48 protein-coding genes (2 of these 48 cut by a window edge) are annotated in these 57,671 nt (G+C 30.2%); 20 read left to right on the plus strand and 28 right to left on the minus strand.

Features of this window, described 5'->3' with window-relative positions:
• A protein-coding gene (locus H0I28_RS06005) for a TolC family protein (RefSeq protein WP_218760961.1) crosses the window boundary here: on the plus strand, positions 1–416 show its 3' end. It extends 985 nt beyond the left edge of the window; only the last 416 of its 1,401 coding nucleotides appear in the window; its start codon lies off the left edge, out of view; the stop codon is at positions 414–416.
• 10 nt (positions 417–426) lie between these two features.
• On the opposite strand, the gene H0I28_RS06010 is transcribed toward H0I28_RS06005, so the two are convergent.
• Together H0I28_RS06010 and H0I28_RS06015 are read right to left on the minus strand one after the other, a co-directional pair.
• Entirely contained in the window at positions 427–627 is a 201-nt protein-coding gene (locus H0I28_RS06010; RefSeq protein ID WP_218730648.1) for a helix-turn-helix transcriptional regulator, read from the minus strand.
• A 1-nt stretch (position 628) separates the two neighbouring features.
• Complete coding sequence (locus tag H0I28_RS06015) at positions 629–1,072, minus strand: hypothetical protein (RefSeq protein ID WP_218753473.1); 444 nt, start codon at positions 1,070–1,072, stop codon at positions 629–631.
• A gap of 118 nt (positions 1,073–1,190) precedes the next feature.
• Here H0I28_RS06015 and H0I28_RS06020 point away from each other — a divergent pair, with 118 nt between their 5' ends.
• Complete coding sequence (locus H0I28_RS06020; protein WP_218760963.1) at positions 1,191–1,625, plus strand: hypothetical protein; 435 nt, start codon at positions 1,191–1,193, stop codon at positions 1,623–1,625.
• 140 nt (positions 1,626–1,765) lie between these two features.
• Positions 1,766–5,020, plus strand: a complete 3,255-nt coding sequence (locus H0I28_RS06025; protein WP_218760965.1) for a S41 family peptidase — start codon at positions 1,766–1,768, stop codon at positions 5,018–5,020.
• A gap of 54 nt (positions 5,021–5,074) precedes the next feature.
• Here H0I28_RS06025 and H0I28_RS06030 read toward each other — a convergent pair whose 3' ends face one another.
• The 3 genes from H0I28_RS06030 to H0I28_RS06040 form a co-directional block, all read right to left on the minus strand.
• The gene (locus H0I28_RS06030) at positions 5,075–5,695 is read right to left on the minus strand and encodes a trimeric intracellular cation channel family protein (protein ID WP_218730652.1); all 621 of its coding nucleotides are present in this window, start codon (positions 5,693–5,695) and stop codon (positions 5,075–5,077) included.
• Positions 5,696–5,770: 75 nt separating this feature from the next.
• Positions 5,771–6,892 carry a DEAD/DEAH box helicase gene (locus tag H0I28_RS06035; protein WP_218760967.1) on the minus strand — a complete coding sequence of 374 codons (1,122 nt, stop codon included), beginning with the start codon at positions 6,890–6,892 and terminating at the stop codon, positions 5,771–5,773.
• Positions 6,893–6,922: 30 nt separating this feature from the next.
• Positions 6,923–7,318 carry a thioesterase family protein gene (locus H0I28_RS06040; protein ID WP_218760969.1) on the minus strand — a complete coding sequence of 132 codons (396 nt, stop codon included), beginning with the start codon at positions 7,316–7,318 and terminating at the stop codon, positions 6,923–6,925.
• Between the two features lie 105 nt (positions 7,319–7,423).
• Between H0I28_RS06040 and H0I28_RS06045 the strand changes: the two genes are divergently transcribed.
• A complete protein-coding gene (locus H0I28_RS06045; protein WP_218760971.1) occupies positions 7,424–8,764 on the plus strand; it encodes an MATE family efflux transporter in 1,341 nt (446 codons plus the stop codon).
• A 202-nt stretch (positions 8,765–8,966) separates the two neighbouring features.
• Here the strand turns inward: H0I28_RS06045 and H0I28_RS06050 are convergent, their stop codons facing one another.
• Positions 8,967–9,638, minus strand: coding sequence for a DUF2461 domain-containing protein (locus H0I28_RS06050; protein WP_218760973.1), 672 nt, complete (start codon positions 9,636–9,638; stop codon positions 8,967–8,969).
• A 254-nt stretch (positions 9,639–9,892) separates the two neighbouring features.
• On the opposite strand from H0I28_RS06050, the gene H0I28_RS06055 reads away from it, so the two are divergent.
• Positions 9,893–10,705, plus strand: a complete 813-nt coding sequence (locus H0I28_RS06055) for a DUF1853 family protein (RefSeq protein ID WP_218760974.1) — start codon at positions 9,893–9,895, stop codon at positions 10,703–10,705.
• 1 nt (position 10,706) lies between these two features.
• Here H0I28_RS06055 and H0I28_RS06060 read toward each other — a convergent pair whose 3' ends face one another.
• Complete coding sequence (locus H0I28_RS06060; RefSeq protein WP_218760976.1) at positions 10,707–11,441, minus strand: head GIN domain-containing protein; 735 nt, start codon at positions 11,439–11,441, stop codon at positions 10,707–10,709.
• Positions 11,442–11,516: 75 nt separating this feature from the next.
• Positions 11,517–12,470 (minus strand): hypothetical protein, encoded by a 954-nt coding sequence (locus tag H0I28_RS06065; protein WP_218760978.1) that lies wholly within the window; start codon positions 12,468–12,470, stop codon positions 11,517–11,519.
• Between the two features lie 59 nt (positions 12,471–12,529).
• On the opposite strand from H0I28_RS06065, the gene H0I28_RS06070 reads away from it, so the two are divergent.
• Positions 12,530–13,201, plus strand: coding sequence for a class I SAM-dependent methyltransferase (locus H0I28_RS06070; protein ID WP_254712845.1), 672 nt, complete (start codon positions 12,530–12,532; stop codon positions 13,199–13,201).
• Here H0I28_RS06070 and H0I28_RS06075 read toward each other — a convergent pair.
• Complete coding sequence (locus tag H0I28_RS06075) at positions 13,191–13,565, minus strand: DUF2200 domain-containing protein (protein WP_218760980.1); 375 nt, start codon at positions 13,563–13,565, stop codon at positions 13,191–13,193. The two genes, H0I28_RS06070 and H0I28_RS06075, sit on opposite strands and share 11 nt — an antisense overlap.
• A gap of 229 nt (positions 13,566–13,794) precedes the next feature.
• On the opposite strand from H0I28_RS06075, the gene lon reads away from it, so the two are divergent.
• Positions 13,795–16,248, plus strand: a complete 2,454-nt coding sequence (gene lon / locus H0I28_RS06080; protein ID WP_218730661.1) for an endopeptidase La — start codon at positions 13,795–13,797, stop codon at positions 16,246–16,248.
• 321 nt (positions 16,249–16,569) lie between these two features.
• The gene (locus H0I28_RS06085) at positions 16,570–17,361 is read left to right on the plus strand and encodes a sugar phosphate nucleotidyltransferase (protein WP_218760982.1); all 792 of its coding nucleotides are present in this window, start codon (positions 16,570–16,572) and stop codon (positions 17,359–17,361) included.
• Between the two features lie 338 nt (positions 17,362–17,699).
• On the opposite strand, the gene H0I28_RS06090 is transcribed toward H0I28_RS06085, so the two are convergent.
• From H0I28_RS06090 to H0I28_RS06125, 8 genes are all read right to left on the minus strand, one after another.
• A complete protein-coding gene (locus H0I28_RS06090; RefSeq protein WP_218760983.1) occupies positions 17,700–18,179 on the minus strand; it encodes a hypothetical protein in 480 nt (159 codons plus the stop codon).
• Between the two features lie 2 nt (positions 18,180–18,181).
• The gene (locus H0I28_RS06095) at positions 18,182–20,203 is read right to left on the minus strand and encodes an AAA family ATPase (RefSeq protein WP_218760985.1); all 2,022 of its coding nucleotides are present in this window, start codon (positions 20,201–20,203) and stop codon (positions 18,182–18,184) included.
• 239 nt (positions 20,204–20,442) lie between these two features.
• Positions 20,443–21,747, minus strand: a complete 1,305-nt coding sequence (locus tag H0I28_RS06100) for an APC family permease (RefSeq protein ID WP_218760987.1) — start codon at positions 21,745–21,747, stop codon at positions 20,443–20,445.
• A gap of 154 nt (positions 21,748–21,901) precedes the next feature.
• Positions 21,902–22,114: a heavy-metal-associated domain-containing protein gene (locus H0I28_RS06105; protein ID WP_218760989.1), complete on the minus strand. Its 213-nt coding sequence runs from the start codon at positions 22,112–22,114 to the stop codon at positions 21,902–21,904.
• A gap of 12 nt (positions 22,115–22,126) precedes the next feature.
• Positions 22,127–24,340 carry a cation-translocating P-type ATPase gene (locus H0I28_RS06110; protein ID WP_218760991.1) on the minus strand — a complete coding sequence of 738 codons (2,214 nt, stop codon included), beginning with the start codon at positions 24,338–24,340 and terminating at the stop codon, positions 22,127–22,129.
• Positions 24,341–24,442: 102 nt separating this feature from the next.
• Positions 24,443–25,012, minus strand: a complete 570-nt coding sequence (locus H0I28_RS06115; protein ID WP_218760993.1) for an AraC family transcriptional regulator — start codon at positions 25,010–25,012, stop codon at positions 24,443–24,445.
• 38 nt (positions 25,013–25,050) lie between these two features.
• Positions 25,051–25,734, minus strand: a complete 684-nt coding sequence (locus tag H0I28_RS06120) for a TrkA family potassium uptake protein (RefSeq protein ID WP_218730667.1) — start codon at positions 25,732–25,734, stop codon at positions 25,051–25,053.
• 4 nt (positions 25,735–25,738) lie between these two features.
• Positions 25,739–27,487 carry a TrkH family potassium uptake protein gene (locus tag H0I28_RS06125; RefSeq protein ID WP_218760995.1) on the minus strand — a complete coding sequence of 583 codons (1,749 nt, stop codon included), beginning with the start codon at positions 27,485–27,487 and terminating at the stop codon, positions 25,739–25,741.
• A gap of 550 nt (positions 27,488–28,037) precedes the next feature.
• On the opposite strand from H0I28_RS06125, the gene priA reads away from it, so the two are divergent.
• Positions 28,038–30,482, plus strand: a complete 2,445-nt coding sequence (gene priA, locus H0I28_RS06130; RefSeq protein WP_218760997.1) for a primosomal protein N' — start codon at positions 28,038–28,040, stop codon at positions 30,480–30,482.
• Positions 30,483–30,630: 148 nt separating this feature from the next.
• Here priA and H0I28_RS06135 read toward each other — a convergent pair whose 3' ends face one another.
• Entirely contained in the window at positions 30,631–31,806 is a 1,176-nt protein-coding gene (locus tag H0I28_RS06135; protein WP_218730670.1) for a GlmU family protein, read from the minus strand.
• Positions 31,807–32,306: 500 nt separating this feature from the next.
• Between H0I28_RS06135 and H0I28_RS06140 the strand changes: the two genes are divergently transcribed.
• Positions 32,307–32,855 (plus strand): acyl-CoA thioesterase, encoded by a 549-nt coding sequence (locus tag H0I28_RS06140; RefSeq protein ID WP_218730671.1) that lies wholly within the window; start codon positions 32,307–32,309, stop codon positions 32,853–32,855.
• A 150-nt stretch (positions 32,856–33,005) separates the two neighbouring features.
• Here the strand turns inward: H0I28_RS06140 and guaB are convergent, their stop codons facing one another.
• Positions 33,006–34,481 (minus strand): IMP dehydrogenase, encoded by a 1,476-nt coding sequence (guaB, locus tag H0I28_RS06145; RefSeq protein WP_218730672.1) that lies wholly within the window; start codon positions 34,479–34,481, stop codon positions 33,006–33,008.
• A 199-nt stretch (positions 34,482–34,680) separates the two neighbouring features.
• Here guaB and H0I28_RS06150 point away from each other — a divergent pair, with 199 nt between their 5' ends.
• Positions 34,681–36,912: a TonB-dependent receptor gene (locus H0I28_RS06150; RefSeq protein WP_218760998.1), complete on the plus strand. Its 2,232-nt coding sequence runs from the start codon at positions 34,681–34,683 to the stop codon at positions 36,910–36,912.
• A gap of 40 nt (positions 36,913–36,952) precedes the next feature.
• Here the strand turns inward: H0I28_RS06150 and H0I28_RS06155 are convergent, their stop codons facing one another.
• Positions 36,953–38,479, minus strand: coding sequence for a bifunctional UDP-sugar hydrolase/5'-nucleotidase (locus H0I28_RS06155; RefSeq protein WP_218761000.1), 1,527 nt, complete (start codon positions 38,477–38,479; stop codon positions 36,953–36,955).
• A 110-nt stretch (positions 38,480–38,589) separates the two neighbouring features.
• Positions 38,590–39,447 carry a hydroxymethylglutaryl-CoA lyase gene (locus H0I28_RS06160; protein WP_218761002.1) on the minus strand — a complete coding sequence of 286 codons (858 nt, stop codon included), beginning with the start codon at positions 39,445–39,447 and terminating at the stop codon, positions 38,590–38,592.
• Between the two features lie 86 nt (positions 39,448–39,533).
• Between H0I28_RS06160 and H0I28_RS06165 the strand changes: the two genes are divergently transcribed.
• Complete coding sequence (locus tag H0I28_RS06165) at positions 39,534–40,709, plus strand: MFS transporter (RefSeq protein ID WP_218761004.1); 1,176 nt, start codon at positions 39,534–39,536, stop codon at positions 40,707–40,709.
• Between the two features lie 305 nt (positions 40,710–41,014).
• Here the strand turns inward: H0I28_RS06165 and H0I28_RS06170 are convergent, their stop codons facing one another.
• The gene (locus tag H0I28_RS06170) at positions 41,015–42,082 is read right to left on the minus strand and encodes a methyltransferase (protein ID WP_218761006.1); all 1,068 of its coding nucleotides are present in this window, start codon (positions 42,080–42,082) and stop codon (positions 41,015–41,017) included.
• Positions 42,083–42,413: 331 nt separating this feature from the next.
• On the opposite strand from H0I28_RS06170, the gene H0I28_RS06175 reads away from it, so the two are divergent.
• Positions 42,414–45,311: an FAD-binding and (Fe-S)-binding domain-containing protein gene (locus tag H0I28_RS06175; RefSeq protein WP_218761007.1), complete on the plus strand. Its 2,898-nt coding sequence runs from the start codon at positions 42,414–42,416 to the stop codon at positions 45,309–45,311.
• 102 nt (positions 45,312–45,413) lie between these two features.
• Positions 45,414–46,412 (plus strand): aldo/keto reductase, encoded by a 999-nt coding sequence (locus H0I28_RS06180; protein WP_218761009.1) that lies wholly within the window; start codon positions 45,414–45,416, stop codon positions 46,410–46,412.
• A gap of 176 nt (positions 46,413–46,588) precedes the next feature.
• Here the strand turns inward: H0I28_RS06180 and H0I28_RS06185 are convergent, their stop codons facing one another.
• Entirely contained in the window at positions 46,589–47,455 is an 867-nt protein-coding gene (locus H0I28_RS06185; RefSeq protein ID WP_218730686.1) for an OmpA family protein, read from the minus strand.
• Positions 47,456–47,638: 183 nt separating this feature from the next.
• Entirely contained in the window at positions 47,639–50,275 is a 2,637-nt protein-coding gene (locus H0I28_RS06190; RefSeq protein ID WP_218753544.1) for a valine--tRNA ligase, read from the minus strand.
• 123 nt (positions 50,276–50,398) lie between these two features.
• Between H0I28_RS06190 and H0I28_RS06195 the strand changes: the two genes are divergently transcribed.
• Positions 50,399–50,803, plus strand: a complete 405-nt coding sequence (locus tag H0I28_RS06195) for a DUF1573 domain-containing protein (protein WP_218730688.1) — start codon at positions 50,399–50,401, stop codon at positions 50,801–50,803.
• 1 nt (position 50,804) lies between these two features.
• On the opposite strand, the gene H0I28_RS06200 is transcribed toward H0I28_RS06195, so the two are convergent.
• Complete coding sequence (locus tag H0I28_RS06200) at positions 50,805–52,025, minus strand: retropepsin-like aspartic protease (protein ID WP_254712846.1); 1,221 nt, start codon at positions 52,023–52,025, stop codon at positions 50,805–50,807.
• Positions 52,026–52,327: 302 nt separating this feature from the next.
• Between H0I28_RS06200 and H0I28_RS06205 the strand changes: the two genes are divergently transcribed.
• The 5 genes from H0I28_RS06205 to murB all read left to right on the plus strand — a co-directional run bounded on the left by H0I28_RS06205 (position 52,328) and on the right by murB (position 56,236).
• Complete coding sequence (locus tag H0I28_RS06205) at positions 52,328–53,518, plus strand: pyridoxal phosphate-dependent aminotransferase (protein ID WP_218730690.1); 1,191 nt, start codon at positions 52,328–52,330, stop codon at positions 53,516–53,518.
• Positions 53,519–53,612: 94 nt separating this feature from the next.
• Complete coding sequence (locus H0I28_RS06210; protein ID WP_218761012.1) at positions 53,613–54,077, plus strand: hypothetical protein; 465 nt, start codon at positions 53,613–53,615, stop codon at positions 54,075–54,077.
• Positions 54,078–54,285: 208 nt separating this feature from the next.
• Positions 54,286–54,792 carry a DUF421 domain-containing protein gene (locus tag H0I28_RS06215; protein ID WP_218753552.1) on the plus strand — a complete coding sequence of 169 codons (507 nt, stop codon included), beginning with the start codon at positions 54,286–54,288 and terminating at the stop codon, positions 54,790–54,792.
• Positions 54,793–54,916: 124 nt separating this feature from the next.
• Positions 54,917–55,144: a PLD nuclease N-terminal domain-containing protein gene (locus H0I28_RS06220; RefSeq protein WP_218730693.1), complete on the plus strand. Its 228-nt coding sequence runs from the start codon at positions 54,917–54,919 to the stop codon at positions 55,142–55,144.
• A gap of 81 nt (positions 55,145–55,225) precedes the next feature.
• A complete protein-coding gene (gene murB / locus H0I28_RS06225) occupies positions 55,226–56,236 on the plus strand; it encodes a UDP-N-acetylmuramate dehydrogenase (protein ID WP_218761014.1) in 1,011 nt (336 codons plus the stop codon).
• Between the two features lie 58 nt (positions 56,237–56,294).
• Here the strand turns inward: murB and H0I28_RS06230 are convergent, their stop codons facing one another.
• The 3 genes in view from H0I28_RS06230 to H0I28_RS06240 are tightly spaced (at most 1 nt apart) and all read right to left on the minus strand, a layout consistent with a single transcriptional unit that may run on beyond the window.
• Positions 56,295–56,969, minus strand: coding sequence for an SCO family protein (locus H0I28_RS06230; protein WP_218761016.1), 675 nt, complete (start codon positions 56,967–56,969; stop codon positions 56,295–56,297).
• Positions 56,938–57,558 carry a toxin-antitoxin system YwqK family antitoxin gene (locus H0I28_RS06235; RefSeq protein WP_218761018.1) on the minus strand — a complete coding sequence of 207 codons (621 nt, stop codon included), beginning with the start codon at positions 57,556–57,558 and terminating at the stop codon, positions 56,938–56,940. The genes H0I28_RS06230 and H0I28_RS06235 overlap by 32 nt, the downstream gene beginning before the upstream one ends.
• Before the next feature lies 1 nt (position 57,559).
• Positions 57,560–57,671 carry the 3' portion of a YHYH protein gene (locus tag H0I28_RS06240; protein ID WP_218730697.1) on the minus strand. Its footprint extends 653 nt past the window's final position, so the window shows 112 of its 765 coding nt (coding positions 654–765); the start codon falls outside the window, past its right edge; the stop codon is at positions 57,560–57,562.

The following is a 57,671-nucleotide window of genomic DNA, read 5'->3' on the forward strand; positions in this document are numbered from 1 at the left end:
ATCAAATAAATTCTCTAAATACAAGAAATTATAAAGCCGGAATTAATTTTAAAGTCCCTTTATTTTTAAGAAAAGAGCGTGGAGATTTTAAACTATCTAAAATTAAACTACAAGACAAAAAATTTGAAAACGAAGTTGCAAAAATTGCCATTAAAAATAAAGTAAATGCAATTCAGCAAGAATTAAGTTCTTATGTTTTACAAAATAGTTTAACTACTGATATTGTTCGTGATTATGGAACCATGCTAAAAGCAGAAGATCGTAAGTTTTTCTTAGGAGAAAGCTCTTTATTTTTAGTTAATTATAGAGAAGTTAAACTAATTGAAGCCAAACTAAAAGCAATCGATTTAGAAAATAATTTCTTTAAAACTAAAGCAAGTTTATTTAAAGCTACTGTTATCTCTATCGCAGAATAATCGTATTTATTTAATCATTATCTTCTAAAGTAAAAAACTCATTTACAGGGATATTAAATACTTTAGATAACTTTAAAGCTAAAACTGTTGACGGAACATACCTGTTTTTTTCAATAGAATTTATGGTTTGTCTAGATACACCAATAGATTTGGCTAATTCATCTTGGGTTAAATCTAAAATTGCTCTTTGTACTTTTAAAGTGTTTTTCATCTTATTTATTCATTCTTTTTAATTGCCAGAAAAACATCAATTGAACAATCAACATAAAAAACAACACCTGAAAATAACTAAACCCCTGTAATTTATCATCTTGATTAAATAAAACTGCTACTCCGTAATTTACTAACGGCTGTACTAAAGAATAAACAATTGCCATTATAAATGCCAATCGATAAGATTGTGAACGTAAACTATCTATAAATTCATCTTCTAGCTTTTCTTTGGATAAAGAAATTACAAGTAAACCTATTAACAATACTCCATGTAAAACTGGTTTTAACCAATCTGAATCTTCAATATATTTTCTAGCAATCATTAAAACAAAACTTCCGATAGCTATAATATATCCTATTTTTTTATATTGATTACCAAGTTGAAATTTATTTAATTTTTCTAATTGATTTCTTTCTCTTTCGCAAATTGATAATTTAGACATGATATTTTATTTTACAATTAGACAAGTTTGTTTTCTATAATGACAAATATACTTTACATTTCAATATTCTACAAGTTTTTTTGTACATTTAAGATATCTAAACTATAAACGTAAAATTATGAAGGACAACATGAATAAGCCAAGTATTGCTTTTTGGATAATTGCTGTTATTGGATTAATTTGGAATCTGATGGGTGTTGATGGTTATTTAAATCAGGCTTATCAAACGGAACGTTTTAAATCTATGTATTCTAAAGAGCAATTAGAAATTATTTTTAATATTCCTTCTTGGGTAATGGCTGCTTTTGCCATTGCTGTTTTTTCATCAGTATTTGCCTGTATTTTATTATTTTTTAGAAAAAAATTAGCCAAAACATTTTTTCTAGTAGGATTAATTGCAGTTATAATACAAACTACGTATAATCTTTTTATAAACCCAGGTAGAGAATGGTATGGATATTTAGAGTATTCTATGTTGATAATAATTCCGTTGTTCTCTGTGTTCTTATTTTGGTTCTCTAAAAAATGTGCAGATGATGGAATTTTAACCTAAAAAGACAACACAAGAAGCTGCTTAAATGCAGCTTTTTTTTTGCCAATAATTTAAATTTTTTTAAAAGCATTAAGATTTTTTTAACACTTAAAAAATCAACCTACTATTTCTATTTATTTACTTTAGAAAAAATTTTATAAATGAAACAACTAACACTACTCTTTACATTCATTTCATTATCATTAATTGGTCAAAATTCACCAAAATGGATGAGACATTCAGCAATTTCACCAGACGGTACACAAATTGCTTTTACGTATAAAGGTGATTTATACAAAGTAAATTCTAACGGAGGAAATGCCGAACAACTCACGTATCACAGCGCGCATGATTACAAAGCTGTCTGGAGTAAAGACGGCTCCAAAATTGCATTTGCATCAAATAGATATGGTAATTTTGATATTTTTGTAATGAATGCTAACGGAGGTTCTGCAACACGTTTAACATTTCATTCTAATGACGAATTTCCATATACCTTTTCTAATAACGATACTGATGTTGTTTTTGGAGCATTAAGACAAGATGCAGCAAATCATAGGCAATATCCCCATAGATCACAATCAGAATTATATAGTGTTCCTGTAAAAAAAGGAAAAGTAAATCAAGTTTTAACCATTCCCGCAGAATATGTTCAGTATTCTAAAAATGGAGAAATAATGGTTTATCAAGATAAAAAAGGAGGAGAAAATGAATGGAGAAAACACCATACTTCTTCTATTGCAAGAGATATTTGGATGTACAACACCAAAACCCAAAAGCATAAAATGATTACCACTAATATTGCAGAAGACAGACAACCTCTTTTTAGTGACGATGAAAAAAGTCTTTTATTTTTAAGCGAAAGAAGTGGTACTTTCAATATTCATAAACTACAGTTAGATAATCCTTCTAAAAGTGAACAATTAACTTCTTTTAAATTACATCCTATTCGTTTTTTAAGTATGGGAAATGGTATTATTTCTTTTGGATATGATGGCGATTTATACACAATAAAAGAAGGTGAATCTCCTAAAAAAGTTAATGTAAATATTATTACACAAGACAAAGAAAACACAGATAAATTTATTTCTATAAATGGCGGTATTAATGAAATGGCTGTATCGCCAAACGGAAAAGAAATTGCTTTTGTAGCCAGAGGCGAAGTTTTTGTAACTTCAACAGACAAATCATTTACAAAAAGATTAACCAATACACCAGAGAACGAACGTTTTGTTTCTTGGGGACCAGAAGGGAAATCTGTAATTTATAGTAGTGAAAGAAATGGAAAATGGAATGTTTACAAAACAGAAAAAACAAGAAAAGAAGAACCATTCTTTTACGCAGCAACTTTATTAAAAGAAACTTCTTTAATAGAAAATACAAGCGATAATTATTTAGCTAAATATTCTCTTGATGGAAAAAAAATAGCTTTTATAGAAGATAGAAGAACTTTAAAAATAATAGATATTACTTCTAAAAAAGAAGTAACATTATTAACTCCAAAAGATTTATTTCATATGCGAGATGGAGATCAATATTTTACTTGGAGCCCAGATAGTAAATGGATTTTGGTAGATTGGGGAAAAACATTAAGCAATAGCGAAGTATTATTAATGGCTGCAGATGGCTCTAAAAGAATCAATTTAAATGAAAGTGGTTATGCAGATTATTCTCCTAAATGGGTAAATAAAGGAAAACAAATGTTGTGGTTTAGTAACCAAAACGGATTAAAATCTTACGCAACAAGTGGTCGATCTCAAAGTGATGTATATAGCATGTATTTTACACAAGACGCTTGGGACAATGCTAATTTAAGTGATGAAGATTATAAATTAGTAGAAGCTATTAAAGAAGAAGAAAAAAAGTTAAAAGAAAAAAACGAAGAGAAAAAAGAGGATAAGAAAAAAGCTAAATCATCAAAAGATAAAAAAGATGCCAAAGACAAAAAAGAAATAAAAGCACTTACGTTTGATTGGGATAAAATGAAAGAGAGAACCAAAAGATTAACCATACATTCTTCTAGTTTGGGTGATGCTGTTCTTTCTAAAAAAGGTGATAAATTGTATTATTTATCTAGTTTTGAAGGTCGTTCTAATCTTTGGACAACAAATTTACGTACCAGAGAAACCAAAATGTTAATGAAATTAAACACAAGGTCTGGAAGTTTAGAATGGGATAAAGAAATGAAAAACCTTTACCTTTTAAGTAGCGGAAAAATTACACAATTAAACCCGGAAACAACAAAACAAAAAGCGGTACAGATTAAAGGTGAAATTCAGCTAGATGAATACGCAGAAAGAGAAGCTTTATTTAACCATGTTTGGATTCGTACAAATGCCATTTTTTATCACCCAGATTTTCATGGCATCGATTGGGATTTAATGAAAACAGAATATCAAAAATTCTTACCTTATATTGGTAATGCTTTTGAGTTTTCTGAAATGCTTTCTGAAATGTTAGGAGAACTTAATGTTTCTCATTCTGGCGCAAGTTACAGAGGTGCTGCTATTTCAAATGCAGATGAAACCGCTTCTTTAGGTATTTTTATGGATTACAGTCATACTGAAGACGGAATTTTAATAAAAGAAATCATTTCTGATGGACCATTAGACAAAGCAAAGTTTGATGTAAAACCAGGTATGATTATCGAAAAAATAAACGGAGTTACAATAGATAAAAATCAAGATGTTGCTAAATATTTAAATAGAAAATCTGGTAAATTTATGCTGTTAGATATTTTAGATCCTAAAACTAAAAAAAATCAGACAATAACCGTAAAACCAATTTCGTTAGGCTCAGAAAATAGATTGTTATATGACAGATGGGTAAAAATAAACGAAAAAGAAGTAGAAAAAGAAAGTAACGGAACTTTAGGTTATGTACACATTCCAGGAATGAGTGACGGGCCCTACAGAAGTATTTACCAAGATATGATGGGTAAATACTCTGATAAAAAAGGTGTTATTGTAGATACTCGTTTTAATGGTGGTGGAGATTTAGTAGCAGATTTAGCCATGTTTTTTACTGGCGAACCTTTTATAACTTATGCTACAGAAGCTAAAGTTGTTGGCGGAGAACCAACGTCTCGTTGGACAAAACCAACTTTATCTATTTTTAATGAAAGTATGTATTCTGACGGACATTGTTATGCTTCTGGTTATACAGATTTAAAAATAGGAAAAACAGTAGGAATGCCAGTTCCTGGAACTTGTAGTTTTGCTGGTTGGGAAGGATTATCTAACGGAGCTAGATGGGGAGTTGTACCGATTAGTGCTAAAAATAAAGCTGGAGAATGGATGGAAAATAATCAAACAGAACCAACCATTATAGTGAAAAATATGCCAGGTTTAATTGACAACGGAAAAGACCAACAATTAATAAGATCTATACAAGAATTATTAAAAGATGTAAATTAAAAAATATATAATTTTAATAAAAAAAGCGAAACAAATGTTTCGCTTTTTTTATATTTATTTTCCAAAAATATCTTCTTTAATCTTAGGCAATTCTAATTGATACCTCACGGAAACTACTCTAATAATAACAATTACAGATGCAGAAATTACAAATATGATATTTTCTGGAACATTAAATTGACTTATAGTTAAATACACAATTCCACCCGCTAAACAAGCAGAAGCATAAATTTCTTTTTCGAAAATTAATGGAATTCTATTAGTTAAAACATCACGTAAAACGCCTCCAAAAACGGCAGAAATCATTCCCATTATTAAAGCAATAATAGGATGTAAATTAAAAGACAACCCTTTTTTTAAACCTAATAAAGTAAAAACACCAATACCAATGGTGTCAAACAAAAACATTGTTTTGCCTAAATAGTTTATTTTACTTTTAAAAAGAAAGGTAAAAATAACGGCTGCAAAAATGGTATATAAATAATTTAAATCACCAATCCAATTTATTGGATGTGCGTCTATTAAAACATCACGCAACATACCACCACCAACAGCAGTAACAAACGCAATAATTAAAATTCCAAATAAATCTAATTTTTTATCATAAGCCACCAAAGCACCACTAATTGCAAAAGCAAAGGTTCCTAATATATCTAAAACATAAATAAGCTCCATCTATATCAATTTAATTACAATGATTAGTATTAAAACCGAAGTTTTTCTACTAAAAAAGCCTCGGTTTAGATAATGTTATACAGTTACTTCAGAAAACTTAATATTTAATTCTTTCTGAATTTCATGAATTCTCACGATTTCTGAAGGTAAAATAAAGGCAATGGAAACTCCTGTTTTTCCTGCTCTTGCAGTTCTTCCACTTCTATGGGTGTAGTATTCTAATTGTTCTGGTAATTGATGGTGAATTACAAATTCTAAACCACTAACATCAATTCCACGTGCAGAAACATCTGTAGAAACCAAATATTGTAAGTTTTCTTTCTTAAAAGCACGCATTACTTTATCGCGTTCTTTTTGTTGCATATCTCCTTCTAAAGCTGCTGTAGAAAAACCTTCTTCGATTAGAAGTGCCGCTAAATTCTGCGCACCTGCTTTTGTTCTACAAAAAATAATACCTCTTTGGTCTTGTCTCTTTTCTAAGAAAGTTACAATGTCTGCCGCTTTTTCTTTTAAAGTAGTTTTAGCAAAGTGATGACGAATATTTGCATTTACCAAAGAACTTCTATTAATTTCTACTCTAGGCGCATTAGCATCCATGTAGGTCTTAACAATTCTCTTAATTTCTTCTGGCATAGTTGCAGAAAACAACCATGTTTTACGATCGCCTTCGGTTGTAAACTTTAAGATTCTATTTAAATCTTGTTTAAAACCCATGCTTAACATTTCATCAGCTTCATCTAAAACAACTGTTTTAACATGACTGATATCTATGTTTCCTCTTTCTATTAAATCGATTAATCTACCAGGAGTTGCTACAACAATATGTGTAGTTCTCTTAAGATTATTCATTTGTCTGTCAATTTTTTCTCCACCAAAAACAGCTTCTACAAAAATTTTATCTTCACTAAACTTCGTAAATTTAAATAATTGTTTTTTTATTTGCTGTACCAACTCTCTAGTAGGCGATAAAATTAACGCTTGTATATTGTCTGAACTCGCATCTATATGATGTAGAATTGGCAAGCCAAAAGCTGCCGTTTTACCTGTACCTGTTTGTGCTAAACCAATAAAGTCTGTAGGCGAATCCAATAAAACAGGAATCGCTTTCTCTTGAATTTCTGAAGGCGTAGATATCCCTAATTCTTTAATTGCTTGTATATAATCTTTGGTAATTCCTAAGGAAGAAAAAGTTGCCATTTTGTGTCTTAATTTTGTGCAAAGATACTTTTATTTAGGAGGTTGTAATACTTTTAAAACATTTTCTCTAATTCTTGCAGGTTTAAAGGTTTTAGAATCTAACATTGCCCAAATTGTTTTGGCTTTAACCAATAGAACTTTCTCTTTATAAAACTCCATAAAACGGACAGAAGTAATCCCTCTTGTTTCTCCTACCCAAGTTTTTACAGTAATCACATCTCCTAAACTAGCTTGTTTTAAATAATCTATTTCGTGTCTCATTACCACCCAAACATACTGCGGTAGCGGGTGTTCTTTGGTTAAGTGACTCCAATGAGTAGTTGCAATTTTGTCCATCCATTTTACATAGACCAAATTATTAACATGATCTAAATTGTCTATATCTTCGGATGATACTGTAATGGTTAATGTAAAAACGTTGTCCACTTTTATCAATTTTAGCAAACATAAAAATTTTAAGATATATATAACAATTATTGATCTGTAGATTTAGTCAAAACTTGGTCTTTATATCGATATTTGCAGAATATTATGACAGAATTAGCAAACAACCTAGGAACACAAAAAATTAGTACCTTATTAATAAAACAAGCAGCTCCAGCTACCATAGGGATTCTTGTGATGTCTTTAAATATGATTGTCGATACTATTTTTGTGGGACAATGGATTGGAGTTTTAGCAATTGCAGCAATTACAGTGGTACTACCAATTGTTTTTCTAATATCTTCTATTGGTATGGGAATAGGTATTGGAGGAAGTTCTATTATATCTAGAGCATTGGGTGCAGGAAATTCTGAGAAAGCGTTTTTAACTTTTGGTAATCAGGTTGCGCTAACTGTTATTTTAGCGATTATTTTTGTAATTATTGGAAACTTTTTTAGTGTACCTATCCTAAATTTATTTGGCGCCAAAGGCGATATTTTACCCATTGCATCTGAATATTTTAAAGTTGTAATCTACGGAGTTCCGTTTTTAGCCTTTGCAATGATGGGAAACCCAACGATTAGAGCTGAAGGAAAACCAAAATTTGCGATGTATGCAATGATGGTTCCCGCAGTTTTAAACATTGTTTTAGATATTATCTTTATCAAGTTTTTTAATTGGGGAATGTGGGGAGCTGGTTTAGCGACAACCATTTCTTTTATGAGTTCTGGTTCATATATTTTATATTTCTTTTTATCTTCTAAAAGTGAATTAAAAATTATTCCTAAAAACTTTAAATTAGATGGCAAAATTGTTAGAGAAATTATAGAGTTGGGAGGCGTTTCTATTGTAAGACAAGGTGCCATCAGCATTCTTATGATTGTATTAAATTACTCTCTTTTTAAATATGGTGGAGAAATATCTATAGCTGTTTACGGAATTATTAACCGAGTGATGATGTTTTCTCTTTCCCCGGTGATGGGAGTCTCGCAAGGTTTTTTACCTGTAGCCGGATATAATATTGGTGCAAATAAAAATGACAGAGTAAAAGAAACCATCAAAAAAGCGCTTTTATATGGATCTGTTTTAGGAACTCTTATTTTTATAGCAATCTTATTTTTTAAGGAAGAAGTAATTGGAATTTTTACCACTGATACAACTTTGTTGACAGAAACGCCAAATGCAATGCTAATTGTCTTTTTAGCAACTCCAGTAATTACCATGCAATTAATTGGATCAGCATATTTTCAAGCCGCAGGAAAAGCGTTACCTGCTTTATTTTTAACTCTTTTAAAACAAGGAATTTTCTTAATTCCGTTAGCCTATTTTTTACCGAAGTATTACGGAATTAGTGGTATTTGGTGGTCTTTCCCTATTGCAGATGTTTTATCTACCATAATTACAGTTATAGTTTTAAAACGTGAGGTTGATAAAAATTTGAAGCATTAAAATTTCCATGTTATTCAGAATGACGTAGGAAGAGGAATCATAATTTTAGAAGCTCAGAGATTTCTCAATCGCCTAAAAAGGCTCATTTCTAAATGACATTCGTTCTTGAAACTTTAAACTTTAAACAAAAAAACGCAACGAACCTCTGTGCTTCCTCCGTGAATCTCAGTGAAACACCTCCACACAAATATCTACTCAACTCTTAAATAATACTCTCTCCATTTAAATTTGTCGTTAAAATATCACTAAACAAATTAAAAAACGGTCGTAAAGCTTTAAAACTTTTATCTACTTCTTCTAAAAAGTTAGGTGCTAAAACTTCTGCATCTGTAAAATTTCTAGTAGCAACAAATCCTTTTTTACGCAATAAGTCAATATTTTTATGTTCTTTGTCAAAACCTCTTGGAGCAGATTTTAATTCATCACCTTCAAATTTACCTCCAAAGTATTTTACAAAAGTTTCATCTTCTAAAATTTCTCTAAATTCTGTAGAGTCTTGTTCAATTTCTTTTCTTAATCGGTATAAATCGTCTTTTTCTGGTTGCCAAAATCCACCACCTAATAAATTTTCACCTGGTTTAATTTGTAAATAATAACTACCACGTAACTGTTTTCCTAATCTAGAAAACGAAACAGCAAATCTTGGATTATAAGGTGTTTTATCTTTAGAAAAACGAACATCTCTATAAATACGATAAATTTTCATTTTATCAATTTCATCATGCTTTTCTAAATTCGATTGCATTTTTAAAAATAATTCTTTTAGATTTTTTTGATGCTTTACAAAAGTAGGTTTATGCTCTGTAAACCATTCTCTATTGTTGTTATTTTGTAAATCTTTTAAAAATTGAAAGCTCGATTTTTCGAATTGCATTTTGATGAAAATTTTAGAGGTTAAACTTACGAAGTTTTTAGATATTATTGATGTGGATTTCACGAAGATTCAAAGAAACGTTTTTTCTCGTAAAGTCGAAAAGGTTGAATGTTCTTAAGTTTAGATTTAGGTAAGAAAATTGTTTTAAAATGAGCTTAGAAATTACAAAAATGATAAAATCGCTTTTTCTTTGTGTCCTTTGCAAAAAACTTAGTGAACTTAGCATTTAATTAATTTAAATTTGTTTCTCATATATGCATCAAAAAACAAAAGACATTCAAAAAAGGTATGAGGGATTTTTGCAAACACATTGTTTGTGGAAAGGAAATACTATTTATGGGTTACATCAATTTGAGATTGAGTCGAAATCGACAAAAATTGATATCGCAATTAATGAAAAACTACGTTTAGGAAAATATATAGAACGTTTTGTTTCTTATCAATTAACACATGAAAAATCGATTTCTATTATTTGTGAGAATATTCAAATTCAGAAAGAAAAAATTACGCTAGGTGAATTAGATTGTATTTTGTTAAGGGATGAACAACCGATTCATTTAGAAGTTATTTATAAATTTTATTTGTATGATTCTTCAGTAGGAAAAACAGAAGTAGAACATTTTATTGGTCCGAATAGAAAAGATTCTTTAGTGGAAAAATTAGATAAATTGAAAGACAAACAACTACCTCTTCTCTACTCTAATGAATGTGTTTCTTATTTAAAAACCATCAATTTACAAGCTTCAGAAATTGAACAACAAGTTTATTTTAAAGGACAATTATTTATTCCTTTCTCTAATAAAAATCTTCAGTTATCAATTTTAAATCCAAATTGCATTGCTGGGTTTTACATCAACAAAAAAGAATTAGAACAATTTAAAGATTGTAAGTTTTTTATCCCGATTAAAAAAGATTGGATAACTATTCCACATAAAAATGTAGCTTGGTTAAATTTTAATGATTTTAGCCTTGTTACAGAGGAGTATATGCAAAGAAAATTCTCACCACTTTGCTGGTTGAAAAAACAAAACGGTGAACTTGTAAAAATATTTTTTGTTTGGTGGTAACTTAATTTTTATCTACCACATCGCCAGAACCAACCGATTTACTATCAACCTTAGAAGGGTTTCCTTTATAATAAACACTACCAGAACCTACTAATTTTGCTTTAATCTTAGATTTTACAGTTGTTTTTACACCTCCAGAACCCGCTATATTTACATAAATTTCATTGGTTTCTAAACCATAAGAATTAATGCTTCCAGAACCAGCAATAGAGCAAGTGAATTCATTAGATTTTCCTTCTAAATTAATATTTCCAGAACCTCCAATAGAAGCTTTTATAGCATCTGAATCTACTTTTAATGTAATGTTTCCAGAACCTCCTAAATTCACATTAAAATTGTTTGCTTCTATTAAACTTTCACTTAAAATATTTCCAGAACCTCCCAAAGCAATACTTTCTATATGCTCATAAGGCACTATAACTGTTAGTTTTTTAGTAGTGTTAATATTTGTGTTGTTCTTAAATTTTACTTTTAAAAGACCATCAGAAACTTCAGTTTCTATAAAAGGAAGTATATTTTCTTCCCCTTCTAAAGTTATTTTACCTTCCTTTCCTTTTACAAGAACTACATCAAAAGATCCACCTATTGAAACTCCTTCATAACCTGAAGTAGATCTTGTTACAGTTACCACATTTCCATCTCCTTTTATTTTTTTACTATTCCCAAACCAACTTTGGGAATTTACAGCAAAAGTAATGGTTAAAATTAAGCTCGTTAAAAGTACTTTTTTGTTCATAATAGCTGTTTTTATTTGGGTTTTCTATAATTAGAATTTACATTTTGTAATTTTAATTCAAGATTCTAAAAAACTTTATACATCTAAAGTATGCAAAATCTCTTTTAATTCACTGTAATTCTTAACTTTTTGTAAACTCCAACTTAAATTATATGTGATTTTTTCTCCGATTAACAACTTTCTTTCAGGACTTAAACATTCTAATTCTGTAAATAAATGATTCCCAAAAATTGTTATAGAAGTTCCGTTATCTGGATACGTAGCTTTCTCATCAAAAGTAAATTGTTCTACAAACAATGTGTCGTTTAAATAACCTGCAACCCATTTCCTAGCGTCTAATCCTATTTTTTGAGGAAATTCATCGGAAGACTTTAAGGATAAAATAGTGTTTTTTACAGATGCATTTTCTTCGGCATAATTTTTTGCATCTGGCCATTTAGAAATCGTAAATCCATTTTCAAAAATGCTGTTCTCTGAAATGAATGAAAAACTAACATTTGGTGTTTTAATTTTTGATAAACTCCAAATCGTTAAAGGGATATTTTCTAGTACAGTATTTTTTGCAACTTGAATTTTTACCAATTCTTGCTGAATATCAACTCCTGCTCCAACTTCAGCAATTGTAATGGTTCTTTTTATTTGAATACCTAAAATAGCACTAATCGGACTTTTTAAAACAACTCCGTTAACTAAAAATTCAACAGAATAACAACTAGCGTTTATAAAAGGATCTGGAATGTGTCTAGAACCTGTAATTAAATAATGATACTCTTCTGAACAAGGTAAAACTCTATTTCCGCCAACATTTGGAGCTTGTTTTATATTATTCTCGGCAAAATATTCTCCTACTTTAAATTCAACTCCTTCTAATGCTTTATTTTCATAAAATAAATTTTCTCCATTTAAAAATCCGAAGTAAATTATTCTTCCAGTTTCTGGAATTACAATCAATTTAATTTCTAAATTTGAAATTTCAACAGCATTTTTCCAACCATTATAAGTAATTGTTTTAATTTGTATTGCTGACATCTATTTTATTTTAATACAAAAATGGCGAAAAAAACTGAAGTAGTTAAATATTAATCCATTTGAAAAACACGAATATCAAAAAGAACAAAAAACCTTGGCCTACAAAAGATGCTATGGATCAGGTTTATAAAATGAACCTTTGGGGAAGTAACAATACTGAGTTTTATTCTGGTTCAGGCTCTCATCAACCAGAAATAATTGAACCATATATAGAAACTATTAGCTCTTTTTTAACTTCTTTTAAAAACCCAATTACGGTTTTAGATTTAGGTTGTGGAGATTTTAATATTGGTAAAAATTTCGTGAAACTTACTCAAAAATATACAGCTATAGACATTGTATCAGCATTGATAAAATACAATCAAGAAAATTTTAAAGCAGAAAATTTAAACTTCAAATGTGTAGATATTGCTAAGGATGATTTACCAAAAGCAGATTGTATTATTTTAAGGCAAGTATTGCAACATTTATCTAATGCAGAAGTACAAAGTGTTGTAGAAAAATTACCTAATTACAAATATGTTATTCTTACAGAACATCTTCCTTTAGGTGATTTTACCCCTAATAAAGATATTATTTCCGGACAAGGAATCCGAATTAAAAAGAAAAGCGGAATTGACTTATTAGCGACACCTTTTAATATGAAGGTTAAAGAAGAAAAAAAAATATTGTCTTATACTTTAGAAGACGGAAAAGGCAATATTGTAACTACACTTTATACTATTTTTTAGACGCCTTCCTTAGTATATTTTCCATCTTTTTCCCTTTAGCTAACTCATCGACTAATTTATCTAAATAACGCACTTGTTGTGTTAAAGAATTCTCTATTTCTTCTACTCTATAACCACAAATTACGCCCTTTATCAAATGTACATTTGGATGTAATGTTGCATTTTTAAAAAAAGTTTCAAAAGTAACCTGTGTATCGATAAGTTCATTTAATTTACTTTCATTATACCCCGTTAACCATTCAATAACTTCTAATAGTTCAGCGATACTTCTTCCCTTTTTTTCCACTTTTGTTACGTAATGTGGGTACACAGAGAAAAACTTCATATTTGCAATACGCTCATCATGATGACTTGTATCTTTCATAATTGGAAATTAACTGTTTTATTCAATCAAATTTACTAAAATTATAATAAGTTAAATACTTTAAAAGGAATCTAAACTATTTTAACCTTGGCACAACAATTGTTTTTATATATTAGACATTAAGAAAATAGAACTCTATTTTATTGATTACTAGTAAACTAAAAATAACGAATTGATATTGATTTTACACTTTTTAAGAATCAATGTCAGTATGACAGAGATATAACACATGAGCAAACCAAAAATAATGCATTTAGACAATATGTCGCTACAAAATATGTTGAATGAAGATTCTGAATTAATTCCGTTAATGACCCCAGAAGATGAGGAAATTATTAACAAGGAAAGTGTTCCTGAAGTTTTAGCAATTTTACCATTAAGAAACACCGTATTGTTTCCGGGTGTTGTAATTCCTATTACAGCCGGTAGAGATGCTTCTATTCAATTAATAAAAGATGCAAACAAAGGCGATAAAGTAATTGGAGTTGTTGCACAAAGAAATGAAGACGAAGAAGAACCAACTTTAAAAGACATACACACAACAGGTGTGGTTGCACAGATTTTACGTGTTTTAAAAATGCCTGATGGTAACACAACCGTTATCATACAAGGTAAAAAACGTTTCGAAATTGATGCCATTGTACAAGACAAACCGTATTTAAAAGCAACGGTAAAAGAAGCACTAGAAGACAGAAGTGTGGATGACGAAAAAGAATTTGAAGCTATTATAGAATCTATAAAAGAACAAGCTTTAGAAGTAATTAAGGAAAACCCAATGTTACCTAGTGAAGCTTCTTTTGCGATTAAAAACATAAAATCAGATTCGTTTTTGGTGAATTTTATTTCATCTAACATGGATTTATCTGTAGCTCAAAAACAAGTAATTTTAGAAAAAGACAATCTAAAAGAACGTGCCTTATTAGCCTTAAAAAACTTAAACAAAGAGCTTCAGAAATTAAAATTGCGTAATGATATTCAGTCTAAAACTCGTGAAGATTTAGACCAACAACAACGTGAATATTATTTAAACCAACAATTAAAAACCATTCAGGATGAACTTGGAGGCGTTTCTAATGACGAAGAGTTAGAAGAAATGCGTAAGCAGGCTAAAACTAAAAAATGGAGTAAAGAAGTTGGTGAAACGTTTGAAAAAGAAATCAATCGTTTAAAAAGAATGAATCCACAAGCGGCTGAATATGGTGTTCAGAGAAGCTATTTAGAATTGTTGCTAGAGTTACCTTGGGGAATTTACTCGAAAGATAAATTCGACTTAAAATTTGCGACTAAGGTTTTAGATAGAGATCATTTTGGTTTAGAAGAAGTAAAAGACAGAATTATAGAACACTTAGCGGTTTTAAAGTTAAGAGGAGATATGAAATCGCCAATTATCTGTTTATACGGACCTCCAGGAGTTGGTAAAACTTCTTTAGGAAAATCTGTGGCAGAAGCATTAGGACGTAAATACATCCGTATGTCTTTAGGTGGTTTGCGTGATGAAGCAGAAATTAGAGGACACAGAAAAACGTATATTGGAGCTATGCCAGGGCGTTTAATTCAGAACTTAAAAAAAGCTGGAACATCGAATCCTGTTTTTGTTTTAGATGAAATAGACAAACTAAGTAACAGCCATCAAGGAGATCCTTCTTCTGCAATGTTAGAAGTTTTAGATCCAGAACAAAATGAATCTTTTTACGATAACTATTTAGAAGTTGGATACGATTTATCTAAAATACTTTTTATTGCTACAGCAAATAACTTAGGTCAAATTCCTTGGGCTTTACGTGATAGAATGGAAATTATAAATGTTACTGGATATACTATTGAAGAGAAAATAGAAATTGCTAAAAGACATTTATTACCAAAACAATTAAAAGAGCATGGTTTAACAACTGCGCACTTAAAGTTAGGTAAAAAACAATTAGAGCAAATTGTAGAAGGATATACAAGAGAATCTGGAGTACGTGGCTTAGAAAAGAAAATTGCAAAAGTGGTTCGTTTCGCGGCAAAATCTATCGCTTTAGAAGAAGAGTATGACATTGCAATTTCTTCAGAAAAAATAGAAAAAATCTTAGGAACACCTAGATTTAGAGATAAATTCGAAAATAATGAAGTTGCTGGTGTAGTTACTGGTTTAGCGTGGACAAGCGTTGGTGGAGATATTTTATTTATAGAGTCTATTTTATCTAAAGGAAAAGGAAACCTTTCTATTACTGGTAATTTAGGAAATGTGATGAAAGAATCTGCAACGATTGCTTTACAATACATAAAATCAAATGCAGAAGAATTAGGTATTAAGCAAGAAATTCTAGAAAAATACAATGTACACATTCACGTACCAGAAGGCGCAACACCAAAAGACGGACCAAGTGCAGGTATTACCATGTTAACTTCTTTAGTTTCTTCTTTTACACAACGTAAAATAAAAAACAAATTAGCCATGACAGGTGAGATTACTTTACGTGGAAAAGTACTACCCGTTGGCGGAATTAAAGAAAAAATATTAGCAGCTAAAAGAGCAAATATTAAAGAAATTATTCTGTGTAAAGAAAACGAAAAAGATATTTTAGAAATCAAAGAAAGCTACTTAAAAGGTATGACTTTCCATTATGTTTCTGAAATGAAAGAAGTAATAGAAATTGCACTTACAAAGCAAAAAGTAAAGAATGCTAAGAAATTAGTATAATTAAATATTTAGTTTAAACAAACCTCTATTTTACTGATATTCAATTGGTAATTAGAGGTTTTTTTATGCTTTTTTATGAACACTTTTTATCACTAATAAATTGTTAAATATAAATAGCACATTCCACCTTAGCATAGTAAATTTGCAAAAAATGGATTTTAAGGAACTATTTTTACAAGCCAATTATTACATTAACAGCTTTTATAAACGTTCTTTAAATTATCCATAAATAACATATTAAAACATTCAATTTAGTAAACATAAAAGCTCTTAAAATTGCTTTTATGTTTTTTTTTGATAGAGCCCCCAAATTAATATTACATGACCATTAATTCAGAAAAACATACACTTAACAATAGAATTACTACTGCATTATTATTGGCTGCCGGAACCGGAAGTCGTCTTTTTCCAATCACAAAAGATGCTCCTAAATGCTTAACTTTAGTCAGTGAAAAATCTATGTTAGAGCGTCTTGTAACCAATTTAAAAGACCAAGGTTTTACGCGTCTTGTTATTGTAACTGGTTATAAACAAGAATGTATTGTAGATTTTTTAGGCAACCAAACAGATGGCTTAAGTATCGAGTATGTACACAGTCCGTTATACAAAACCACCAACAATATTTACTCACTTTGGATGGCAAGAAATAGTATAAAAGAACCTTTTGTACTTATAGAAAGCGACTTGGTTTTAGACACCTCTTTACTAAGCAATATGGTGTATCCAGATAGAATGGCAGTGGCAAAAATGCAACCTTGGCTCAACGGAACTACCGTAACGATTAACGCTCAAAATAAAGTGATGCAGTTTCAACCAGGCACCACAGAACCGTATACAGAAACGCGTTATAAAACCGTAAATATTTATAGTTTCTCTTTAGAATCTTGGCAAGAAGTCACCAAAAAACTGAATCAATATATTGAAGCCGGAAACGTAAACGCCTATTACGAAACCGTTTTTACAACCTTAGTAGCCGAAAAAACAATAGCATTCGAAGCCGTTTCTTTCGATGAAAAACCTTGGTACGAAGTAGATACTATTTTAGACTTAGCCGAAGCAGAAAAATTATTTCCAGTAACTGCTGAAGAAGAAGTTACCTACGCTCTTTATTAATTTTTATTAGAAGCTATTTCCTGCTTTCCACTGTATCTTTTTTCTTTCATTTCTTGCCAATGCAAAAATGAAAGAAAAAAGGATGCCGTTTCAATCAGGGCTAGACTTGTTTGTTTGAGTTATTGAGAAAGTAAAGGTTCTTCGCCTAATTGTAAATAAAAACCTTAAATAAATTGAATAAGATTCAATTTATTTAAGGTTTTATTTTTTTTGCTAACGACCTCACTTGTGAGTGGTTGCGCGTGTTAGTACTTAACTTTGCAAGTACAAATAAAGTTAAAAACACCAAAGTAGGCAAAAACAAGCAATAAATCATATACGGTAATATCTGCAATTTTTTATTTTCTCCTTAATCTTTCTTCTCGATACATAAAACCTAAATCTCTTCTTAATTGTTTTCTAAATGATTTATGAGCGTTATATATTTTTTCAACTTGTTCTTTAGAGAATGATTCTTGCTGAGCAGGATTTTTCATAAGAACATCTCTGAGAGTATAATAGCTGTCCCTAGATTCAATTGAAATTATTAAATTTATTATTCCTTTTTTCCAATCTATTAGCGCCTCAAGCACTTCTTTAATCTCATTGATATCATAATCCCCCCCTTTTTTCTTGCGAATTAAATCTGTTATTTCATAAGCCTTAGGATAATGTTTTAGTCGTAAGTCATAGAGTTTAGTCGTAAGTGAACGATTTAAGTTCTTATCAAATTGTTTTTGTTGAAATCTTTGGTTTTTAAAAAATTGAAATAATGTAATAAAGGATAAACAAAGAGCAGTTATAGATGCTATAATTGAAGGTGTAAAAAATTCAGACATAATTATTTAAGTGCTTTGTTAATTTTCTCTATTAATCCTATCCAATAATCTCTTTCTTCTGATGTCAATTTTGACGAGTCATTATCCTTGCACCATTTTAAAAATGCTTTAGCTAATTTGTATTTTGAAAAACGTGGAACTTCTTGAACAAAAATATCTATAATTGGTCGTGTAGGTTGAGAATCTGATATGGCTTTACAATCTTTACTGTATTCAGATTTCACAATTTTAATTAGAGTTTCCCTAAGTAAATCTTCGATTTCTGGTTTAGCTACATTTGTACAAAAATCTTTTGTTCTTAAAATATTTTTATTACCTAAAGTATGAACCAAATTTTCCTGTTTAGCAGCTTGGTCACCTGCAGCATCGGAATCAAGTAAAGCTGCGATTTTTAATTTATGTGCGTGCAAAATTGTTGCATAATAAACTACTTTTCCTGCAGAATTAGCAAATACGAGAGCAATTTTACTATCTAAATTTACAACTTTATCCTCTCTTAACAGTGCAGATGTAGCTTCAACATACCAATAATCTGTTAAACCTTCTAATATTAGGTTTTTTGTTTGTGTAAATAAACTTTGTGCTAAATCATAACCTAACGCTTCTTGTAAAGGCAACAAACCTGCTGGGTCACTAGATGTAATTGTAGTATGAACTTTAGTTCCTTCCTCACGGTTTTTTAACTCTACTACTCTTACCAAATCTAATTCATTAGAACCTACTAAAAAAGGAGAGTGAGTAGTATATATTGTTTGATTCGTTTTAGATAACCGAGAAAGAGTTTCTCTAAAGTCACGTTGTTTCAAACCGTGTAAACTCATTCCAGGTTCATCTAAAAGGAGTATTGCATTTTTATGTTTATCCATTGCTTCAGCAAAGAATACAACAAAAAAAGAAACTATCCATTGGAAACCTTCTGAACGTTGGTCAAGTTCAATTTCTACTCCTATTTCGTCTTCAACTACAACTTTTAAATATTGTCCATCTGCTGAAATTCTAATTTTTTCAGCTTCAGGTCTATCTGGATTTGGATTCCATATACTTTTTATTTCTTTGGTTAATCTAACACTTGCTGCGTTAAGTTGATATCCTCTACTATCAAGCGTATCCCTATAGTTTTTTAATGCACCTAAATCATCTTTATCAGGACTTGTGGTGTTTCCAATGTTGGCTAATTCTCTAGCTTCAAAACCTAGTAATTTTAATAAACAAATATTTCCATAATCGTAAAATTTATCATCTTCTAAAAGTTGTCTTTCTATTCGTTCTGCTAAATGTTCTAAATGAATTGATGGCTTAACTTTAAAGTAATTATTGAAAAGCACAAATACAGGAATACGATTCCTCAACAAGGTAAGTATCTCATTCTGTTTATCGTTAAATTTTATTATTTCAATTATTCTTGAGTACCTATCTTCTTCCTTTTCGTTTTCCTCATCTATTAGAGGATAGATTTCTTCTAATTTTTTAATTAAATCAATCGTGTTTTCTTTTGTAAACCTAGTTGAGTCGGCAAACTCATCTGTAATTAACTTTAGTTTAATACTAGGTTTTTTCTCGGCATCAAAGTCATCTTCTTGCTCAAATTGTTTGTCTATATGGTTAATTAAACGAGATAAATCTTTTGATAAGTCTTTGTAGGTTTTTTGATTAGGTGCATTTGATAACCAATGAACACCTCCATTATTTAGTTTTCTATAAAGTACATAAGTGCAATCTTTATATTCCTCAGGAACTAATTCTTTGTCCTCTTCATCAAGTTCAAAATATCCACGGACTATTTCTATTTCTTTGGCATCTACTTTACCCGTTGTTATGTCATTATATAAAGAACGTGGATAATCTCTAATAATATCAAATCCATCAATTCCTTCTGGTTTGTTTAATTGCTGCAGAGCCCTTAATAAAACCGTTTTACCTGCTTCATTTGGTCCGACAAATATTGTTTTTAATTTTTCTATTTCGAACTCACCTGTATCTTTTATACTTCTATAGTTTTGAACTCGTGCTTTTATTAATTTCATAGTTTTTTTTTGTTTGAAGGTAAATTAAGACGATTATTATGTCGTTTTAATGACTTATAATCGGTGTTAACAAAGTTAGTTTTTTAACCATAAAAAATCAATTATTAAAGAACTGTTTATCAACATTTAAATAACACTTTTTTAAAATAAATTTATCGTTTTACAGGAACAACAAACCCACAAAAAAACCTCCAATTTAACTGCAACTATTACAGAAATTGAAGGTTTTTATATCGCTTTTACGAAGAAGTCTTTTTATCTTCCTTTATTTTTTTTCTGTTTTTTTTATAAATCCATTCCGCTATAAAACAAAAACCTATAATTGAAATAGAAATGAGTACTCCCAATAGGTTTGTTTCGTACTGTTGGTTTATTAAAATAACGGTGGCAACCATACATAAAACAAAACCAACTAACGGAATTACTTTATTGCTCCCCGTGTTTTTAGACAATCTAAAACCAACAAAATTTACAATACCGAAAATAAGTAAAAACCCAACACTACCTGCTGTAGAGATACTTTCTAAATCTAGAATATTTACAAGAATTAAAGTAGCAATGGCGGTTACCATTAATCCTATAGGTTGGTTCCATAATTTTGCTAAAAAATGATGATCGAGCTCGTCATCTTCTGCAATTTCATAATTTACACGACCAGCACCTAATAAAGAAGCATTGATTGCCGAAAAGGTCGAAATTAAAGCAGCCACCGTAATTATAGAAAAACCAATTTGTCCTAACATTGGTTTTGCAGCTTCTGCCAAAACATAATCTTCTGCCGTAGCAATTTTTGAAAAAGGAAGTGAACCCACCGTAACAATTGCAATAATAATGTACAAAATAATGACAAAAATAACAGAAATATAATAAGCTCTAGAAATATTTTTTTCTGGATTGATAATATCTGGCGCTGCATTTGCAATTAACTCAAAGCCTTCATAAGCCACAAAAATAACCATTCCCCCAGCAAATAATTTAATAGGAGCTTCCCAATTAGTCACTGCCAATTGCGTCAGTTCTGGATTCCCTATTAACCCGTAACCTCCAATAAAAATAAAGGCCACTAAAATGATCAGTTTAATAACAACAGCATAAGCTTCTATTTTACCAACCACAGCAACACTATAATAATTTATTACAGTTGCCAAAATAATGATACCACTGGCATAAATATGAAAATCTATGGTTTTATGGTGTGTAATTTCTAATAAATTAGGCGCATAAGAACCAAATGCAGAAGCATAAAGAGAAAGCATTATAATATAACTTACCCATAAAAGGTTACTAATTGCACCACTAAACACTGTTTTACCAAACCCTTGGTTGATAAACTTTACCGTTCCTCCCCTATTTGGGTACGCTATTGAAAGTTTTACGTAACTGTAAGAGGTTATTAAAGCCAAAATTCCTGCCAATAAAAAAGCAATAGGTGTTCCGCCTTTTGCAAGTGATACCGCAAGACCAAGAACTGCAAAAATTCCACCACCTACCATTCCGCCTACTCCAATAGATATTGCTTCTTTTAATCCTATTTTTTTGTTCATTTATGGTGATTTAAAGTATAAAGGTAAATTTTATTAAAGGATTCAGTATCAAATTTCCTTATAAAATAAAAGCTCAAAACAACGTAATTGTGTTTTGAGCCTTTATGCTTCTTTGTATTATAAAAAGAACTTACTTGTTCTTCTTTTTAATTTCTTATTGAATTTCTTCAATTTCGAAACCTGCACTTTTTACAGCTTCTACTACGCTGTTTTTATCCTCATCGTCTAAGGTTACTTCTAAAATTTTATCATCGTGCTCTAAATCTACTTTCCATAAATCTACGTTATCTAAATTATTTAACGCTGGGGTTACAGATTTAATGCAACTTCCACAATGGATATTTGTTTTGTATTTTACGGTTGTCATCTTTTTTTATTTTTAATTAATGTTTTTATTTTTTAATCTTAAACTATTAGAGAGCACAGATATAGAACTCATAGACATTGCTGCCCCAGCAATCATTGGGTTTAATAAAAATCCGTTGATGGGATACAATGCTCCTGCTGCAATAGGAATGGCAATAAGGTTGTAAATAAATGCCCAGAATAAATTCTGTTTAATAGTTTTCATCGTTGCTTTAGATAATTGAATCGCTTTAGAAATCTGTTTTAAATCGGAATGCATTAACGTGATTCCTGCACTTTCCATAGCAATATCTGTTCCGCTTCCCATAGCAATACCAACATCTGCTTGTGCCAAAGCGTGCGAATCATTAATTCCGTCTCCTGCCATCGCAACCACTTTTCCTTCTGCTTGTAGTTTTTTAACAAAAGCACCTTTATCTGCAGGCATTACATTGGCTTGATAGTTTTTTATCCCAACTTTGTTGGCAATTGCTTTTGCAGTTTGCTCATTATCGCCAGTTAGCATGTGTATTTCTATGCCCATTTGTTGTAGTTTCTCAATCGCAGCAAGCGTTGTTTCTTTTACTTTATCGGCCACTGCAATAAGACCAACTACGGTATTTTTATGCGCTACATACACCACTGTTTTTGCTTCTGATTTTAAACTATTTGCTTTCGTACTCAATTCAGTAGGAATTGTAATTTCCTTTTGAACCATTAAACTCTCATTCCCAATTCGATACAATTCATTTTTAAAGGTTGCTTCTGCACCCAAACCGGTAATACTTGTAAAAGAATCGATGGGTACGCTTTCTGTATCTATCGTTTTTAAATGTGCTACAATTGCTTCTGCAATAGGATGCTCTGATTCTGATTCTATGGCAAATACTACTTTTTCTAGTTCGGTAGAAACTGTATTTTTATTCCAAATTAAATCGGTTACTTTTGGTTTTCCTTCGGTAATGGTTCCTGTTTTGTCTAATATTAAAGTATCAATTTTATAAGCTGTTTCTAATGCTTGTGCGTCTTTAATTAAAATTCCTTGTTGTGCTCCTTTACCAATACCAACCATTAAAGCGGTTGGAGTTGCCAAACCTAACGCACACGGACAAGCAATAATTAAAACAGTAATTGGTGTTAATAATGCGTAGGTTATAGAAGGATCTGGCCCTAAGAAATACCATAAAACAAAAGTTACAACCGCTAAACCAATTACAATAGGCACGAATATACCTGCAATTTTATCTGCCAATTTCTGAATAGCAGGCTTGCTAGATTGTGCTTCTTCTACCAATCTAATAATTTGAGATAGTAAAGTTTCATCGCCAATTTTAGTAGCAATAATTCTTAAAGATCCTTTTTGATTGATAGTACCTGCAAAAACTTTGCTTCCTTTTACTTTTTCAACCGGAATCGGTTCTCCAGAAATCATACTTTCATCTATAAAAGAAGTTCCTTTTTTTACTTTTCCGTCTACAGGAATTTTATCTCCCGGTTTTAAAATGATGAGTTCTCCTTTTAGAATTTCATCATAAGAGATTACTTTTTCTTCGCCATTTCTAATTGCGGTTACTTTTTTAGGTTTTAAACCCATTAATTTCTTAATAGCAGAAGAGGTTTTACTTTTTGCTTTTTCTTCAAAAAAACGTCCTAATAAAATTAAAGTAATAATAATTACTGCCGATTCGAAATACACATGAGGCACCAAACCTTTGCTTAAAAAGTACTGCGGATTTACGGTATTAAACACACTAAATAAAAAGGCGATTCCGGTACTTAATGCCACCAATGTGTCCATATTTGTAGAAAAATTCTTTAACCTTTTCCACGCAATAGTATAAAACTCTGCACCACTATAAAATAGAACAGGTAGTGCAAGCGCCATCATAATCCAATTTTCATAAGGTATTTTACCCATTAAAAACATAGACATGATAAAAATAGGCACCGAAAAAACTGCAGCAAAAATCAACTTATTTTTAAGGGTTGCTAATCTTTTTTCTTCTAAGGCTTCAAACTCTTTTTTAGTATCTTCTTTTGTACCTAAAATCAATTTAAAACCTATTTCTTTAACTTTATTCCCAATAGTTTCCAACGGAATAATATTTTCGTCATATGAGATGGTCACCGATTGATTTGGGTAATTTACAGCAACGTCAATAACTCCTTCTTGTGGTTTTAAATAAGATTCTATACTGATAGCACATGATGCACACGTCATACCAGCAACTTTATATTCTTCTTTCATGATATTACTTTTATTGTACTACAAAAGTACAGCGACTGTATATCTAATTTGTTACAGAATTATGAGTATCATTTGTATAATTCTGATTTAATGCTTTTTTACTTAAAGCGAATCTAAAGATTGATGCTTGGGATCTTTCATCTTTTTAAACTGAGAAGGAGACATACCTGTTTCTTTTTTAAACTGAGCAGAAAGGTGTGCTACACTGCTATAATTCATCTGAATAGCAATTTCTGAAAGCGAATATTCTTTGTAAAAAAGGAGTTCTTTTACATGCTCTATTTTCTGTTTTAAAATAAAACGTTCTATAGTAATCCCTTCTACAGAAGAAAAAAGCCTACTAAGAGATGCATAATCATGATGCAATTCATCAGAAATATAATCTGAAAAATTGATGTTTAAAGATTCTTTAGAATGATGTACTTGTGCAATTATTAACGCTTTAATCTGCGTTATTATTTTTTGATTTTTATCCTCTAGTAACTCAAAACCTCTTTCTTTTAAACGGCTACCCAATTCCACTTTTAAAGCATCATTTACTACGGTAGTACTTTCTAACTTACCTAATTGAAGATGTTGAATAGAGATCTGTAAATCTTCACAAATTTCTTTTACCACATCCACACAACGCGGGCAAACCATGTTTTTTATATAGATTGTATTTGTGTCCATTTTTAGAATTTAAAAGAGCAATTAACGCTTTTTTTAGGTTATTTATTGGTGAATTTTCTTAAATCTTTATTAGCACCATAGATTACTAAAATATCATTTTCATTTAAAACAGTATTTGGTGCGATTACACCTTGTACTTGTTCTTCGTTTCTAGATTTACCAACAAGAGATTTTACTTTTGTTTTTTTTATGGTGGTTAGCGCTAAGATATTGTATTTTCTACGAAGCTGAATTTCCTTAATGGTACTTCCAATATATCTTTCGGGAATATTCACCTCAATAATGCTATAATCTGCACTTAACTCAAATGAATCTACCACATTTGTTAAACACAGTTTTTTAGCCCAACGCTCTGCCGATTCCTCTTCTGGATGTACAATTTCTTCAATACCAATGGCGTTTAAAACCTTTTCATGTAAAGGATTTATCGCCCTACTAATTAATCGTTTTACTTGAAAATTTTTAAACAATGCAGTAGTCATTACATTAGCTCCCTGATCTTGCCCAAAGGCGATAATAACCACATCGGTATCGCTTAATGGTAGCCCAGAAACGGTAGATTCATCCGTAGCATCCATACAAATAGTATGAGAAATTCTTTCTTTATACAATTCTACTTTTGCCATATTGCTATCTATCCCAATAACTTCATTTCCTTGCGTAGTTAGTTTTTCTGCCAATGGACCTCCAAAATTTCCGAGTCCTACAATAATATATTTCATAATATTAGTTTATGGTTATTTCTTCGCTTGGGTAGCGATAATTTTTATGTTTAATTTTTCTAAAAACGGCTACCATTATAGAAAGCATACTTACTCTTCCTATAAACATAATAGCAATTACAACCAACTTACTTGCCGTACCAAGACTAGACGTAATACCTAAACTTAAACCAACAGTACTGTAGGCAGAAAAACTTTCGAAAGCGATTTTTAACAGTCCTAGTTCAGGGTTAAATATGGTAATCAGCATAATACCAAAACCAATTACAATTAACGAAAGTGCTATGGTGGCAAATGCTCTTTTTACAGAAATATCTGCAACTTCTCTTCGGTATACTTCTATTCTATTTTTTCCTTTTGACAAACTTAGTATGTTTAAAGTGGCAATAGCAAAAGTACTGGTTTTTATACCACCTCCGGTGGATGCTGGCGAAGCTCCAATCCACATTAATAAAAAGGTAATCATTATTGTTGGTAATGATAAAGCAGTCATATCTACCGAATTAAAACCTGCTGTTCTTGGTGTGGTTGCAATAAATAAAGCATTGACCATTTTACCAAAAAGCGAATGTTCTTCTAAAGTATTATGGTATTCTATAATAAAGAAAAGTATAAAGGCAATACCTGTAAGAGACAAAGTAGTTACTAAATTAATTCGACTATTAATTTTTAATACCCAAGGTTTATAGGTTTTTCTATAAGATTGAAACTTAAAAAAATTAAGAATAACATGTTTTAAATATTTTAAGAGGTTTACTACAATAGGAAAACCTAAACTCCCAAGAAAAAACGTAGCAATAATTACCAGTTGTAAAGGATAATTAAAACGAAAACCAACTTCATAAATACTATTACTTAACGTAGAAAAACCTGCATTGCAAAAAGCAGAAATAGCATGAAAAATAGAGAAAAAAGCTTTGTCTACAAAATTGGTTACTAAAGCATCATCTAAAGAAACATAAATAAGTATGGCGGCAATTAACTCTACCGTTACAGTAATTACAATAATATTTTTTAAAGTATTAAAAACCCCTCCAATTCTTTGTGAATTGGTCATTTCACTCAACGTTAATTGATTCTCATACGTGCTACCACCTTTAAAGAAATAACTAAAATAGCTCGCAAAAGTTAGAATTCCCAAACCACCAATTTGAATTAGAATTAAAAGTATAGATTGCCCAAAAACGGTAAAATAAGTACCCGTATCTACTACAGCTAATCCTGTAACACAAACGGCACTTGCAGACGTAAACAAAGCATCTATAAAAGACAAACCGTTATACGTAGCTTTTGGCATCATCAATAACAAAGAACCTAAAAAGATGATGGTTAAAAAACTTAAAATAAATAACTGAGCAGGATTAAAATAAATTCTATTTAGGTTTAATTTCAGTTCAGAAAACTCTCTTATAAATGATAAAATAACCGCAAAAACCAACCACAACGGATTCTCTAAAACCAAATCTGTCTGAAAGGATTCACCAACAAACAAATACATATAAATAATACATAATAAATATCCGATAGAAAGGAGGTCAAAGACCACAACATTTCTTTTTAAAAGATGCGGATTTTCATAATACCGCACAAAAGTAGACGTTAAGCCTAATGCAATTACAATAAAGTAAAAACCATCTATAAGCTGCTGTACAAAAATAGTTTGCTCAAAACCAAAATGAAAAATAAAAGCAAACAATCCTAAAACACTTGCCCAAAATGCAGTCTTATATATTTTTTTAAAAGCAATATTCATTTTGCAAAAATAATCTTCATAATTCGTATTCTTATTCCGTTCTTAATGTTTGCCTTCATTAGCAGAAGTCAATGTAGTAGTAATTTATAACCAATAAATCTATCTGATTTTATTGATGAATAGAAAGCTGTTAAAATAAGTAACTCTATATTTACTTTTAACAAGAGCCTTTTTTAAACTTTAGTTTTTTTTTAATGCTAACAGAGATTAAATTTAGGTATTAATTTGAAATAAGTATCAAAATTACCTCTTTAATAAAATCGTTTTTATGATAAACCTCAGTAATAAAAAAATAAGCTTAAAAAGAGCTACAAAGTTATCTTTTTAAAGCTCAGAAAAAAACTAGAACCTCAACAGAAATAAAGATTTATCATTCTAACAATTCTAAAATAGAACTTTAGCTATTTATCAAAAAAATGTATTAAATTTTATGTAATTTTGATTATTAATGTCATTACGAATTAAGAATAACGAGAGATCTAGAAGTCTTTTACCAAAATTTAAAGACTTCATTTAACAAGAGAATTACAAATACTTAAAAATAAGTCAATTGCTACATTTTATAGACGTCATACTACCCATTCCTATACAGAAAACATTCACGTATTCTGTTACTGAAGACGAAGCTAATTTTCTAAAAAAAGGAATGCGTGTTGCGGTTTCTTTTGGTAAATCGAAAATGTATTCTGCCTTGGTTTTAAACATCCATCAAACAAAACCGGTTTTGTACGAAGCCAAAGATATTCATCAAATTTTAGATGAAGTTCCATTGGTAAATGAATTACAACTAAAACATTGGCAATGGATTTCTAGTTATTATATGTGTTCTTTGGGTGATGTATATAGAGCTGCTTTGCCTTCTGCCTTTTTGTTAGAAAGCGAAACCATTATCAATAAAAATGAAGATTTTTCTGATGATGCGATTTTAGCAGATGATGAATTTTTAATTTTTGAAGCATTACAACATCAATCTCAACTAACCATTCATCAAGTAATTGCTATTTTAGGAAAGCAAAAAGTAATGCCTATTATAAACTCTTTAATTAAAAAAGAAGCAATTATAATTAAGGAAGAAATTTACGAACAATACAAACCAAAATTGGTTAAATATGTTCGTTTACATGCAGATTATTCTTCGGATGATTCTTTAGGAAAATTATTAGAAGAATTATCTAGAGCAAAAAAACAACGGGAAGCCGTTTTAGGATTTTTTCAACTATCAACTTCTAAAAAACCTATAAAAGCAAAAGATCTAGAAGAAAAAGCAAGTGTTTCTGCTTCCATTTTAAAGTCTTTGGTCGATAAAAACATTTTTGAATTTTATCACATTCAAACAGATAGAATTGAGTTTAATGGAGATACTAATGATTTAAAAGTGCTGAATGAGTTTCAAGAAAAAGCACTTACAGAAATTAAAGAAACCTTTAAAGAAAAAGACGTTACGCTTTTACACGGAATTACAAGTTCTGGAAAAACGGAGGTCTATACAAAATTAATTCAAGAAGTATTAGACCAAGGGAAACAAGTAGTATTCTTGTTGCCAGAAATTGCATTAACCACACAAATAATAACGCGTTTACAGTTTTATTTTGGAGAACAAATTTCTGTTTTTCACTCTAAATATTCTATGAATGAGCGTGTAGAAGTTTGGAATAACGTTTTAGAAAACAAACCGAAAGCACGCATTATTTTAGGTGCTCGTTCTTCTATATTTTTACCTTTTTCTAATTTAGGTTTAATTGTAGTTGATGAAGAACATGAAACTTCTTACAAACAGTTTGAACCTTCACCAAGATACAATGCAAGAGATTGCGCTATTGTTTTAGCGAAACTTCATAATGCTAAAATATTGTTGGGTTCTGCTACTCCATCCTTAGAAACCTATTTTAATGCACAACAAAATAAATATGGTTTTGTAGCATTAAATCGTCGTCATGGAAATGTGCAACTGCCAAAAATTGAATTGATAGACGTAAAGGAAAAGCAGCGAAAAAAGGAAATGAAAGGTCATTTTTCTGATAGATTACTGAAACTGATTCAGGAAGCTTTAGACTTAAAAGAGCAAGTAATCTTGTTTCAAAATAGACGTGGATTTTCGCCAGTTGTAGAATGTAATACATGTGGAGTATCACCAGAATGTCCAAATTGTGATGTTAGTTTAACCTACCATAAATTCAGGAACGAATTGCGTTGCCATTATTGCAACTATCAAAGATCCATGCCAAATAGCTGTGGTGCTTGCGGAAGCAATACTTTAGACAATAAAGGTTTTGGAACTGAACAGATTGAATTAGAGTTGACCACCTTATTTCCAGATTTTAAGATCGGAAGAATGGATTTAGATACTACTCGTGGAAAATATGGATATCAAAAAATAATTGGTGCTTTTGAAGCTAAAGAAATAGACGTACTAGTAGGAACGCAAATGCTTTCTAAAGGTTTAGATTTTGAAAATGTAACTTTGGTAGGAATCATAAATGCAGATTCTATGCTAAATTTTCCAGATTTTAGAGCACATGAGCGTGCGTATGATATGATGGTACAGGTTTCAGGAAGAGCAGGAAGAAGTAAAAAACAAGGAAATGTAGCCATTCAAACCTATAATCCGCATCATCAAATATTACAACAAGTTTCTACCACAAATTATGCAGAAATGTATAAAGAACAATTGCAGGAACGTTGGCAATATAAATACCCACCTTATTATAGATTGATAAAAATTACGCTAAAGCACAAAGATTACAACAAAGTTGATAGTGGTGTAAATTGGCTATTTAAAGCTTTGTATAGTTCTTTTGGTGAAAATGTTTTAGGTCCAACTGCACCAGCTGTTTCTAGAGTTAGAAATCAATATATTAAAAATATTGTCATTAAAATTCCGCCAAAACAAAATTTAGCACAAACAAAAAAACAACTTCAAAAGATTAAAGATACTTTTGAAGCTGTTAAAGATTTTAGACCAATCCGATTTATTACAGATGTGGATGCGTATTAAATACTAGACAGTATTCAGTCTCTATTTTCAATTAGAAAACAACTCATATTCGCGAGCGAAAGCATTCCGAACATGAGAAAAACAAGCAATAAGTATAATTTTTCAATATAAACTAACTGCTTACTATTACTGAAAACTGTAAACTTTTTTAATAATTTCTATATTGTTTCGTTTCTTCAAAAACGTGCTCTAGAATTCTTTTATCGATTTCTTCAAAAAACAAATCTTTACGTTTCATAACAACTTCTGCTACTTCAAAAACTTTATCAGTTTTATATTCCGTAAATCCAGAAGCTCCTCCCCAACTAAAAGACGGAATAAAATTCCTTGGAAATCCGCTTCCAAAAATATTGGCACTTACACCAACTACGGTACCAGTGTTAAACATGGTATTAATTCCGCATTTAGAGTGATCTCCCATCATTAAACCACAAAACTGTAAGCCTGTTTTTGCGAAACGACCTGTTTCATAATTCCATAATTTTACTTGAGCGTAATTGTTTTTAAGGTTAGAGTTATTTGTATCTGCTCCTAAATTACACCATTCTCCTATTACAGAATTTCCTAAATAACCATCGTGACCTTTGCTTGAATATGCAAATAAAACAGCATTACTAATCTCTCCTCCTACTTTGCAATAAGGACCTAAAGTAGTCGCTCCAAATATTTTAGCTCCTAATTTTACAACGGCATTTTCACACATTGCAAAAGGACCTCTAATTGCAGAATTTTCCATAATAACAGCATCTTTACCAATATAAATTGGTCCTGTAGATGCATTTAAAGTTGCAAAAGTAATTTCTGCTCCTTCTTCTATAAAAATATTTTCTTTATTCAAATACCTTGTTCCTTCTGGTATTGGTTCAGACTCTCTTCCTTCTGTAATTAAATCGAAATCTTGCTGAATAGCTTTTTCATTTAGAGAAAAAATATCCCACGTGTTTTTTACTTGTATCAAATCTTCATCAAATTCAATTTGAGTGTATTCATCAAAGTTTACTTCTTCTTGAGAATCTGAAGTAAAAAAAGCAATGACATCATCACCTTTAAAAATAGCTTCATTTTTTGATAAATTCTTTACTTTTTCAATTAAATTTTCTGTAGGACAAAAAGAAGCATTGATTAATATATTCTCTTCCATTTCTACCATCGGATATTTTTCTTCTAAATATTCCTGTGTAATAGTCGTGGTTGTTAAACCTAAATATTTTTCCCATTTTTCTCGAATGGTTAATATTCCTATTCTAATGTCTGCAACTGGTTTTGTATATGTAAAAGGTAATAGAGCGTCTCTAACATCTCCATCAAATAGAATATAATTCATTTTTTCTTTTTAAAAGTGCTACAAATTTAATTTAAAATGAGCATAAAAAATACGAATTCTATTAATTACAATTCGTTTTTATCAAGTCTCAAATAAAACAGCACTTTTTTTATACTATTCTAAAACTTTATTTCTTCGGACATTAACATATCATAAAATTTAGATGCTGATTTTTTATATAATTCTATAAATTCAAGTAAATTTTAACTTCAAAATCAGTTTTTTCAGCATTTTTTATCAAAAATAACTTAAATACGGATTTCTAAAGTTCTTTAAAATTAGCATGACACAACAAGTTATTGTATAATTTTATATATTTGAAATAAATAATCCGTAATAATTATTCAATTTCACTAAGAAATACCTAATAATATATAATAAGTAGTCTTTTTTATTTAATAGCGTAAATAAAATGATAATTTCGCTTTCATAAATAAAAATGGGTTACGATAATATTTAAGTTATAAAAAACCTATTACTGATAAGCATAAAACTAGATTATGATTAAACAATTTAAACATATTAAGGAATCACAAGTAAAAATTATGGAGTTGATGAAACCATCAAACTCTAATTTTAGCGGTAAAATTCATGGAGGTTATATTTTAAATTTGATGGATCAAATAGCATTTGCTTGTGCTTCTAAACATTCTGGAAATTACTGTGTTACGGCTTCTGTAAATAAGGTTGATTTTTTAAACCCTATTGAAGTTGGCGAATTAGTAACCATGAAAGCTTCTATTAATTTTACAGGAAGAACTTCTATGGTTGTAGGTTTACGTGTAGATTCTGAAAATATTAGAACTGGAGAAACAAAGCATTGTAACTCTTCTTATTTTACAATGGTTGCAAAAGATGATGATGGAAAAAGTACACCTGTACCCGGAATTGTATTAACAACGAAAGACGAAGTTAGACGTTTTGCAAGAAGTATTACTAGACAAAGTGAAGGAAGAAATAGAACTTCTCGTTTTCATAGCAAAGTTTTTAAAGTAGATGAGTATATTCACTTACTAGAGGAAAGCAATGCTAAAATTGACTTAAAATAAGATTTACATAAAGGAATAAGACCTTCTCAAATACCTAAATTTAAGCGTTAAGAAAACTATATAAAACCTACGTTGTACTATTATTAAAAAAATAAAAAAAACCGAGTAAAATTAATTTTACTCGGTTTTTTAATATTTTAAAATGTCTAATTATCTTCTACTGTAATTAGGAGACTCTTTAGTAATTGCTACATCATGCGGATGACTTTCATTAATTCCACTTGCCGTAATTCTTACAAATCTACCCGTTTCTTTTAATGTTTCTACATCTTTTGCACCACAATATCCCATTCCAGCTCGTAACCCTCCAATAAATTGGTGGATACTTTCTGCAAGCTCTCCTTTATAAGGAACACGACCTACAATACCTTCGGGTACTAGTTTTTTAATATCATCTTCTACATCTTGAAAGTATCTATCTTTAGAGCCTTGTTTCATAGCTTCTACAGATCCCATACCTCTATAAGATTTAAATTTTCTTCCTTCGTAAATAATAGTTTCTCCTGGCGATTCTTTTGTACCCGCTAAAAGAGAACCTAACATTACAGAATCTGCTCCTGCAGCAATTGCTTTAGGAATATCTCCTGTATAACGAATTCCTCCATCTGCAATTACTGGCACTCCACTACCTTTAATAGCTGCTGCAACTTCTAAAACTGCAGAAAACTGAGGAAAACCAACTCCTGCAACTACTCTGGTAGTACAAATAGAACCTGGTCCAATACCTACTTTTACAGCATCTGCTCCTGCTTCTACCAAATATTTAGCCGCAGCTCCTGTTGCTATATTACCAACCACTACATCTAATTCTGGAAACTTTGCTTTTACAGCTTTTAAAACTGCAACTACACCTTTAGTATGTCCGTGAGCTGTATCTATAATTACAGCATCTACACCAGCATTTACTAATGCTTCTGCTCTATCTACTGCATCTCCTGTAACCCCTAATGCCGCTGCAACTCTTAATCTACCAAAAGAATCTTTGTTAGCAATTGGTTTCTGAGTTACTTTAGTAATATCTCTAAAAGTAATTAATCCTTTTAATTTATAATTTTCATCAACAATTAAAAGTTTTTCTATTTTATAATTCTGAAGAATTTTTTCTGCATCACTTAAAGAAGTTCCAACATCTCCAGTTACTAGGTTTTCGCTAGTCATTACTTCTACAATAGGTCTTTGGCTATCATGCTCAAAACGTAAATCTCTATTAGTAACAATTCCTTTTAAGATGCCATTGTCATCTACAATAGGAATCCCTCCAATACCATGTTCTTTCATGTTTGCTTTTGCTTCAGCAACCACAGCCGTTAAAGGCAATGTAACAGGGTCTAAAATCATTCCGCTTTCTGCACGTTTTACTTTTCTAACTTCTTTAGCTTGTTGCTCAATAGTCATATTTTTATGTAAAACACCAATACCACCTTCTCTTGCAATAGCAATTGCTAAAGCAGATTCTGTAACGGTATCCATAGCAGCAGATGCAATTGGAACGTTGATTGTAATGTTTCTAGTAAATTTTGTTTGAATACTTACTTCTCTTGGAAGTACATCGGAAAAGGCTGGGACTAAAAGAACGTCGTCATATGTTAATCCTTCTCCTAAAATTTTGTTGTCGTGTGCTGTCATGTTGCAATTAAGGTATAATTGCGTGCAAATTTACAAATTATATATGAATTTTATACTATCAATAACCTAGTATCTATAATGATAACAATTAATTTACATTTTAAGTTATTTTTATTTATTCTAAATAAGACTTGTATGATAGCAATTGAATAGTATATTTGCAATCGAAAAAAAACTAATTATAATTAATCTTAATAAAATGAAGAAAGGTCTTATTACATTAACAGCTTTGTTTTCAATAACCTTAAGTGCTCAAAAAAAAGAAAACCAAAAAGGTTTTCTAGATTCTATCCAAAAATTAGATGAAATTATAATTTCTACAAATGTAATATTAGGAAATAAATATGTAGCTAAACATAGAACAGGATCTGCTTATTACTTGTCTCCTAAAGAATTACAAAAATTCAACTTTTCTGATGTAAATAGAGCTTTAAGAACTGTACCTGGGGTAACAATTTACGAAGAAGATGGTTTTGGATTAAGACCTAATATTAGTTTAAGAGGTACATCTCCAGAAAGAAGTTCTAAGATAACATTAATGGAAGATGGGGTATTAATTGCTCCTGCACCATATAGTGCATCTTCTGCTTATTATTTTCCTACAATTGCAAGAATGGACGCTATAGAGGTTTTAAAAGGTAGTAGCCAAGTACAATATGGGCCTTCTACAACAGGTGGTGCAATTAATATGATTTCAGCTCAAATACCTTCAGAATTTGGAGGAAAAGTCAGAGCTAGTTATGGTAGCTTTAATTCAAGCCAATTACATGCTAGAATTGGTGGTAGTAAAAACAATTTTGCCTACGTGTTAGAATATTTAAATTATGGTTCTGATGGTTTTAAAACTTTGCAAAGTGGAAAAAATACAGGCTTTAACAAGAATGATGTTGTTGCAAAGTTTAGAGTAAATTTATTTCCTAATGCAACTGTAAAACAATCTCTAGAATTTAAATTTCAATATGCAGATGAAGTAGGAAATGAAACATATTTAGGACTTACAGAAAATGATTTTAAAACAAACCCATTTTTTAGATATGCAGCTTCTAATAATGATAAAATGACAACAGATCATACTCAGTATATGTTAACACATAAACTAGAGTTATCTAAAAACTTAAAAATTACAACTACTGGATATCAAAATAACTTTGCTAGAAATTGGTATAAATTAAATGATGTAACTTTTAATGGAGAAAAACAATCTATTGCAAATGTATTAGAAGATCCTACAACACTTTCAAATCATTTTTTAATTATAGAAGGTAATGTAAATTCAGCTGATGATGCTCTAGGTGTAAAAGCTAATAATAGAAAATACTATTCACAAGGTATTCAAACTAAATTAGATTATCACTGGTATAATGGTAATGTTTTTCATGATTTAGAAATTGGTCTTAGATACCATTATGATGAAGAAGATAGATTTCAATGGGTAGACGAATATAGTATAACCAATACAGGTAATATGGCATTAACAACAACTGGAATTGCTGGTACAGATGCGAACAGAATTAGCAGTGCTAAAGCTTTTTCTTCTTACATTACCTATAAATTAAAATATAATAATTGGACATTTACACCTGGTGTTAGATATGAAAACATTACACTACAAAGAGAAGATTTTGGTAAAAATGATGTAACAAGAACTGGTGCAAATTTATCTGTTAGAGAAAATAATGTAGATGTGTTTATTCCTGGAATGGGAGCAAGTTATAAATTTAACAACGATTTTTCTTTATTTGGTGGAATTCATAAAGGTTTTTCTCCTCCAGGAAATCAAGATGGTGAAAAACCAGAAGAAAGTATTAACTATGAATTAGGTACGCGTTTTAACTTAGGAAAATTAAAAGGAGAATTTGTTGGTTTTTTTAATGATTACTCTAATCTTTTAGGAAGTGATTTAGCTGCTACTGGAGGAACAGGAACATTAGATCAATTTAATGCTGGTGAAGTAAATGTAAACGGAGTTGAATTGTTATTAAACTATAACTTAACATCTGAAGATTCTAAATTTTCTTTACCAATATCTTTTGGTTACACATTTACAAATTCAGAGTTTCAAAATAGTTTTGGTAGTTCAGATAGTTTATGGGGTACAATTGCTGCTGGTGATGAAATGCCATATATACCAGCACACCAATTTAATACAGCTTTATCTTTAGAGCATAAAGATTTTGAAATAAACATTAATGGAAGATTTAATGGCGAGTTTAGAACATTAGCAGGTACCGGTAGTATTCCTAATAATGAAAAAGTTGCATCTAATTTTGTAGTAGATTTATCTGGAAAATATTACGTAAACAAAAAACTAAATTTAACAGCAAATATTATAAATCTTTTAGATAATACTTATGCAGTATCTAGAGTTCCTGCAGGATTAAGACCAGGACATCCTTTTGGAATTTATGGAGGTTTAGAATTTAGATTCTAAAAATAAATAGTATCGTTTTTAACAGAAACAAAAAAGAGTGCTAATTATTAGCACTCTTTTTTGTTTCTGTTTTTAAAAATGCAACCACAGATTTTCTAATATCTACAGCCAATTCTTTATCATTTGGACTATAGATAGAAAGCACTTCTTTACTTTCCGCAGATAAAAAAGGAATATCGAACCCTTTTAATAAATAATCAGAAAAGGCAACCGTATACGTTTTATTGATATTTAACTCTTGGTTTTTAATCAGCCACTTCTCACCTATTTTCTCTGCATTATAGCGTTGTAAATATGCTCCGTTTCCTGCTGCTAAAACGCCATAATCTAACACTCTTTTTAGTAACCTTCCTTTAATTTCTACTTTTAAAACAGCTCCTCCGTAAGGCAATACTCTAAAAATATCTACTGCTGTAATATGACCACTTAATTGATCATCTATTCTTATAGAACCACCATTAACCAACGCACAATCTACCTCATCTTTATACCCAAAAGACATCGCTTTTGTAATCAGTACACCTAAATTAGTTTGTGTACTTCTAATTGGAGTATCTCTACCATCTAAAGGAATTTTAGCTTCAAAAATAACTTCTGCTGGATTTGCAATTACTTCCTTAATTTTTGCAGTTAAAATGGTTTGCCAGTTGTTTACAATTTCGGCTATATTTTTATCCGATTTTATCGTTGCATTAATTTCTTTTAATTCAGATTTTACACTCGTTTTATTTGTTTTCTTATCATAAGAAATTCTATGTACATATACTGTTTTTGCATTAGCGTCTGCTTTAGCAATACGTACGTTTCCTATTGTATCGTAAGAATTGGTATGCTCATGACCGCCCATTATTAATGGTAAATCTGGTATTAATCCTGCTATTCTTTTATCATTATTAATTTTAACATGTGTTAAGCCAAAAACAACATCTACAGAATCTTTTATAGCTGCATACGATGCTCTTGCTTTTACAAACATATTACCATATTCTACAAAATCTTTTGGATTAGACGGAATGCAAACACTTATAAAACCTACTTTTATTTTGGTGCCATCTTCATCAGAAAGTTCTTTTATAAATGTTTCCCCAACATGTTCTTTATGACCGTTAATTTCTTTGTAAAAAGGAATTGCTGCTTCTTTTGTTTTTAACTTTACATTGGCAGAGATCCAAGGAAAATTACTTTCATTCAATCTTTTTTGAAGATCCTCTAGCGGAATATCAAACTCATGATTACCAAAGGCCACCAAATCGAAATTCATAGCATTCATTACCTCCACCATTTGTTTTCCTCGCACTCTTTCTCCATCAACTTTTACAGTACCGATTAAAGACGGATTTAAAAAATCTCCAGCCATAAAAAGCATGGTATTTTTATTTTCGGCTAACAATTCTTTATGCACCGTTTCCACTCTTGCCATTCCACCATATTCTCCTCCTTGAATTGGAGCAATTTCATAAACATCATTCAATTGTAGAAAAGTAAAGTCTATTTTTTGATCGTCTTTAGAGCAAGATGCTAAAATTAAGATTGATAAAAAGTATAAAAGTGATTTTGTGAATTTCATTTTGATTCAGTTATAATTTGTAATGAAAGATAACAATAACCTTTCTACTGCGCTCAAGGTGACACTTTAAAATTTGACAAAACATTGAGATAAACTAAACTCTGGTTACTCTAAATAAAAGTTTCTAAAGCCTTGTTATAAGCACTTTCAAAACTCATTGGTTTTAAATTAATATCCGCTTTTTGAGCTGTAAAATAACTCAATAGTTTTTCTGTTGGCATATTGCCAGTCAATTCATCTTTTGCCATTGGGCAACCACCATAGCCTTTTATAGCTCCATCAAATCGATTGCAACCAGCCTTAAAAGCCGCATCTACTTTTTCGTGCCATTTGTCTGGGGTTGTGTGTAAATGTGCACCAAATTCTATAGATGGGTATTGCGGAATTAAATTTTTAAATAAATAATCTATTACTTCTGGCGTAGAAGTCCCCACAGTATCTGAAAGCGATAATATTTTAACACCCATTTTAGACAATTTTTCTGTCCACTCACCTACTATTTCTACGTTCCAAGGATCTCCATACGGATTACCAAAGCCCATCGATAAATAAGCAACTACTTCTTTATTCGTCTTATCTGCAATGTTTAAAATTTCATCTAACGTTTCTATAGATTCTTGTATTGTTTTATGCGTATTACGCATTTGAAAGTTTTCTGATATTGAAAAAGGATATCCTAAATAATTGATTTCTTCAAATACAGAAGCATCATTTGCACCTCTAACATTGGCTATAATTGCCAACAGTTTACTTTGAGTTCTAGACAAATCTAATTTTGATAAAACTGCGGCAGTATCTCGCATCTGCGGAATTGCTTTTGGTGAAACAAAGCTGCCAAAATCAATGGTATCAAAACCCACTTTTAATAATGAGTTTATATACAATGCTTTTTGATCTGTAGAAATAAAATGACTTTTTATTCCTTGCATCGCATCACGAGGACACTCTATGATTTTTACTTTTTTCATCAGTATCAAAGATAGATATTCTATTGAAGTGGCAAAACATTTTTTAATTGATTATTACATGATTTTTGGTACTTTCGCCTTTATATATGAGCAAATCAAAATACATTCTTCCAATAATCATTATTTCTCAATTTTGTTGCACCTCTTTGTGGTTTGCAAGCAATGGAGTAATGACAGATTTAATCACTAGTTTTAACTTAGATGAAATTGCGTTAAGTTATTTAACCTCTTCTGTGCAATTTGGCTTTATTATAGGAACTTTGTTATTTGCTTTGTTTACTATTGCAGACAGATTTTCGCCATCTAAAGTGTTTTTTGTATGTGCTGTTTTAGGCGCTTTTTTTAATTTGAGACTTGTTTTTGAAAATCAAACTTTTTTAACCTTAATAGGTATGCGGTTTCTAACCGGATTTTTCTTAGCAGGAATTTACCCTGTAGGGATGAAAATTGCTACAGATTATTATAACAAAGGCTTAGGTAAATCTTTAGGATATTTAGTTGGAGCTTTGGTTTTAGGCACTGCTTTACCACATTTATTAAAAGATTTAATGCAAGGATATTCATGGAAAACAATTATCATTTCCATCTCTACCTTAGCAGCTTTCGGCGGATTATTAATGTTGCTTTTTGTACCTAATGGACCTTATAGAACTGCCGGAAAAAAGCTAGATATTACCATCTGTTTTTCAATATTTAAAAACACAAAATTTAGAAAAGCTGCTTTTGGTTATTTCGGACACATGTGGGAACTCTATACCTTTTGGACTTTTGTACCGATTCTTTTAAAAATATATGAAAATTTGCATTCAGATGTTTCTTTTAATATTCCTTTACTATCCTTTTTTATTATAGCAATAGGAAGTTTGTCTTGTGTAGCAGCAGGTTATTTATCCGAGAAATTTGGCACTAAAAATATCGCTTATTTAGCTTTGCTTTTCTCTTGTATCTGTTGCCTTATTTCTCCGTTGATGTTTCAATTATCTAATGAAAATCTTTTTATTGCTTTTTTACTCTTCTGGGGAATGGTGGTTGTTGCAGATTCTCCGTTATTTTCTACTTTAGTGGCACAAAATGTAGCATCAGAAAACAAAGGAACCGCATTAACCATTGTTAATTGTATTGGCTTTACCATTACTATTGTTAGCATTCAATTGATAAGTAGCTATACAGAAACTACGGATTCTAACCTTATTTATCTGCTACTGGCAATTGGTCCTATTTTGGGTTTACTTACTTATTCGAGAAAAAAAGTTATTTCGTAATCTTAAAAACATCTCTATACAATTTTTCGAAAGCAACATCGATCGATGTACCAATTCTATATTAAATTTAGTAACGTAAGATGTCTGGTTGAGCGCAGTCGAAACCTAATTTAAAATTCAAATAATTCTCGACTGCGCTCGAATAGATAAAAGAGAATTTTATAACTTCTAATCAATAAAAAAGGACAGTAAAACTAATTACTATCCTTATATTCTTATTCTACTTTACTAAAATTCAAACTGATCAATTTAGTGCGATCACTGTAATGTGATTTCTTCCTTTGGTCGAAATAACAAATAATTCACTAAACCTTAGTCAAAACCCAAAGTTGTACTTCTTCTAGAGCAGACTCTTTTTTGTTTCGTTTTGTTTTATCAACCGTAGGTTTTATGGTTTTCTTTAAACATTTTTCTAGTTTAAAGCGAATCCCTTTTGCCAATTCTTTTTCTATCGGATTTTCTTTTGTTAGCTTTTTTATTTGTGCTGCATTAGAAAATAAAATTACTAATTTTCCGTCTTCAGACAATCTGTTATTTGCTTCTGCAAAAAACTTAGAAAATAAGTTTTTATTATAATAAACAGCTTCATCTATATTTTCTTCACTAGAAATGGCAGGTAACCAAGGTGGATTAAAAACAATTAATTCAGTTTCTTTTTCCCATTTACCAAAAAGGTTTCCGTAATCTAATTCTATTTTACGGGACAATTTGGTCTCGCCCATAAATTCTTTTAAACCTAAAATTGCATTTGGGTTTGTATCTGTACCAAATACTTTCTGAAAACCATGTTGCACCATTTGAAATGCCAAAACACCACTACCAATACCAACATCTATAGCAGATTTCTTAGGTCCTTCGTAACGTTTTAACCAATTATCAAACAACGTTAAATGATCGAATCGAGTTGGAAAATATGTACCTAAATAAGGGTGTACTTTATTTCTTAAAACAGGAACTTTAACTCCTTTGTTATATTTTTGCCAAGCACTGTTTAGTCTTTGAACTTCTGGAAACGTTAATAAAAAATTATTTTTATTTGCAAACATTTTAGCAAACCAACCAATTTTTGGAGCTTTATCTACAACCAATTTTTGATTTTTAATTTGTAATAATATTTGATTAGAAAGCTTATGGTATTCTGCACGAAATGCATGTTGCTCTTTAATTGTTTTGTTTGGCAAACGGATTTTTAAATGTTTTTGCAACTCTTTTAAAAGCAACATTCCGTTGCTATAAAACTCTGTAATTAAAACAGATTGCCCTTCCCTCATCGCATAAAGCGTTTCTCTTACATCTGTATTACTATCGAATTTTATTAAATCATCACCTGGGTGAATTGGTGTTGGTTTGTTTATTTTTAGCGCTGAACTCATTTATTTATGTTGTATTATATAGAATTGCAAATTATTAATGTTTGCAATTCTTGGTATTAAAAATAGTATTAGAAATAGAATTTAGCAACAATCTGTATTCAAATCTTTGCTAAATAATATTTTGCAAAGATACTTTTTAAAACCTAGTATAAATACGATTCATAGAAATAGCGTAGATTAATAAATATCACATTTTTCGCCATATAAATTATCAGTATTATTAGTGCTTTTTTATAGAATCCATAAAAATAAACAAAGAAGTTTTTTGATATAGAAATAATGAGTTTTTTATTCAGATATTTGTGTACCGAATTCTTATTTACAAAACAAAATGATTCAAAATACTGTTTTAGAACAACTTCATAACTCACTTTCTGGTGATGTTCTTTTTGATAATTTACATAAAACTTTATACGCAACTGATGCTTCTGTTTACAGGAAAATTCCATTAGCGGTTGCTTTTCCAAAGGATGAAAAAGACTTAAAAACCTTAATTGCCTTTGCAACTAAAAACAATATTACTTTAATCCCAAGAACTGCAGGAACTTCTTTAGCAGGACAATGTGTTGGAGATGGACTTGTAGTAGATGTTTCTAAGCATTTTACCAATATTATTTCTTTTGATGAAAAAGCAAAGACAATTACACTACAACCAGGTATTGTTAGAGATTCTTTAAACGTATATTTAAAACCTTTTGGTTTGTTTTTTGGACCAAATACATCTACTTCTAACAGATGTATGATAGGTGGAATGGTTGGTAACAACTCTTCTGGAAGTACCTCTATAAAATACGGAGTAACAATAGATAAAGTATTAGAAATCGATGCGATTTTAAGTGATGGAAGCACTGCTGTTTTTAAAGAAATTAGCTCTGCAGATTTCATCAAAAAAACAAAAAAAAACACCCAAGAAGGGCAGATTTATAAAACTCTTTTTGACGAACTTTCTTTAACTGAAAATCAGCTAGAAATACAGAATGAATTTCCTAAAGAAAGTATTCATAGAAGATGTACGGGATATGCGGTTGACGTGTTGTTAAGATCAGATTTATTTGGAGGAACTTCTCCAACTATAAATGTTGCAAAATTGCTATCTGGAAGTGAAGGAACCTTGGCTTTTTCTACGGCAATCACCTTGCAATTAGATGTGCTTCCTCCTACTCAAAGTATTATGGTTTGTACGCATTTTAAAACCATAAACGAAAGTTTAAAAGCTACAGTAGTTGCCATGAATCACAATTTATATAATTGTGAATTAATGGATAAAACCATATTAGATTGCACCAAAAACAATAGAGAATTAGCTAAAAGTCGTTTCTTTTTACAAGGAGATCCCGGAGCTATTTTAATGCTAGAAGTATCTTCTAATTCCATTGAAGAAACAGAAGTTTTAGCAGATAAATTAATTGCTGATTTAGAGAAAAATAATTTCGGTTATCACCACCCAAAAGTATACGGAGCAGATATTGCTAAAGTGCATTATTTACGTAAAGCAGGTTTAGGTGCTTTGGGTAATATTATTGGAGATAATAAAGCGGTAGCTTGTATAGAAGACACAGCAGTTGCTTTAGAAGATTTGCCAAATTATATTGAGGAATTCACTCAAATTATGGCTAAATACCAACAAAATGCGGTCTATTATGCCCATGCTGGAGCTGGTGAATTGCATTTACGTCCTATTTTAAATTTAAAGAAAAAGGAAGATGTTGTTTTATTTAGAAAAATCACAACCGAAACGGCTGAGTTGGTTAAAAAATATAAAGGTTCTTTTTCTGGTGAACATGGAGATGGAATTGTGCGTGCAGAATTTATTCCGTTAATGATTGGTGATAAAAATTACCAATTATTAAGAAGAATTAAAAAAGCATTTGATCCTAATAATGTTTTTAACCAAGGAAAAATTACGGATGCTTTTGCTATGGATGAAAGTCTTAGATATGAAGTTGATAGAATTGAACCTGAGATTAAAACCATTCAAGACTTTTCTGATAACGAAGGAATTCTAAAACTCGCAGAAAAATGTAATGGTACTGGAGATTGTAGAAAACCTGTAGAAGCTGGCGGAACCATGTGCCCTAGTTATAGAGCTACTAAAGATGAAAAAGACACTACAAGAGCAAGAGCAAATACGCTACGTGAATTTTTAACAAACTCAGACCAAGCAAATAAATTTAATCATAAAGAATTAAAACAAGTTTTCGATCTTTGTTTAAGCTGTAAAGCCTGTGCATCAGAATGCCCAAGTAATGTGGATATTGCAACAATGAAAGCCGAGTTTTTATATCAATATCAAGAAGCAAACGGGTATTCTTTTAGAAATAAAATGTTTGCTAATAATGCAAAATACAATAAACTAGGAAGTGCATTTCCTTCAATCACCAACTTTTTCACAAACTCTACACTTGCTAAAAAAGTTTTAGGAGTTGCTGTAGAACGTTCTGTACCTAAATTAGCGAATCAGACTTTAGAAAGTTGGCTGAAGAAACATCACCCAAAAACATCTAAAAAGTCCCTTTATTTATTTAATGATGAATTCACCAATTTTTATGATTCAGAAATTGGACAAGATGCTGTTATTGTATTAGAAAAATTAGGTTACGAAGTAAAAACCGTAAAGCATGATGAAAGTGGAAGAAGTCATATTTCTAAAGGATTTTTAAAAGAAGCAAAAGCCATTTGCAATAATAATGTTGCTATTTTTAAAGATCTTATTACAAACGAAACTCCTTTAGTAGGAATAGAACCTTCTGCAATTTTAGGTTTTAGAGATGAATATATTCGTTTAGCTGATGATAAAGCATCCGCAGAAAAAATAGCGAAAAATAGTTTTACATTAGAAGAGTTCTTATCTAAAGAGTTAGAAAAAGGAAGTATTGATACTTCTTTATTTACAAAGGAGTCTAAGACTTTAAAAATACACGGGCATTGTCATCAAAAAGCATTGTCTAGCACACAGGCTAGTTTTCAAATTTTAAATATTCCAGAAAATTATAAAGTAACAATTATTAGTTCTGGTTGTTGTGGAATGGCAGGTTCTTTTGGTTATGAAAAAGAGCACTATAAGGTATCTATGCAAGTTGGTGAAGACACTTTGTTTCCTAAAATTAGAAATTGTAGTTCTGATACTGAAATTGCTGCTGCAGGAACAAGTTGTAGACATCAAATTTTTGATGGAACTAAACGTATTGCAAAACATCCGGTTACGTTGTTAAGAGAAGCGTTGGTTTAATTAATTAAGTAAGCCGTTTCAGTTTCCAGTCACGCTTCTAACAACTAAAAAGTTCTTATTTTTTTAGCAACTTTTTGGTTTAAAAAAATCTTTATAAAAGTTATGAGTAAAAAACAAAAATACATAGCTGATGAAAATCGTTATGAGAAAATAAATTATAGAAGAACAGGAAATAGCGGTTTGCTTTTACCTGAACTTTCTTTAGGTTTATGGCATAACTTCGGTGAAAATGATGATTTTGATAATGCTCGAGATTTATTAAAATGTGCCTTCGATAACGGAATTACACATTTTGATTTAGCAAACAACTACGGACCTCCTTATGGTTCTGCGGAATCTACTTTTGGAAAAATATTAAAAAAAGATTTCAAAAAACACAGAGATGAATTGATTATTTCATCGAAGGCTGGTTATGATATGTGGGAAGGTCCTTATGGAAATTTTGGTTCTAAGAAATACCTAATTTCTAGTTTAGACCAAAGTTTAAAAAGAATGAATTTAGATTATGTAGATATTTTTTATCATCACAGACCAGATCCAGACACGCCTTTAGAAGAAACTATGGGTGCCTTAGATTTAATGGTAAGACAGGGAAAGGCATTGTATGTTGGTATTTCTAATTATCAACCAAAAGAAGCAGAAAAAGCATTTAAAATATTAAAAGACTTAGGTACTCCGTGTTTAATTCACCAACCAAGATATAGTTTATTTGATCGTTGGATAGAAGATGGATTATTAGATTTATTAGGAAATTCTGGGGTTGGTGCAATCTGTTTTTCTCCTTTGGCACAAGGAATGTTAACAGACAAATATATTAACGGATTGCCTAAAGATTCTAGAGCGGTAAAAGATGGTCGTTATTTAAAAACGGATAAAGTACTAGAAATGCTTCCAAAAATTAAAGATTTAAATGAAGTTGCTAAAAGCAGAAATCAGAATTTAGCACAAATGGCAATTTCTTGGATTTTAAAAGATGAAAGAATTACGTCTGTTCTAATTGGAGCAAGTAAAACTGAGCAAATATTAGACAGTATAAAAGCTACTGAAAACACTACTTTTTCTGAAGAAGAATTGACTAGAATTAATTCCATTTTAGCTTAAAATAAATTATAAAAGCTCCTACATGTTTTATAAACCTAAAGGACTCTTTTTTTTATTATCTACGAACAAAAGTGGATTATTTATTATATAAAAAAAGCTCCTTTAACAAGGAGCTTTTCACTATTAATACTATACTCTTCCTTTTCCTAAACTCTTCCTTTTTCATATAATTTTTATTATTCTTTTAATTGATCATCTGAAAGTAAAGCAAAGAATTTATCTAAATTGGGTAGAATTACAATTCTTGTTCTTCTATTTTTTGCTCTATTATCATTAGTAGTATTTTCTACTAAAGGCATTGTAGAACCTCTACCTGCAGCAATTAATCTACTACCATCAATATTATATTTACTTTCTAAAAGACGTACAATAGAAGTAGCTCTCTTTACGCTTAAATCCCAATTATCTTGTACAACTGCATTGTTAATGGTTCTAGAATCTGTATGTCCTTCAATCATCACATCCATACTTGGTTCAGATTTTATAACTGCCGCTAATTTTTCAATTAAACCATAAGCACCATTTTTAACTCTATAACTTGCGTTGTTAAATAATAATTTATCAGAAACAGAAATCATTACTACCGTTTGATCAATGTCTATATTTAAATCATCAGAATCTGTTAAATCAGAATTATCAAACTTATTTTTTAAATTATAAGAGATGGCAAGGTTTAAAGAATCTTTTAAAGTTTTAGCTTTTGCTAACTCTGCCGGATCTACTTTAGATAAAGTTTCTCTCATTCTTTCTCTTGTATTATTAGAAATTACAGCTGTTTTACCAACCATATCTAATTTTACGTCATTGGCATCTTGTAAGCTTGAATTATCACTTTTTAGTGAATTAATTTTTTCATTATAGTCTGCTACCCTACTTTCAATTTTAGCAAATTTCCCCTCTAGTGCTTCTTTTTCTAAAGTAGTTTTTTGAAGCGTCCCTTTTGTATTAATATACTGATTTTCTAGCGTTACATACTTTTTTTTAGAAACACAAGATGTTGCCATTAACGATATTGCTACAACAGGTATAATAAATTTTTTCATAATTAATTAGTTTAAATGATATAACCTATAGCGGTTATTTAGTTATTTAATGTTACTTCTATTAGTTAAACAACTCAGTTTATAAATACCCCACCTTAAAAATTTATTTTTTTTTATAAAAACAAAAAAAGCCCATAAAAACTTAATTTTCATGGGCTTATAATATTTAAAAAAAATAAAAATTTATTGTAGCGAACTCAAACTACTTTTAATAGTTTCAATTTTTGCTACTGTATCTGCTTCTTTTTTACGTTCTAAAGCCAACACTTTTTCTGGTGCATTAGACACAAAACGCTCGTTAGACAACTTCTTTGTAATACCAAATAAGAAACCTTCTGCTCTTTTAAGCTCTCCTTCTAATTTCTTAATCTCTGCTTCAACATCTATATTTTCTATAGAAATTGGCACAAAGTATTCATTAGATTTTACTCTAAAAGAAGCACCTTCTACTTTTTCTGAAACATAGTTTATTGTTTCTGTATTTGTTAATTTCTGAATAACAGCATCAAATTGTTTTGTACTTTTATCATTATCGATAACAAATAATTCTACAGCATCTTTAAAAGAAATATTCTTATCTTTTCTGATAGTTCTAATTCCTGATACAACTCCTGTAGCAAATTCAAAATCTTCTATAATTTTTGCATCAAAATCTTTAATTACAGGATATTTTGCTATAATCAATGCTTCTTCTGGTGTTCTATCTGCAATATATTGCCAAATATCTTCTGATAAAAATGGCATAAATGGATGCAATACTTTTAAGTTATTTTCTAAAACTTCTATAATAGCATCAAATGTAGTTTTATCTATTGGTTGCTGATAAGCAGGTTTTACAATTTCTAATAACCATGAAGAAAAATCATCGTTAATTAACTTGTAGATTGCCATTAAAGCATCAGACAAACGGTATTTAGAAAAATGATCTTCTATTTCTGCCAACGTTTTTTGAAACTTAGCTTCGTACCATTCTAAACCAATTTTAGATGTTTCTGGTTGTGGTAAAGTAGCATCAACTTCCCAACCTTTTATCAAACGGAAAGCATTCCAAATTTTATTTGCAAACCCTTTTCCTTGCTGACAAAGATCTTCATCAAACATTAAATCGTTTCCGGCTGCAGAACTTAATAAAAGACCTACTCTTACTCCATCTGCACCATAATCAGAAATTAATTTTAAAGCATCTGGCGAATTCCCTAAAGATTTAGACATTTTACGTCTTTGTTTATCTCTAACTAAACCAGTTAAATAAACATTATTAAAAGGTTTTTCGTCTTTATATTCATATCCTGCAACAATCATTCTTGCTACCCAGAAAAATAAAATATCTGGTCCGGTAACTAAATCGTTTGTTGGGTAATAATATTTAATTTCTTCGTTTTCTGGATTTCTAATTCCGTCGAAAACAGACATTGGCCATAGCCAAGAAGAAAACCAAGTATCTAGTGCATCTTCATCCTGACGAAGGTCGGACGCCGACAGCGAAGTGTTTTTAGTTCTTTCTTTTGCTAAAACTAAAGCATCATCAATATTTTCAGCTACAACAAAATCTTCTTTTCCATCACCATAGAAAAATGCAGGAATTTGTTGTCCCCACCAAAGCTGACGAGAAATATTCCAATCACGCACATTTTCCATCCAATGACGGTATGTATTTTCAAATTTCTTTGGATATAAATTGATTTCTGCATCTTCACCTAAAACTGCATCAATTGCAGGTTGTGCAAGATCTTTCATCTTTAAAAACCATTGATCTGACAATCTTGGTTCTATAACAGCTTTTGTTCTTTCTGATGTTCCTACTTTATTTGTATGAACTTCTGTTTTTACTAAAATGCCTTTTTCTTCTAATTCTATTGCAATTTCTTTTCTTACAACAAAACGATCTTTTCCTTGATAATGTAATCCGAAAGAATTTAAAGAAGCATCATCATTAAAAATATCAATAACTTCTAATTTGTGCTTATCACCTAAATTCTTATCATTCTCATCGTGTGCAGGCGTTACTTTTAAACAACCTGTACCAAATTCTAAATCTACATATTCATCCTCAATAATAGGAATCACTCTACCACATAAAGGAACAATTGCTTTCTTCCCTTTTAAATGCGTAAAACGTTCATCATTTGGGTTGATACAAATTGCAGTATCACCAAAAATAGTTTCTGGTCTTGTAGTTGCAATTGTCAAAGTATCATCAGATCCTTCAATTTTATATTCTAAATAGTACAAGTTTCCTTGTCTTTCTTCATGAATTACTTCTTCATCAGAAAGCGTCGTTTTAGCTTCTGGATCCCAGTTTACCATTCTGTATCCTCTATAAATTAAACCTTTGTTGTATAAATCAACAAAAACCTTAATTACAGATTCAGACATTTCCGGGTCCATTGTAAATGCAGTTCTTTCCCAATCGCAAGAAGCACCTAATTTTTTTAATTGTTCTAAAATAATACCTCCGTATTCATCTTTCCAATCAAAAGCGTGTTGTAAAAATTCTTCACGAGTTAAATCGCTTTTTTTAATTCCTTGCTCTTTTAATTTAGCAACCACTTTTGCTTCTGTAGCAATAGATGCATGATCTGTACCAGGAACCCAACATGCATTTTTACCTAATAAACGTGCACGTCTTATTAATACATCTTGTATGGTATTATTTAACATGTGCCCCATGTGTAAGACACCTGTAACGTTTGGCGGCGGAATTACAATTGTATAAGGCTCTCTTTCATCTGGTGTAGAATGAAAATAGTTGTTTTTCATCCAGTAGTCGTACCATTTATCTTCTACTTGGCTTGCATCATATTTAGATGGAATTGTCATACTTTGGTATTGTTTTTGTAATATAGTTAGCAAAAGTACAATTATCTATTTTGTAGAGAAAATTAGTAGTTGATTTTTTAAAACAAATTATTAGTCTTAATTTTACAGTATAAAATATTTATTATGAAAACCTTCGGAACATTATTAGTAGTATTCTTTATTTCTTTTTCAATAAACGCACAAGAGTTTAAATTTGAAAAAGAGACCATTAACTATGGAAAAATTGAAAAAGGATCTGATAAAGAAAGAGTCTTTGTTTTTTCTAATGTTGGTGATGAACCAATAATTATTAGTAGAATTCAATCTTCTTGTGGTTGTACAATTCCTAAAAAGCCAGAAGCACCAATAATGCCAGGAGAAAAAGGAGAAATTAAAGTATCTTATGATACGAACAGAATTGGTGGTTTTTCTAAATCTATAACTGTTTTTTCAAATGCAAAAGAAGGAAATAAAGTAATTAGAATTAAAGGAGTAGTAACTAAAGAACTTTCTTTAGAAAAAGAGAAAAGTATCTTAACAGATATTTAATCTATATTTTTTTTATCAAACGAAATTCGAATTTCATTTGTACGCCATTGCGTTCAACTGTAATTCGAATTTTCTTTTTATCCCTTTCTTGAAATTTATAGATAATATCTTCTATCTTTAATTCATGAGCATGTTTTCCGTTGATTCTTAGAATAACATCATCTTTTAACAAACCTGCTTTTTCTGCTGCTGAGTTTTTAACAACACGACGGATAATAAACGATGGTTTAAAATTAAAAGAATACCTAGTAACAAAACTAATCGAGTTTTTATTTGGCATTTGGTTATTATAGGCACTTTTGTACTTATCAACAATCTCTTCTTTTACCAATTGCTTACCATTATATACCACATCTAAACCACTCATATTATAATTAAACCCTGCACTAAGAGAACCATTCTTTTTTAGGGTGATTTTTTTATTAGGATAATCAATCCAAACTTTAAATCTGCTTAAAATACCGCCACCAACACTACCATTTCTTTCTTTAAATTTTCTTGCATTATGTGTAGAAAGGGAATCTAAAAAAGAAACAGTAGGACTTTTAATAACAAAACTCCCCATTTTAAATTTAGAAACTCTACTTCTATTTCCAAAAATAGGTCCGCTTAAACCTTCTCCTAAAATATCATTAAAAAAACGTTTTGGTGTTCTAATTGATTTTTTAGAATTTTCGAAAAGCCACATAGCATCACTTCCTCCTAAATCTACTAATAATTTTACATTAATAAACGCACTACCAACAGTATCTAAAAGCACCGAAGCATCTATAAATGGTTTTTTCCTATAAAACTGAAACGGAAAAGTTTCGCACTTTTTACATTTTTTATAGCTGTATGTTTTAGGATTGTAAAAATTTATTTTTTTTGTTTTATAGTTAATCTTTACAATTACATTTTTTAATAAATTATAACCAATAATTCCGTGTATCGTTGTGCCCATTTTGCTCGATAAATCGAAGTAATCTTTTAAAATAACATAAACTGTTTCATTCTTACTTATTAAGTTCTTTACTTTAAAAATATTCTTTTTAGAAATAATTGCATCTACCCCATCACCGCTACCTAAACCACGCAACCTCAATCGTGTAGTATTTAACAATTCTATACTATCTTTTTCTGATAAATTAAATAGAATCGTTTTATTAACTCCCGTGTCTAGGATAAACGATAATTGTTTTCCGTTAATTTCTAAAGGAATTACAATTAAATTATTAATCAATCTAAAACTTATTTGTTGACTATGCTTATTTTTTTCACTAAAAGTAAACCCTGTTTGAGAATTTACGATGAGTGAAAATAAAAATGATATTATGATAAGAGCGTGTGATTTTATCAAACTAATTGTTTTTATAACCTATACAATATACAACAAAACAAAACAATTAAAGAATTTCTTAAAGTTCAACTAAAATATATCACATACCTATTTGACAATAAACCACCTGCAAAGTTTCTTTAATATACTCTTTTAAATAAAATATATTTCGGAAATTCGCAATTACAAATATTTAAAACATAATTATGCCTGCAATATCTAAGAAAGGATTAAAAATGCCAGAATCACCAATTAGAAAATTGGTACCGTATGCTGAAGACGCTAAAAAAAGAGGTGTTAAAGTATTCCATTTAAATATAGGTCAACCAGATATAAAAACACCACAAGTTGCCTTAGACGCAGTAAAAAACAATACAATTACAACATTGTCTTATGCTCGTTCTGAAGGTTCTGAAGAATATAGAAACAAATTAGTTAGTTATTATAAAAAACATCAAGTTAACGTAACTGCAAACAATATTGTTATTACCACAGGTGGTTCTGAAGCATTGCTTTTTACCATTGGTAGTATTACAGATCCGGGAGATGAAATTATTATTCCAGAACCTTTTTATGCAAATTACAACGGATTTTCTACCGCATCTGGAGTTACCGTAGTACCTGTTATTTCTAAAATTGAAGACAATTTTGCATTGCCTAAAATTGAAGATTTCGAGAAGTTAATTACAAAGAACACCAAAGCAATATTAATTTGTAACCCAGGGAATCCTACTGGATACTTATATTCTAAAGAAGAGATTCAGAAATTAAAAGAGATTGTTTTAAAACACGATTTATTTTTAATTGCTGATGAAGTGTATAGAGAGTTTACCTACGATGGTTTACAACATACCTCTGTAATGGCTTTAGATGGTTTAGAGCAAAACTCTATAGTTATAGATTCTGTTTCTAAGCGATACAGTATGTGTGGTGCAAGAATTGGTTGTATTGTTTCTAAAAATGAAGATTTTATAAAAACGGCTATTAAATTTGCACAAGCACGTTTAAGTCCACCAACATATGCTTTAATTGCTAGTGAAGCTGCTTTAGACACTCCACAACAATATTTTGATGATGTAAAAGAAGAATACGTAGACAGAAGAAATACTTTAATTGCAGAATTAAACAAAATTGAAGGTGTAAAAGTAGCCAATCCAAAAGGTGCTTTTTACTGTGTTGCGCAATTGCCTGTTAAAGATTCAGATCATTTTGCAAAATGGTTGTTAGAAGACTTTAACTTAAACAACGAAACCGTTATGGTTGCTCCTGCAAGTGGTTTTTATTCTACTGAAGGTGAAGGTAAAAACCAAATTAGAATGGCATACGTTTTAAACAAAGAAGATTTAATTAGATCTGTAGAGATTTTAGGAGAAGCTTTAAAAGTTTATAAGGATTAGTTATAACTGTTATATAAAGTACTATTATCCTAACGTATTTACGGGATAATAGTACTAAAAGTTACTATATAATCTAGTTACCTAACATTAAAAAATGAAAATCAAAATACTTTTTTTATTATTCATATTTCCATTTATTATTAATTCACAAGAGTTGAAAAAAAGTGATTTAATTGGTAATTGGAAGTTTAAAAAATATGTTCTTACGAAAGAAATGCCCCAAGACACAATAATCAATGTTGGAGGAGGAATAACGGTTGAATATGGAAAATCTTCAGATTTAAAATTTTCAGATATTAAAATAACAAAGGAAATTTATAAAGAAAAAGACTTTGAATCTGATTTTTGGGAAATTTTGAATTACGAAATAATAGCACATAGTCCAGTGCCGAAAAATGAACTTGAAGAGTATAAAAAATATTCTGTTGGAGTAATTGAGAAACATAAAAATGGAAAGTACTATTTCACAAAACCAACACCTGTGAAAATTTTGTCACTTAATAAAAATGAATTGATTATTGAGGACTATTATTATAATATAATTTATGAACGAAAATAAAAAACGTTAGGTAACACCGTATATAATTTATTGCTGGCTTCTCGCCTACTTACGAAAGTCATCGCGGATTTTCTTTGTCTCTAATTATTTATAAAGTAAATTACTTTAAATTGTAATAAACCATATAAAAACACATTATGTGAAAGGCTAAAACCAACTGTAAAAAGTTTATAAATACGAAACCTTACTTAAACCTAATACAAAAGTTATGAATCAAGAAACTGCCATTTTAGTAGTTATTTCAGTCCTCGGAATTTTTTCAGCAATTATGGTTATAACCAGAATATTTGGGTTAAGAACATTTGCAAAAATGTCAAGTTTTGATTTTGCATCAACTATTGCGGTAGGTTCAATATTAGCCTCAATTGTACTAAATAAAGACCAAGTAATCTTAAAAGGTATTTTAGCCCTTTTTTGTGTAATAGGATTTCAAACACTATTCTCTTTTTTAGTCAGAAAAAATGATTTGTTTAAAAAGCTATTTACCAACAAACCACAATTCCTAATGAAAGATGGCAAAATACTGTATGATAATCTGAAAAGATGTAATGTTGGAGTGAGTGACTTGATGGCAAAATTAAGAGAAGCTAACGTACATAAATTATCAGAGGTTCAAGCTGTAGTCTTTGAAAGTACTGGGGATATTACTGTATTACATAGTTCAGAGATTAATGAAGTGGAAGATATAATTTTGAGAGATGTAGACAGTAAATAATTCTATCAAAGAAAATTTCTCTCAATCGTACAAAAAATTAAATAGTTCAATGAAAAAATGATACTGAACGTTATTAGGGACAACCGTTCAGCTTTAATACTGATTAAAATTTAAAACAAAAATTATGAACTCTTTTTTATTTATCGGAGTTTTCCAACTAATTATAATATTAGTCGTTTTACTTCTAGGAATTTTACCAACAATAATTGCTCTTGTAGATATTTTAAAGAGTGAATTTAAAGGGAATAATAAAATTGTTTGGGTGCTAGTCGTTTTATTTACAAACTTTTTTGGTGCTATTTTATATTTTCTAATTGGTAGAGAACAAAAAATAACGGTTAAGAAATCATAAATCAGGTTTTGTGCTCCGTTAGTACTCAGCTATAGCAAACACTAAAAAAGAACTCAGTTAAAAACAACTTAAATATTAATTGTGAATATTCTAGAAAACACATCCTTAAAAAATTATAATACGTTTGGCATTTCTGTAAATGCCAAACGTTTTATTTCTATTGACTCTGTATATCAATTACAACAACTTTTAAAAGTTGAAAAAGATCTTTTTTTAATTTCTGGTGGAAGCAATATGTTGCTGACAAAAGATATTGAAAAATTAGTGGTACACATAGATATTAAAGGTATTTCTATTGATAACGAAGATGAAAACGCTGTTTATATTACTGTAAATGCTGGCGAAAATTGGCACGATTTTGTATTATGGTGTGTTTCTGAAAATTATGGCGGAATAGAAAACTTGTCTTTGATTCCGGGGAATGTGGGTACCTGTCCTATTCAGAATATTGGTGCTTATGGCGTAGAAGTAAAAGACACTATTACAAAAGTAGAAGCACTAGATATTGAAACGGGTAAATTGGTTCAGTTTTCTAATAAAGACTGTAATTTTGGTTACAGAAATTCTATATTTAAGAATGAAGTAAAAGGAAAGTACATTATTACTTCGGTTAGTTTTAAGTTGACAAAAACCAACCATCATTTAAACTCTTCTTATGGCGCTATTAATACAGAGTTAACGTCTAAAAACATTACAAAACCTGCTTTAAAAGATATTTCTGATGCTGTAATTGCTATTCGAAAATCGAAGCTTCCAGATCCAAAGGAAATAGGAAACAGCGGTAGTTTCTTTAAAAACCCTGTAATTGCTACAACTCAATTTTTAAAGCTTCAAAAAGAGTTTCCATCCATACCAAGTTATAAAATTTCTGATACTGAAGTGAAAGTTCCTGCAGGTTGGTTAATTGAACAAGCAGGCTTTAAAGGAAAACGTTTTGGAAATTATGGTGTTCATGAAAAACAAGCGTTGGTTTTAGTTAATTATGGTAATGCAACTGGAAAAGAAATTTATCAGCTTGCTGAAAAAATAAAAGAAACCATCTTTAATAAATTTGGAATTCCTCTAGAAATTGAGGTAAATATTATCGCATAAAAAAACTCATCAAATTAATGATGAGCTTATAATTTAAAATATAATATTCCCTCGAATACTATATTTCTAACTTTAATGTTTTAATATCTACGATTAATTGCTTTACAGAGTTTTTATTTAAACCGTTGTAAATACCTCTAATGTGTTTATTTTTATCGATAAGAACAAAGTTTTCTGTGTGTAGAAAATCATCAATTCCTTTTGGTTTACCTAAATCTTCCTCCACAAAATAAGACTTTCTTCCTAAATCGTAAATTTGTTTTTTATCACCAGTAACCAAATGCCAATTTTGACCTATATTTTTATCTAAAGCATATTTTTTTAACTGAGCTACAGAATCTATAGAAGGTGTTACGGAATGTGAAAGTATTAAAACTTCATCATCATTTTTAAAAGCCTCCTGAACAAGAATCATATTATCGGTCATCATCGGACAAATACCAGGACACGTTGTAAAGAAAAAATCTGTTATATAAATTTTATTCTCAAATGTTTGTTGACTGATATTCTCCCCATCCTGATTTGTTAAACTAAAATCTGGAATGGTATGAAAAGTATTTAAAGCATCGCTTTTAGCATCGATCCATTTTGGTGTAAAAGATGCTTCATTATAATAAGGCAATACATCAACTTTACTTGCAATTTCTTTATGATCTGTTTTTTTACAACTTAACAAAAGACATATCCCTATTAGTAAAAAACTATAATTCTTTATTTTTTTCAATTTTTTCATCTTTTAATTGATAACATAAATTTGCACGCTTCATTCCAAAAGTTCTGCCATTTTTAGCTTCATAATTTACATAGATCTTGCCGTTTTGTAACCAAGCTCTTTGCAAACCATTTTCATTTCCTTTTAACAAATTTCTTTCTTTAGACTTTACTCCATCAACATACCATTGTCGCTCTAGACCTTGCAACTTCCCTTTTTTGTAAGTTGCCTCATAAGCCAAAGTACCGTTTAGCCACCAAGCTTTATAACTGCCCTCCATAACATTTTGGTTGTAATGCGATGTTACTTTTAAAACTCCATTTTTAAACCAAACGTTATAAACTCCTTCTTTTTTACCATTATAAAAACCTGTCTTTTCCTTTAAGGAATCATTGGTATGATATTTAACTGCAAACCCATTAAAAAGCTTGTTTTTATAATACCAATTCCCTTCGTTACCGTTTAAGATTAAACTATCTTTATGAACCGTAACAGTACTATCAATAGTTCTAATTTTAATAGCAGTATTTTTCTTTTTATTATTGGTTGAAGAATTACAACCAATAATAAAAATTGAAAAAAGGAAAAAAAAGAATGCTGTTAATTTCATATTAGTAACCTTGGTAAGGGCCTGCAAAAGCAATATAAGAACCTGTTGTAGAGTACAATTCGTTTATTATATGATAATGATATTCTTCTATTCCATTTGAATGTTGAGTTATA

The sequence above is a fragment of the Polaribacter sp. AHE13PA genome, from assembly GCF_019278505.1.
GTDB lineage: Bacteria > Bacteroidota > Bacteroidia > Flavobacteriales > Flavobacteriaceae > Polaribacter.

What these genes read in the sequence shown, in the direction of transcription:
- H0I28_RS06215 (WP_218753552.1), top strand. Translation starts at nt 54,286, where the DNA reads ATGAATCAAGAAACTGCCATTTTAGTAGTTATTTCAGTCCTCGGAATT.
- H0I28_RS06090 (WP_218760983.1), bottom strand. Translation starts at nt 18,179, where the DNA reads ATGTCTGAATTTTTTACACCTTCAATTATAGCATCTATAACTGCTCTT.
- H0I28_RS06045 (WP_218760971.1), top strand. Translation starts at nt 7,424, where the DNA reads ATGACAGAATTAGCAAACAACCTAGGAACACAAAAAATTAGTACCTTA.
- H0I28_RS06210 (WP_218761012.1), top strand. Translation starts at nt 53,613, where the DNA reads ATGAAAATCAAAATACTTTTTTTATTATTCATATTTCCATTTATTATT.
- H0I28_RS06030 (WP_218730652.1), bottom strand. Translation starts at nt 5,695, where the DNA reads ATGGAGCTTATTTATGTTTTAGATATATTAGGAACCTTTGCTTTTGCA.
- H0I28_RS06115 (WP_218760993.1), bottom strand. Translation starts at nt 25,012, where the DNA reads ATGGACACAAATACAATCTATATAAAAAACATGGTTTGCCCGCGTTGT.
- H0I28_RS06165 (WP_218761004.1), top strand. Translation starts at nt 39,534, where the DNA reads ATGAGCAAATCAAAATACATTCTTCCAATAATCATTATTTCTCAATTT.
- H0I28_RS06235 (WP_218761018.1), bottom strand. Translation starts at nt 57,558, where the DNA reads ATGAAATTAACAGCATTCTTTTTTTTCCTTTTTTCAATTTTTATTATT.
- H0I28_RS06160 (WP_218761002.1), bottom strand. Translation starts at nt 39,447, where the DNA reads ATGAAAAAAGTAAAAATCATAGAGTGTCCTCGTGATGCGATGCAAGGA.
- H0I28_RS06195 (WP_218730688.1), top strand. Translation starts at nt 50,399, where the DNA reads ATGAAAACCTTCGGAACATTATTAGTAGTATTCTTTATTTCTTTTTCA.
- H0I28_RS06065 (WP_218760978.1), bottom strand. Translation starts at nt 12,470, where the DNA reads ATGTCAGCAATACAAATTAAAACAATTACTTATAATGGTTGGAAAAAT.
- H0I28_RS06055 (WP_218760974.1), top strand. Translation starts at nt 9,893, where the DNA reads ATGCATCAAAAAACAAAAGACATTCAAAAAAGGTATGAGGGATTTTTG.
- H0I28_RS06185 (WP_218730686.1), bottom strand. Translation starts at nt 47,455, where the DNA reads ATGAAAAAATTTATTATACCTGTTGTAGCAATATCGTTAATGGCAACA.
- lon (WP_218730661.1), top strand. Translation starts at nt 13,795, where the DNA reads ATGAGCAAACCAAAAATAATGCATTTAGACAATATGTCGCTACAAAAT.
- H0I28_RS06230 (WP_218761016.1), bottom strand. Translation starts at nt 56,969, where the DNA reads ATGAAAAAATTGAAAAAAATAAAGAATTATAGTTTTTTACTAATAGGG.
- H0I28_RS06050 (WP_218760973.1), bottom strand. Translation starts at nt 9,638, where the DNA reads ATGCAATTCGAAAAATCGAGCTTTCAATTTTTAAAAGATTTACAAAAT.
- H0I28_RS06135 (WP_218730670.1), bottom strand. Translation starts at nt 31,806, where the DNA reads ATGAATTATATTCTATTTGATGGAGATGTTAGAGACGCTCTATTACCT.
- H0I28_RS06110 (WP_218760991.1), bottom strand. Translation starts at nt 24,340, where the DNA reads ATGAAAGAAGAATATAAAGTTGCTGGTATGACGTGTGCATCATGTGCT.
- H0I28_RS06075 (WP_218760980.1), bottom strand. Translation starts at nt 13,565, where the DNA reads ATGAAAGATACAAGTCATCATGATGAGCGTATTGCAAATATGAAGTTT.
- H0I28_RS06180 (WP_218761009.1), top strand. Translation starts at nt 45,414, where the DNA reads ATGAGTAAAAAACAAAAATACATAGCTGATGAAAATCGTTATGAGAAA.
- H0I28_RS06150 (WP_218760998.1), top strand. Translation starts at nt 34,681, where the DNA reads ATGAAGAAAGGTCTTATTACATTAACAGCTTTGTTTTCAATAACCTTA.
- H0I28_RS06205 (WP_218730690.1), top strand. Translation starts at nt 52,328, where the DNA reads ATGCCTGCAATATCTAAGAAAGGATTAAAAATGCCAGAATCACCAATT.
- H0I28_RS06095 (WP_218760985.1), bottom strand. Translation starts at nt 20,203, where the DNA reads ATGAAATTAATAAAAGCACGAGTTCAAAACTATAGAAGTATAAAAGAT.
- H0I28_RS06010 (WP_218730648.1), bottom strand. Translation starts at nt 627, where the DNA reads ATGAAAAACACTTTAAAAGTACAAAGAGCAATTTTAGATTTAACCCAA.
- H0I28_RS06220 (WP_218730693.1), top strand. Translation starts at nt 54,917, where the DNA reads ATGAACTCTTTTTTATTTATCGGAGTTTTCCAACTAATTATAATATTA.
- H0I28_RS06125 (WP_218760995.1), bottom strand. Translation starts at nt 27,487, where the DNA reads ATGAATATTGCTTTTAAAAAAATATATAAGACTGCATTTTGGGCAAGT.
- H0I28_RS06175 (WP_218761007.1), top strand. Translation starts at nt 42,414, where the DNA reads ATGATTCAAAATACTGTTTTAGAACAACTTCATAACTCACTTTCTGGT.
- H0I28_RS06020 (WP_218760963.1), top strand. Translation starts at nt 1,191, where the DNA reads ATGAAGGACAACATGAATAAGCCAAGTATTGCTTTTTGGATAATTGCT.
- H0I28_RS06100 (WP_218760987.1), bottom strand. Translation starts at nt 21,747, where the DNA reads ATGAACAAAAAAATAGGATTAAAAGAAGCAATATCTATTGGAGTAGGC.
- H0I28_RS06015 (WP_218753473.1), bottom strand. Translation starts at nt 1,072, where the DNA reads ATGTCTAAATTATCAATTTGCGAAAGAGAAAGAAATCAATTAGAAAAA.
- H0I28_RS06035 (WP_218760967.1), bottom strand. Translation starts at nt 6,892, where the DNA reads ATGGCAACTTTTTCTTCCTTAGGAATTACCAAAGATTATATACAAGCA.
- H0I28_RS06190 (WP_218753544.1), bottom strand. Translation starts at nt 50,275, where the DNA reads ATGACAATTCCATCTAAATATGATGCAAGCCAAGTAGAAGATAAATGG.
- H0I28_RS06140 (WP_218730671.1), top strand. Translation starts at nt 32,307, where the DNA reads ATGATTAAACAATTTAAACATATTAAGGAATCACAAGTAAAAATTATG.
- H0I28_RS06060 (WP_218760976.1), bottom strand. Translation starts at nt 11,441, where the DNA reads ATGAACAAAAAAGTACTTTTAACGAGCTTAATTTTAACCATTACTTTT.
- guaB (WP_218730672.1), bottom strand. Translation starts at nt 34,481, where the DNA reads ATGACAGCACACGACAACAAAATTTTAGGAGAAGGATTAACATATGAC.
- H0I28_RS06170 (WP_218761006.1), bottom strand. Translation starts at nt 42,082, where the DNA reads ATGAGTTCAGCGCTAAAAATAAACAAACCAACACCAATTCACCCAGGT.
- H0I28_RS06025 (WP_218760965.1), top strand. Translation starts at nt 1,766, where the DNA reads ATGAAACAACTAACACTACTCTTTACATTCATTTCATTATCATTAATT.
- H0I28_RS06105 (WP_218760989.1), bottom strand. Translation starts at nt 22,114, where the DNA reads ATGACAACCGTAAAATACAAAACAAATATCCATTGTGGAAGTTGCATT.
- H0I28_RS06085 (WP_218760982.1), top strand. Translation starts at nt 16,570, where the DNA reads ATGACCATTAATTCAGAAAAACATACACTTAACAATAGAATTACTACT.
- H0I28_RS06120 (WP_218730667.1), bottom strand. Translation starts at nt 25,734, where the DNA reads ATGAAATATATTATTGTAGGACTCGGAAATTTTGGAGGTCCATTGGCA.
- H0I28_RS06155 (WP_218761000.1), bottom strand. Translation starts at nt 38,479, where the DNA reads ATGAAATTCACAAAATCACTTTTATACTTTTTATCAATCTTAATTTTA.